The organism is Schaalia sp. lx-260, assembly GCF_021083645.1.
In the GTDB taxonomy this organism is placed as follows: Bacteria; Actinomycetota; Actinomycetes; order Actinomycetales; family Actinomycetaceae; genus Pauljensenia.
In genome coordinates, this window is record NZ_JAJNRQ010000003.1 from 115,343 (window position 1) to 172,080 (window position 56,738).

The following is a 56,738-nucleotide window of genomic DNA, read 5'->3' on the forward strand; positions in this document are numbered from 1 at the left end:
GCGCGTAACGCCTCGTAGCGCTCCTGCCCGTTGCCGTAAGCACCCGCTATCACGTCACGTGCCACAGCGTCCACACCTGCGGGCTGGGAGGGGCCACCAAGACCGCACAACTGGTTGACTCGTGCCTGAACCGCGTCGTATGCGTCGCCTAACGCTGCTCGGCGCTCATCACCGTTACCGAAGTCGCCAGCAAGGGCACGACGCGCGAGAGCGTCGATACTGTCCCCCGCGTAAATGGGGGCCAAGGCTTCAGGGCGCGGCGGTATGGTCCCTGACGAGGCGGTTCCACGCGCTAAACCGTCGATGAGGCCTACGAGGTCACGGTATGCGCCGGGGCATTGGGTGGGCACAAAATCAGAATGAACTTTGATCGGTAGATCACCGTAGACTGCGCGTAGGTCAGCTACCAGTGCCGCAATTGTTGCTACGTCAGCCTCGGATGCGCGTGGGTTGCACTCGATACCAATTCCCTTGTCGTTGCCAGCTGAGCCGACCCCGATACCGTCTCCTGCGTGCCACGCGCGGTTATCCGGGTCCACGATGCACGCCACGCGCCCAGCTTCGGCCACATAGTGCGCGCTCGTGGACGCGCTAGCGCGGGTCAGGTAGGACACCACACCCTCAAACGTAGGATGTGTAGCGGGGTCGCCCCAATGGTGTAACACGATACACGAGATACCGTAGGGCCTTCCGCTCGTGTATGCGGGCGACGTGTAAGCCGTAATCTCTTCGTAAGATGACATAGTCTTTTCTCCTTAAAAAATTTTTCAGGTACACGAAAACCCCCGACCTATGAGTGGTTGGGGGTGGTATAAAAACCGGGGCTTCACCAAGCAGCGTTTAAGATTTCAGGTGCCATACGAGCGTTGTTTCCCACTTGCCGCCAAAGCCATTCACATCACGCCCAAACTGCAGGTACAACTTTCCGTCGGGGTAGACGTACACATACGGGTCAAACGTGGTCCATAGTGGGCCGGGGGCTTTCGTATCCGGCCACAGGCTTTTATCCGTGATAGTGCCGATCACCCACCACTCGCCTTTACGCGCATTCCAGTACGGGAAATCGATATCCAGCATGGCGGTTACCACGTCGCCTGTGCGTCGCACTGAACGCACCTCGATTGAGCGCACGTTGGATGCCTCAAGAGCGAAATTCAACGCGACTTTCTGACTCCTGCCAAAGCCGCCTTGCTCTCCTAGCATGATCGGGGTTTCGGGTGTGATCCCGTTGATCGTGACCTGCGCTATCGGATAGTACGCGATCAGTGAGCCTGACAAGATTCCGCCAGTTGCGCGCGGAGCCAGCGGGTTCTCACTGACCGGCGAGCCTTTCAGCACGCTCAGGGACGCGGTTTCTACCCCGCTACTCGCGTTACGCTCATACCTCACACAGACAAGATCAATGCGTTTGCGTCCTGAGCTGCCTGAGTCGATGCGCACAGTCTCAGTAGAGGTGACGCGCACATACCGCCCATCAACCAAAAGGTGCATGGCCGGGACTTGAACGCGGTTCGCGTCCAGCAGTGTCACGCTCGGGTAGGAGTCCTGCGCGGTAGGTAGGCGCACCACACCAAACCCGCTCGTGGCCCCCTGAAACATTCCGATGTCCTCTGATGAGATGTGCGGGGTCCCGGCCTTGCCGGTCACAAGCTCTACTGTCATGATTGATCTCCTGTTTCGACTGTAGTCATGAACTGCTGGTACTCGATATCGTGGCGCTGTTGGAGTTGCCGCCATGCTCGGTAGCATGACTCGCAGTACAGGCGAGTTGTTTCTGTTTCTGCCGCGTCAATTCGTTTGACCTCGTGCCACTGCGCGACCGAGTCGCCGTGCGCGATAATCGCGCTTGTGCCGCACCGATCACACGAGTATCGGGCTAAATTCATTGTTTTCACTATCTAGCGTGTCCTTTCAAAAAGAAAACCATCCATACAATCGCGCGCCACCCAGTACGTGCCGGGCGCATATGAGGACGGGTCGGCCGGCCTCGTCGAGTGAAAAAGCGCGCCCACAGGGTAGGCCGCTTTGAAAAGATCACTACTGTTCGCATTTGAGCCGCTTGATTCACCGCGAGGAATCACAAAATCCAACACCGCATCAGTACTGCTGCCACGATTAATGACCTGAGCTTGAGAGCCGGTGGTGACACTGCCGATCCTTATGCTTGCGCTTGACCCGGCAGGCCCGCGAGCGCCTTGGGCTCCTTGAATGCCTTGTGGTCCTTGTTCTCCTGTGGGTCCGGGTGGTCCTTGTTCTCCGGGTGGTCCGGGTGGGCCGGGGGTGGTGTGGGGGCTGTTGGTGTTCGTGGTGGTGTTGGTGTTTGTGCTTTGTGGTTGCCCTACATCGACGCTGACTGTCATTACTCCTGTGGGGGAGATTTTGATGATTTTTTTAGTGACGGTTGCGCTGGTGTGCATCCCGGTGGTTGCGTGTTGGGCTGTGATGGTGTCGTGGATGTCGATTGCTGCTGCGTCGCCGGTTATTTCGAGGTCGATTGAGTTTCGCCCAGTTTGTAGGTCTTTGAGCTTTTTTTCTACTTTTTGGGCGAGTTCTTCTCCTGTTTTGTCGGAGAGTTCGTATGTGGCTTGGACCTCGTGTATGCCGGTAAGGGTTTGTGTGGTGGAGATGTTTCCGGCGGCATCGGCGTAGCGGTGGATGACCTCGCGGTTTTTGAGTTCGCCTGAGCCTAGCCCGATGAGGTGATTGATTGGGGCATGGTCGGCAAGGGCGGTGAAGGTCGCAAGTTCACTGTCAGCGTGAATGAGCGCGCGGTGGGTGATGGTGAGGGTGATGGTGTTGCTTGCGCAGGTGATGGTGAGTTTAGCGCCGGTTGTGTTGATGAGTTTGTGTAGGCCATCGAGAAGGGTGGTGTATCGGTCGAATTGGAAGGCGGTTGCGCTGATTTGGGAGGGGTTGGGGTTGACGGTGAAAACGTTGGCGAGCCCTGTGGTGGCGATAAGGTGGGTAAGGATGTGGTGGGCGTTGCCCTCTACGGTGAGGTAGTCCTGCCCCGGGGGTGGTGTGATGATTCGGGTGGCGAGGATGCCGTGCCATGTGCGCCCGTGGTAGGTGTAGTCGCTGCTGGTTGCGGAGTCGATTTTAATGGTGTCGATGATGCCACCATAGGCGGTTCCGTCTATCCATATGAGTGAGGATGGTTGGAGTTTTTCTTTGGTGCGTAGCTCGAAGTTGTTTTCAGCTTCTCCGTAGGCGAGGTCGAGTGTGTAGCTGGTGATTTCGCAGATTGGTTCACGCGCAGGGGTTGCTACGACTAGGGGCGGGGTTGTGTGCGCGCTTACCATAGGTGCTGCCTCCTGTAGTAGGGGATGATCTCGAAATCAAATTCGCCTGAGTACGCGATAAGGAGTCGCGTCAGTGGTAGCGGCTGGAAAATGTAGTTTCCACTGCCTGCGCCGCTACCGCGTTCGGCCCGGTTGAAAACGTTTGTGGTCACGCCGTTTTCTGCCGTGAGAATGACGGTGCGCGCCCGAGGGTCAATGGTGAGGTATGCGCCGCGCGGAATGTCCGTTGTGACGCGGTACGTGTTGCTTCCGATGGTGATAGCGGGGTTGGTTGCAGGCCCGTAGATACGGATGAGGGGCAGGATGTGTGTTGCCGCATACGGGTTCGCCTCATCACCGAAATGTTTTTGTGAGGCGTGGGAAGCTAGATCGTGCGGATAGTCGTAGGGGTAGTCAAGAGAGGTTTCTGACGCTGATGCCCTGAGTACGCTGATAGGCGCGCCCTGTTTTACCCAGTACCCGTCCAGTAGAACGAGTGTGAGTGTGATACCGCTGATAGCAGGAGTGACCCTATCGACCTGTATTTTCGGGATATGGCAGGACTGCTCCCACCCATCGACAGATAAGAGCGAGGGTGCCACATCTAAAGACAGGCTTGCCGCGCGCATGAGCCGCTCGATTTCAGCAGCCCCAGCAGCTCCAACGCCTTTAACGGGTAGTTGGATTTCACGGGCAGGACGAGACACGCCTTTCAACGACTGGCCTTCTATCTGATAGCTTGTCGCATACCCGCGCAAAGCCACGCCTGTTTCCACATGCAACCCGCCCTGCCCTGACAGGTGAAAAACCTCAGAGTTAAACTGCGTCCCAACTGTCAGCGTCACCGCACTCATACACGCGCCCCCCTTTTTCTGTTTCGTCTTTGCTTTCTTATCTGATTCGCGCCAAATCACGCGCACTCATCACCGGCGTATTTTCCTCGATAACTGCGGGCAGCTCAGCTCGAAGCTGCTGCACCTGCTCTACGAGTAAAGCAAATACACCCATCACGTCCGATGGACCAGCCCCATCAGATGACCTCATCGACGCATCCACACCAAAAGCCGCATCCGGTAGCGCACTGATTTCAGCAGCCCCAGCAGCAACCGTTTCTTTCACAGCATCAGCAAACTCATCTTGCTTTTGCCTCACACCCACTGCGAGCGCTTCGACGATTGAGCGGCCAGAGTACAGTGTCCAGCCTTTGCCTGAGAAGGGTCCTTCTTTTGCGGGTGAGAATGGCAGGAGTTTTCGTATGCCGCCGAGTAGGTCGCTGACGGCTTGTTTGGCGTTGTTGAACATGTTTTTTACGCCGTCGATGAGGCCTTGGATGATTTTCTTGCCTGAGTCCCAGAGCCATTTGCCGGCGTTGGAGAAGAATCCGGTGATTTTGTCTTTTACGCCTGTGACGGTGTCGATGACCCATTGGACGCCTTTGGAGGCGGCGTTTTTGATGCCGGTCCAGATGTTTCCGAAAAGGTTACTGATGGCGTTCCATGCTCCGTCCCATATGGTCTTGACGAATGTGAGTCCAAAGTTGAATACGGCTTTGATGGCGTTCCATACGCTTTGGATGAGGCCGAGGATGCCGTTCCAGATGCCGCTGAAAATTTGCTTGATGCCTTCCCATACTCCGTCCCAGTCGCCTTTGATGAGGGCCATGACTGTGTTGATGATGCCTTGGATGACGGTCATCACGCTACTAATGGTTGTCCCTATCGCTGTGAACACGTTCGTGACTATGGGCATGAGTGCTTGGATGATAGGTGTGAGTTGTTGGACGATCAGGAGGATAAACGGTGCTATCGCGTCAATCAGCATGCCGATGGTTGTAATGATCTGTTCGATCGGGGGAATGATGATCGGCACGAGCGTTTGTATTTGCTCGCTGATGATAGTAACGATTTGTTCAAGCACGGGCATTAAAGCGCTAATGAAATCGCCGATTTTCTGGATGATCGGGAGCAGCTGAGGCAGGACAGTAAGAAGTACCTGTCCGACACTGTTGGCTATCGTGACGATCAGGGGCGCTAGAATGTCCCCCAACTGGCCCAGCAGCGGCCCAAGAATCCCCATGATCTCGGTGATGATAGGGGAAAGCTGCATGAAAACGCTGCCGACAACACTAAAAGCCTCCCCAAAAGCATCCCGTAGGTCTTTACTGTTGGTCAGCATCTGCGTAAACAAACCAATCACTAGGCCAACAGGCCCAGTCAGCCCAGAAAACGCGCCACCGATCAGGGGGAGTTTAGTTAAGAGCGGGCCAAGCATTCCTGCCAAAGCGCCAGCAACCGGCTGAACCCCCTTGATGATACTGTTCAGGTTTTCTTTCACCGTGAACAAGAAATCAATGATGGGTGAGTCTTCTTCTATGCCTTCGCCCCATGAGGCAGGGTTAAAATCCCCGCTGGTAAAAATTTCAGTGACGCCAGTGACAATGTTTTTGATTTTTTCAAAACTTGCCGTGAACTTGTCCGCCAACGTTGATAAAGCACTGGTGATTGGGCCTTTGATGGGCTCCATGATGCCTTTGAGTCCACTCACAATCGCGGCTTCAAAATTGCCCCACGCGCCCTCAAACGTGCTTGTCGAGGTCGCCGCTTCCGTAGCCGCGTCAGTGAACCCCAAGTCCACAATCGCTTTGTTGAATTCTTCTGCGCTGACTTGGCCTTCGGAAAGAGCCTTACTGAAATCGCCCGTGTATGCGCCCGCTTCCTTGAGCGCGTCCTTGATTTTGCCGGACGCGCCGGGGATAGCATCAGAAAGCTGCCGCCAGTTTTCACCAGTAAGCTTGCCAGCGCCCGCTGTTTGCGTGAGCACCATACCCACGCTCTTAAACGTCTCCTTATTACCACCGGCAACCGCGTTCAAATTTCCTGCGGCCTGAGCGAGCTTGTCAAAATCAGGGACACTATTAGCTGCCAGCTGAGCCGTAATCCCCTGAATGTCCGCGAGATCGTACACTGTCTGGTCAGCGTACTTTTGCGCGCTTTTTGTCAGCTCCTCGATCTGGCCTGAGCCAAGACCAGCGAAAGTCAGGGTGGATTTGAATTTGTCAGTGGCATCACTTGCTGCTATCGCTTCACCCGCATACGAGGCGACAAACCCGCCAAGAGCCGCAATACCTACCCCTGCGGCAGCGCCCGCGCTCTTAAACGCATCCCCCAACGTCTGCTTAAGAGACTGTGCGGCCTGATCCGCGCTTGATTTTAGAGTATGTAAAGCACTAGTCCACGCGGACGGAGGATGGACTTGTGAGGCGCGTTTTTGCGCGTCAGCGAGTTCTGATGCCGCTTTTGCGGACTCCTCGGAGGCTTTTTTTGCTTCACCTAAAGCTTGAGTGAGTCTCTTTTGCTCGTTTTGCGCGCCGTTACCAGCATTTTTTACCCTGTCCAAACTCGCGGACAGTTTCGCTTTCGCGTCCGTGACCCTAGCGGTCGCGCTTTGCTGAGCCGCAAGAGCAGAATTAAAACGCGCAGAAGCCGCGAGGGCTGCTTTAGAGTCTGCCCCATAGAGGCGCACAGCCTCATCCAGCTTCTTTTTAGCGACCTCAACCCGATCGGTTGCAGCAGCCTCACCTGCCAGCGCCGCGCTCACACGAGACGAAGCCGATTGAGCCGCAGCCTCATACGCGCGCGTCTTTTGAGCAGCAGCCTCAGTCGCCGCATTCAATCTTTCACGAGCCTGCTTTACCTTCTCAACAGCGCTAGCCTCACGCTCGGACGCGGCCTGAGCCTTAGCGGATGCAGCCTGCACGGCAGAAGCCGCCTGATCCACCTGAGCTTTACCCTCAGCCATCACTGAACGCATCTTGCCCGCAAAGCTTTTAGGAGCATCCTCCAAAGCCTTCGACAAGGTGGACGTATCTAAAGCCCCAAACTCAGCGCTCAGCGCTTTGGCTGCGCCACGAAAAGATGGGACCACGTGCAGCCATGCGGTACCCAGTTCAATCCCATTAGCCACCGGCTCCGCACCTTTCTTTTTCTCTTGTCAAACTTTTATTGTCCGCCCACGCGCGCCACTAAAAACACGCCCCAGAACCGGCAAGGCCCTAGGGCGCGCATAAGTGCTACCGAGACTGGCGAGGAGCTGCGAGCAACTCCTTCAACTCATCAAGAGGCAACCCCACATACGAGGACTTCTTCTCACCAAAAGTCGGGCGAGGGAAAGGCTTAGGGAGATTACGATTTTTCTGCCCATCCTTTGTTTTCGCCCACTGCAACCACGCGAGCGCGTCTGCGACTCTCACGCCCCACTGGTTGTGCAGGTAGGCCCATTGCCAGTGGGGGTTCAGCGCACGATGGGTCCATGATTCGGGTTGTGTAATCATGGCTGCGCATAGGTCGGCTGCGTGAGATGGTGGGAGTGTTTTCCAGTTGGGGATGCCGTAAAAGCGCTGGAAGTCTGCGGTAAGTTCTGCTGGGGCTGCTCTTGCTGCTCCCAGCAGCATTGCTAGTTTGGGAGTGCTGCGCTGATTGTTTGTGCGAAGAATTCAAATATTTCTTCGGTGGAAACGTATCCGCGTTTGTCGCGGATATGTTTTTTGATGCGCGCAAGCTGTGTTTTCCCGTACACGTCGGTAAGGACTTTGACCAGTGCCAGTGGGTCCTCTGATGAGCCTGCCATTTGTTCCATTAGCTCAAAATTGTCCCCGATGTTTTTGTCTATGGTGATTTCGAGGCCGTCGATAGTGACGGTGATCGTGTCTTTTTTTGTGCGTGGAGCCATGCCCGTTTCCTTTCAACATTATTTGGGTGTGCCATGCCCTGCGTGGGTGTGGTCGCGGCGCGCAGGTGTGGGCATGGCGGTTATGATCCTGCGCGCCGCGAGATGAAGGTGGGCGGGTTAGTGCTGTGTTTTGGCTTGCGCCATGTACTCATACAGCGTGTTGCCTGCCGCGTCATTAAAACAGGACAAGGTGACTTCCAGTCCGACTGGTTCGCCGTCTTGGTAGGAGATTTCCCCGACCTCAGTGATTTGCCCATCGGGGACGACTAGGCGTTTGATGATCCCGCCTGTCATTGCCATTTCGACAACCCAGACCCCGTGGGGCAGTTCCTTGTTGTTGTGTAGGATTGTCAGGCCGGTTTCTAGTGTGCCGCTCACGTTGGCTTCACCGAAAACCGCTTTGAGTACATCCACGTCGAGGACTTGGATAAAAGTCCAGCCCAGTGACTCGGTGCGTGAGGTGCGAATTGTTAAAACCTTGTCACCTCCCCACGCCACCACGTCCTCAGTATCAACCTCGACTTCGTTTGTTAGCCCATCTTCTGACACGTACCCCAGCCGCTTAAACGCGATTGGCAGGTCAGTGGTTGCGTCGGTGGGGATGCTTGTGCCCAAAGGAGCAAAAGCAATAGCGCCAGAGGCTACCGGTTTAGCAGCGCTGACAAGTTTCGCATTAGGAGAACCCATTTTCTCTATGCCTTTCATTCAAAAGTGTGCAGTAATAGATCAGCTATCCGGATTTTCCGGATAGCTGCGGCCCCGGTCAGAATCTTCTTACGCGCCGGGGAAAACACTCACAACAACCGTGAGCTGATAACGCGGGCACGCAGAAGCCGGATCAGGAAAGTTGTACACGCTCTCCACACTCACCCGCCCCACTTGGGGAAGCTCCCACGCGCGCATCACAATAGAGGCCACCTCATCTGCGAGCGCTGCTGCGCTTCTTCGGGTGGGTGCCCATGCTTGTATTGCTAGGGTCGCTGTGTCGTCAAGGTGTGTGCGTGCGCCGCCTGTGCGTTCTACTGTGACAAAGGTGGGTGGGCGCGTGGCGGGGATTTGCGCGTAGGCTTTTACCCCTTCTGCGAGATGACGTGAGAGGTGCTGGATGATGAGTGCTTCAGTGTTCATCCGTGCACCGCTTTTAGTAGTGTGTTTTCGCGTGCGTTTCGTTCACGGGCGTGCTCGGTTGCTGTGCGTACAAGGCCGTGCGGCCTATCTGTCCACACCACGTCGCCCACAAAGCCCTCGCCTGCTCGTGTGGCGAGGTCGCGTGTTTTTTGTTCGATCACTGGTTCTAGTGCGCGCGCGAGCTCATCAAAGTTGATGTCGAGTTTGGTTTGTGTTCGGCCCATGATTAGGCTCCTTTATCCTTGGACGAGTCGTGCTGTCACTTGCCGGTTCCACGGGGTAGGCGTATTTGCTATCTGGTAGGCGATCGGGTTACCGACCACGTCGTAGACCTCGCCTCGAACTCTCACGCGTTTTGCGCGCAGGCTCGCCGTATAGGTTTTCGGGAAATGAAGCTGGATTTCAAGAGCATCACCATCAGGGCGGATCGAACCATCAAGGTCCCTTGTTGATGCGGGTGCGACGAGAACGTTTTCCACATCCCCCTCAATCATCCACTCAACTGTCATCTCGTTAAAATCATCCTCACCCGCCGTGCGGCAAGCAAGGATTGTGATGGTTTCGCCGTGGATCATAGGAGTACTCCCCACGGTCGCTTGATCGGCATGTTGCCGATCGGGCTTGTTTCAAATGCGCCACCGCGTGTGAGTCCCAGACGCTTCCTATGCACCCGGGTGAAACTCATTTGCCCAACGGGCATCGAGTAGGTCGTCGACTGTGAATACGGGCCGCCACTCATCGATGCTTGCGTTGCGCCGAAGGCTGCGTAGGGGTCTGCCTGGGTGCGTGCCGCATAGTGGACCATGTCGCACACAACATCGGCAGCAGTATCGGCGCGAACTATTCCCTTGTCGATCAGCTGCTCGATGTTGTAGCCTCCGGCTGCCAGCTCATCTCGAACGATCCGTGATGCCCTCGCCAGTTGCGCGTCAAGCACATGTGCGAGGGCATCGTCTGGATCGCCATAAACGGCCCGGTAGTCGTCGGCTGAGGCGAGCGTGAAACCTGTGTCGGGTTTTTCTTCTGCCACGACTACGCCCCTCCTTGCCTATTCGACAGACGTGGGTTTCTTGCGTGTGATACCAAAGCTGGCGAAGCTCTTTTCGAGCTTGACTGCCACAGTCTTTGATACCAGCGCTACCCCATCGACAAACTCAACCTTCGGTGAAGTGACGAGCAGCTGAGGGAAGGCCGGTGAATACACCTCAACAAGACTAGAAGAAACAGTCTTGGTATCCTCGGCCCTCTCAGCTGCTTCAGTATTCTCAGGGGATTTATCCTGCTGATTCTTACGTGTCGTGGACATCAGATCACTCTGCGACTGAGAGGACACCATGAGACTTTTCGTTGCCGTAGATCAGACCGATTTCACCGTAGATCTGAATCTTATCGGACGATCCGGTCTTAGCTAGAGGCTCAGCAAAGAAATGCCCCTTGCCGGGGACTTCCAAGAACGCTGGCTTGAGCTGTTCAAGCGAGGCGACAATCAGCTTATTAACCGGGGCGTAACGGTTCAGCATGATGTTACAGCGACCAAAATCAGTTTCGATGGTCTGAAGATTCACGCCACCAACGTCGCGCATGGCCTCCTGATAGTTCGCTTCCTTAATAAAGATACGCGACAGAGCACGCTTCAAAGACGCATTCACAATGATCGTCCGCGTCTCAGATTCCTGGATACCGCCGTTCTGCCAGACTTTTTGCATCAGATCGAGAATGTCCTCAGCCATGAGATTTATAGCAGTGTGTTCAGTTGTCGCAACGTTCGTCTTGATTGCCTCGATCAGGCCCCGAGTCTTACGCGCCGACGTGTTGTCCGTCGGGTTAGCGAACTTACCTGTCAGGAAGGTTTTTTCAACATCACGGGCAATCTGCTTGAGTTGCTGCTCGATCTGCCACGTGACCTCGTCAGCCGGATATGTCTGGCCGCCGATCTGCACGGTTGCTGCACCATCAGTAGAAACCTGGCGAGTGGCAGACTGGCGCGTGTACGACACAGCAACAGCTTCCTGATGGATTTCCAGCACGTTCGTTTCGTTAAAACGCTTACGCTCGGAATACTCCGAGACATCCGCTCCTTCGAGACGCTGACGTGAATCTTCAGCATCACGCAGGTCATAACCTTGCCAACCAAAAACGGTTGACCCCACAGACTCCCCGCCCGTTAATCCACCGATCGCAGACAAAAGCGGAGTGTCTTCTGGCGAGGCTGAAAACAGCTCACCAACGTAGTTGGGGAGGTTATAAGTCGTCCCCATTTCAGAAATTGTAGGCATAGTTGCCCTCCTCATTGAATAGTGATTGATTGCTTGAATGTTGATGTGTTACTGCCGGGCAGCCAGCTCGCCGATCTTCATCGTCTTCAGCTTCGCTGCCAGCTTGTGGTCACCAGACTTTTCTGCCGCGCGGATTTGCTCATCTAAACTCAAATCCGCGCGCCGAGTCGGATAATGACCAGCCCCCGAATCACCCGCCACACCACCAAAGCCCGCGAGCGCCTTTTTGAGTTCTTCGCCGTGGGCTTCGATGTCTTCGAGAGTGTCGCCGCGTAGGAGGTTTTCTGGGATGCCTTTGTCTTGAGCGACCTGGGATTTCCACCCTGCGATCTCGTCGGCGTGCTCAAACTCGATGATCTTGGCTTGAAGGTCCTCGATTGTCGTGTCCTTGTCGGCAATGAGTTCTTTGAGTTCTTCGATCTGTTTGAGGTTGGCTTTTGAGCGGTTTTCCCACTCTCGAGCGTGTTTCTTCCAATCAGTTGTCGGCTCTGTCGTGTCAGAATCGGAGTCTGGGTCATCATCAACGTCTGAGTCGGTGTCGGATGTGTCCGAATGGGTCTGGCCCTGAGGGGTTGTGGTGTTGTCGGTGGTTGAGGTTGGTTCCTTTACGGAATTCTTTACTGGAATGTCTGAGGTCTTGTCGATGTTGACGGTTGACTGAGCCATGATGAGTGTTTCCTTTCCGGAAATTGGTATGAGAAAACCCCGCAACCCTTCGGTGCGGGGACAACTAGTGGGTATAAGAAAACCCCGATAGCCATTAGCTAACGGGGTTCACTCACGAATGGGTTAGGCGATACTGGCGGCCTTTTGACGCAGCTTCTTCTGAGCTTTTTCCAAGTCACGAAATTCGGGAGCCCAATACGGGTCTTCTGGTATTTCAGCACGCAACCGGGCCATGAGCTCATCAGGCAGAATCACGTCACCGTTGATGAGCGGACTCAAAATGAAAATGAAAGCGGTGCCCGGATCCATCTCGTAATATTGATCCCCTATAGCAACCTGCCCGTAGGGATCACGAGTCTGAGCCGCATACACATGTAGATCGTCATAGAGCTTGCGGACCTCCATCATTTCATCCAACACTGCGTTCACCTCCTACGGCAACCCTTGATACGCGGTTTTGATCTCCAACGCACCTGCTTTATTTCGATGAATAGCCACTGTTACTACTTCGCCTCTAATAGTAGCCGATAAAGGGGCAAGCGACTCCCCGTCCCAATAATTTTCAAGGACTTCCCGTATAGCGTTAGTGATGTCACGCTGCGTCCACGACTGCGAAAACTCGCTACGCGGCCTCATCCCCTTAACCTTCCACCCGTGACCATACATGTGTCCGCCACCGTATTTCGGATTCCCACCATAGAAGATGTGCTCAAGCGTCCTCGATGTCAACACCGGAAGCGTGTTGGGCCAATCCGAGGGAGGAAGCGGCGGGTCCACTGGCCGTACTTTGAAGTGAGGATCTGGCTTTGATGGTAATCGTAGGATTTCTTGACGTCGCCGCTTCTCATACGCCCCAAGATCAAGAGACTTGTCAGGAGTTGTACCTTTCGGTAGTTCCGGCCATTTCCCGTCTGTGTACTCCTGAGGCCGCAAAGCACGCATCTCCTTGAGAATGTCATTGATCGACGCGCCCACACCCGCTTTACCTTTTGCTTCCTCGTACAAGGCGTAATAACGATCTGGATCATAGCCTTCAAGATGGGCAGCCTTACGGTCAAAGTTGGGAACAATATCGCAATCGCAATCATCATGTTGCTTCTGGCCACGCGCATCAGCTTGGGACTGATACACCCAGCCACGTGATGCCAGCATCGTACAAAACGCACACGTTCGAGCACCGCGCGGGACTCGCGCCCATCGAGGTTTCGCCGGATCCAAATGCACACATCTGGCAATCGTGTCCCGCTGCTCATACTTCATCCAGTTCGCTAAACTCCCCTCAAGCACCCGGCGCGTACGATCTGGATCATCACCCCACAGGTGCCCGGCAGCCCACCGAACTGTCTGCTTGATCTTCTCCTCTTCAATCCCCTGGGATGTCACCGCACGATAGACAGGCAAGCCCGCAGTTTTCGCGCGCACATCCTCATACCACTCAGCAGCCGCAGCAACAGCGAGATTCCCATACACGCGTTCAAGCGCTGGCACCAACTCCAACAAGGCATCACGCGTGGCCTCGGGGTCTGACAAGTCCATGAGGGCCCACCCACGACGCATTGCTTGGCGCACCAAACGCACAACCGTATCCTGCGCGGCCTGTAATTTCGCCAGCTCCGCCCGAGTCGTCAACGCCTACGCCTCCTCAAGATTTTCCGCAGCCTTTTCCGGTAAACGTAGTGACACAGGAACCGCGCCAGTAAGCTCCACACCCTCAATATTTAAGAGCTTTGCAGCTGACCGTGGTTCCACACCAGCTCTCACCGCGACACCTAACGCGTCAAAGCGGGCTTTCATGTCCGCTGAATCAACGCCCCCCCCCGCCTTGAGCGCGGTGCTTTCCTGCTGGACGGGTTGATTAGGTTGAGGCGTGGATGGTTGTTGGTCTTGTGGGTTGAGCCGGTCGAGAATCCCAACAGACTCAGCCCGGCGTTTATCCGCGAGCAAACGAGCAATCTGAGCTGAGGAATACCCTAATTCTTCAAGCACCACCGTAGACTCTGCCATCCACGGGAGAACCTGCAACTGCTTAACAATGGCATCGGACTGAGAAACAATCGACGGATGCGCCGGATCACCCCACCGAGTCGTAATCCCCAACAGCTCCAGTGGCGCCTCAGTCAGCCCGTCTCGCAGCATCACCGCGTGCCGGTAAATCCGCTTAAGCACAATATCAGCGATACGCTGCACATTCTTAGCTTTAATCACCAGATCCTCACGGGCCGCATACACCGACTCCGCTGACGACGGATTATCCTGAATGACACCAAGGGAGGAAACAGGAAGCGAGGTCACGCCAGCAAACTCCGTAGCCAAAGCCCGCAACTGATCCACATATGGCTGCGCGGACTGCTGAGGCAAAGTCGTAACCTCCGGAATCTCACCTTCCTCATCACGAGTCACACCCTTAACGGAACCAAGCCGCCATTTCCACTCTTTGATCTGCTCGAACACGTCCGCATCCACACCACGCATCAAAATACCCGGCGCAGTAAATAACTCAGCCGCCAACTCACCACGAATTACCGTGCGCATCGCCCGCTGAGTAATAGACATGACATCACGTGAAATCCGCGAGCGCCCCATTGGACGATCAAGGGAGGGCTCGAATGGGATCGCTTCGATCATGGCTTGTCCGATGCCGTGGGCATCAACCGTGACCACGTTCCATGTTTGTGTTTTGGCGAGTACGTAGGTGATGTTTGGTGTGTAAAAGCTCATTCGTGTGGGTGCGCCTGAGTCGTCTACATCATCAACTGTGAGTCCGTGGGATATGCGTCTGCGGACTCTGTCCCATAGGCCAGCTGCCCAGTCTGCTGAGTGTCCTTGGATGATGACTTCTGGTTCGCCCAGCACCGGGTTTCCTTTGCGTAGGGTGAGGAAGGCGACGCTCATTGTGAGAGAGGCTGGGATGGTTTGGGCGATTTCTTGTTCAAAGTTGTTGGCTTGGAGAAGTTCTTGGAGGCCGTGTGGGTCGTCTTGGCCGTCTTTGGATGTTGTGCCGTCCCAGTTGATTAGGTCTGATAATCCGAATACGGCTTTTCGTGGCCAGCCGATAACTACACCTAGTTGACTGGAGATGTCGTCAGGTACCGATAGGTCGAGGTTATCTGGTGTGATATGCCCATCGAGGTATGCTTGGCGGAGTGCGTTGCGAGGCTGTTTTACTCTCCATAGTTCAACGCACAGTTCTAGCGCGTGTTGGTCGTCTGGGGTTAGTGCCTCGACTTTGGGGGCTGGGACGTTGAGGGGGTGGGCCAGAATGAATTTACGGGCTCCGACTGTTGTCATGTGAGTGCCTTAGCCTTTCTTCCGGGATGTCGACGTGTTTTCTTTGCCGCATACACGGCGGCGCTGACAGCTTCTAATGGGGTTTCGTCACCATCTTTTGTTGTCGCTTTCCATCCATAGGCCCCGTCTTTTCTGCGCACTTGACGGTCACACACTGCTACAGAAGAATTCAACGCATCATCTGGGGTTCCTTGAGGGTGAGTGATTTTTCCTGCGCGCAGTGATTCAAATGTGGTTGAGCACGCCTCAAAATACTCACTCGTTGTCATGACATGCACAATCTTGCGTGGCACGCCGCGCTCATGCAATGCTTCAGCTAAAGCAGGCCCACCAGAGCCACCCAATAAATTAATCTGCGCAGTGCGCCTCTGACGTTCAGCTAGCCAATCAGCAACTCGTTGGATGCTTTGCTCAGATGAGCCTGTGAAAGTGTCAATAATGTTGACGTGGATCCGTGCGTTTAAGCCGGACCCTTCTTTTACTGCCCCGGCGAGCGCTTGTCGTTTTCCGTCTGCACTAAATGCCACGGCAAAACTTCTGATTCCGTTGGTGGGGGCGGGGCTGGTGGTCTCGTCCCATAGTTGGGGGCTGATTGCTCTGGTTGCTCCTGCGTGGGTTGGCCAAGCTCCGAGGCGTTCACGGGCAAAGCCTTCGGGTGATAGTGAGGTGTGTTCGCCTTCGATGAGGGTGATTTGGAGCCGTCCTGCTTCTAGGGCGGGGTTGCATGCGGCCCATAGGGCGCGGTCGCTGGTGTCGAGTTGCTGTGTGGGGTCGGGGGACCATTCGTGCCATGTGAGGTTGTGTGCTGGATGGTCTGCGAGCGCGGCGTTTCGGTGGCGTTCAAAAATTTCACCTGAGGCGTTGGGGCCTGGGGGTGTTCCCACGATGAACCATTGGGAGTTGTGGAGGGGGCCTGCGCTAGTTGTGGGGGTTTGAGCTTCGAGTGCGTCCTCGGTGAGTTCTTGGGCTTCGTCGAAAACGAGTACGTCGGCTGTGAAGCCTCGTGCGGAGGATTTAGAGCGGGCTACTACTCGTAGTGCTCCACCGGGGATGCCTCGGTGTTTATCTGGTTTGAGTTTGATTTCTTCTTGCCCGTTCACGTTTCGTACATACTCAACGAGGGCGTTAAGTTCGGGGTATTTTGCGTTGGGGTCGTTTGCGCCATCTCCGAAAAAGTGCTTAAACCGTCGAAAATGTGCTTGGGCTGTTTTGACTTCATGGGCTGAGTGCAAAATATGTTCGCCTAGCCCGACCATGCCAAAAAGTTCTCGTATTTCAAGGAGCGCATTTTTGCCGTTTTGACGTGGAACCGAAAGACCGTGCTTAAGGACCTTCCAGCGATTGTGAGCATCAGCCATCATCCAGTCTGATAGCACGAGTTCTTGCCACGGGTCAGGGACAAGCCCATAGGAGGCCGCAAGCTCGCAGGCAAGATCAGCATAATTTTTAGCTGCTTTTGCGGGGGCGATTCTGATTCGCGGCTCTTGACTGTCGTTTGGCCAAGCGGTCCTTAAACGAGATGACATCTGGCGTATCTTCTCCTGTCACAGTATGCGCATGTGAGGGGCCTACGATCTGATCTATGAGTTCACGAGCCTGAGCAATCAACGGTGCGCGGCGCTCAGGCTGGGCCTGTTGGATTGATTCGACGCACACATCAAACAAATTTTTGCGGTGTACAAGAGCATCAAAAACATTGTCATCACTCACGAGGTGCCCCTAAAAACGTGAAAATACAAGAAAAACCCCACAGGGCGAGGAAAACCCCCTTTTTGCGGGGCCTGTAACCTGCCCGAGAAAGCACAGCAGAAAACGGAAGCCAAAATTGAGGTGAAAAACATGAAAACGGGGGGGTATCGCGCTATACCACCGCGGGGGCGAAAGCCCGTGGGGGGAGGGGATACTCCCCGTAAGAGCTGCCAAAAAGGGAACCCTGCTCTTTTAATATGCTCATACTACCATGCGAAATCGACATGTGAAACACGATGAGGTCGAACGCGAGGACGATCACCTGCCCCACGGGACTGGTTGCATCGTCTACACAACACTCTGCCATTGTCGAGTGTGTTCTTGCCACCCCACCTGTGCGGTAGAACATGGTCAGGCTCAGCACTATTAGGTTGCCTGCCTTGGGAGTAGTCCAGCTCTACATGACAGTGTGGGCAGTGGGTGAGCCCAGCCATACGCGCCCTATGTAGAACACGTGTTCGCCACCTCTTGTACTGCGCTGTACCTGTCCTACTGGTAGCCAATTGGATTCACCTCGCTACCGAGCCAACGCTGCTGGCCTGTAGGACACGTCCTCAAGAATCGAACCACGATGCAGGCAAGATCTGGACTAGAAGCACGAACGGTCATCCTAGGACCCATGCCCAACGATGACCACTAATATCATAGTACACCGTTGCACCCCTACATTTCAACGAATCTTCACCCACTCGTATCCACTAATGCAGCAATATCACCCGGACGATACAAGCGCGGCCCTACACCCTCCACAGCATGCAGCTTTCCCCGATGACACCACGATCTCACCGTTGCATCTGGGATCACCCGACCTGTGAGGATTTGCGCAACCTCAACCGCACGAGCCCTAGGGAACGGCCTCGTAGCGATTGCGTCCAGCATTGCCTGCCTCGATTCTTCCACGTCACTGCGGGCTCCACAGGACCTACACACTGCTGCATCCACATACCGCTCGACAAGCAGATCAGTGCCACACTCAGCGCATCTTCCCGCGAACACCAACGCCTGTGAACACGGCGAGGCAAGGCGCTCAAGACGATGAACCGCATACACCACCTCGTCAACAAACGCTGGTGCCTGAACCCACCGCTTCGCCACGTCCGCATACTGACGGAACGTCTCACGAACCGCACACCAGTTGCCACGCTTAACGAAGTACTTCGGTCCCATCACCCATGACGCAAGCTCGCAGGCCCAGACATTCACAGCATCTTGCATGTCCCACACCTCAAGAGCAAGCGCAAGGTTCAACGGCTCCTTCGACGAAGCACCCCCACCACCCGGTGGGTCCCCATGAGACAAGCCAGCAAGCGCATAATCCAAATCCCCCATCAGCTGAGGAAGATCAGAAACAACCACACGCAACCGGTTCACCGCTGATTGAGAGACAAACTCCCCAGAGCGTAAAGGCTCCCCAGTGATCGGACACATCCCATCAGCTGCCATAATCCCCCAAGCCTTCACTGCAACAACTCCTACACGGCAAGACATTCCCATGCCAAGAACACCTCTTGCGCGGCTTTTTCTTGCGCTTCCTGTTCCGCCTAGACGCAGCTGGAAACTCAGGCCCCGCCCGACCAAAGCCCGGCCCACCCCCAGACACAGGGCTAGCCCGACCCGGATCCGGCCCAGAACCCGGCCTTTCCCTACCCGACCCGACTCGACCCTTCCCTACCCGACCCGTGTATTTCGATATCCGGAGGGCAGCACTGGGCGAGTCGGGAGCCAATCGGCCCCCAGTCGTAGGACTATGGTCCCTGCTACTACTAGGACGCACACCGCCAGGAACAACATCCGATAAAGGTTCCTGCAAGCAATGATCAGTCGCCCGCGGATCAACTTCACCAGGAGTTCCACTCACACTGGAATCAACCCCACCAACACCCTGACTCAACTCTCCCGCGAGCACACCCACCGAGGGAGTGTCTGAGGAAGGAATCTGGATATTTTGTGCAGGGGACTCGCTAGGAGCAGTGGAATCAACCCCACCAACACCCTGACTCAACTCTCCCGCGAGCACACCCACCGAGGGAGTGTCTGAGGAAGGAATCTGGATATTTTGTGCAGGGGACTCGCTAGGAGCAGTGGAAGGACGCAAAAGCCCACGTTCTTCCAAGTATTTTCTAGACCATTTCCCATATCTAGGACTAGCAGGAGCAGCAAGGAGCTCATGATAAGTACCCCAAGAACCCGTAGGATCATCTTGACGCTGACTATTACAACCCATACAGGCAACAACCATAGTATCAACACTTCCGGCGCTACCAGGCTCAAGATGGTCAAGCGTACCCTTACGATTAGAAGGCTTACCCGGCCAATACACCTCTTTGCCACACCACCTGCAATTATCACCATCACGAAGCATAACAGGACCCCGAAGATTAGGATCCGCATTATCATTACGACGCTGACGACCCCACTCAACATCCTCCTTAGAACGAATATTGATGTAATCCTCGTCCTGAACAATCCTAATCTTCTTCTTTTCCCCATCTCCTTCCCACTCAAACAAACCAACAGCCAAACACTGCTCAAGCAAAATCTTCGCCCGAGAACCCCCATACATGAAAATAACGCCAAGATCGACAATATAATCAGTCAGATGCTTCGCCGAATAAGCAGCACACCTACACACGAAACCATGAATCTCATTAATCGTTCGCTCATCAAAACCCTCAACAGTCGCCAGATCCATCAAACGCGGATTCGTATCCGACTCATCACCGACCTTAAGCCAAGACAACAGAAAACCCCCCTTTCCTATACCTATATATGTGCATGCACGTGCGAGGGAAAGAATCAATCACTACAACGACACTCACCCGTCACAGGATTAATAACCCCACCACAAGAATCACACACACGCACCTGCACAAAAACACTATCCGCACTACTTACAATTTCTTGCACACCAAACACCCCCTCCCCCTACTTCCCTTGCCCCTCATAATCCTCCGGATACAACCACCACGGACGAAACCCAACCCCACACACACGCCTGTAATACGCCCGCTCAGTACACATACGCCGCTCATTTTCAACCCTCCTAAAACACGGACCACAACGCGCACGACCAGCAACCAAAACCTGCCCACACTCAGGACAAAACCTCTCCACACCACGACGCAAACCCACACCCCACACCACAAACAACACCCCCCTCTTAGAAAGGCGACAAAGAAGACGCGCTCGCAGCTGGCGGCCAGACAAGCCCTTCAGAAACAGGTGTGGTAGACGCATTTTCTGAGGGCGCTTGGCCGGTGCGTTCTACTTTTGCGCGGGCCTTTCGTAAGGACGGGCCAATATCATCAACTTGCAGCTCTACTACCGTGCGTTTGTCGCCCTCACGTGTCTCGTATGAGCGTTGAGTAAGCCTGCCTGTCACAATGACACGCATACCTTTACGGAGCGTCTCTGCGACATTATCAGCTAGGTCACGCCAGCACGTGCAGCGCATAAAAAGCGTGTTTGATTCATGCCACGTGCTCGTGTCCCTATCAAAAAGCCTCGATGAGGAAGCCACATCAAACGATGCGACAGCGACCCCTGTTTGCGTGAAACGCAGCTCAGGATCACCCGTCAAGTTTCCTTTTAGTGTTATGAGTGTTTCACCAGCCATACGCGCACCCTCCTATTCGCTCTTTTTCCATCGACATTTTTTACACATGCCCCCAGCAGCTATAGCGACCGTGCCAGGCATAGCACCAGCACGCACACCCTGAGGGCGCAACAACCTCCCGCAATCCCCTTCACAGGGCCTAGCCCCAGCAGCTATCAGGTCAAAAACCTCATCAAGACTCTTACCTGACTTACACACCCACACGGCTATAGCGCGACGCTCACGACTTCGAGTCCCCCCAAAAATTTCCTCCCACCGATCATTTACAGCCCTAGGATGCGCAACATCACGACACAGCTGCTCATAGAGGCATTCACGTATCACTGGGCAAAACTCGCATATACGCAAAGCATGAGCAGCTTCCTCAGAATCAGAACGCACAGGGAAAAAGAAATTCTTTTCCACATCATCCAAATACCGACACGAAGCCTGCGTCACCCACCCACGCATACCTCAACACACATCCTCAGATACGGCAGGTAAACGAAAAACACTAATACTCACACCCTCCATAGACACCCCCGCATAATGCTTACTCCCTATCCAACGCACAATCCGCGAGTCGTCCTTAATGACATTGCCTGTGACTGTGAGAGCATCCCCAATAGCACGCATCAGCTTGTCAAGATCAGGCTTAGTCGCAGGACGATCAAAACGCGCTCGGGTGGGTCGTGGAAGATGAAAAGACACATCGATGCTGACTGGTTCATCTAGTGGTAGCTCCCAGCCTTTTGATTGAGCAGCCCGCGTCACCTCGAACGCGACTTTTGTGCGCCACGCTTTCAACTCTGCCCCCTTATGATGGACCATCACAGGGCGGGAAGAACCCGTAAACACTTTCATTGACCCTTGAGGTACTGGCACGCCAGCAACCCACACCCGCCCTAAAGCGGTGCACATAGGTCCAAACTCTGCTGTCATCAGCGCTCACCCCACACCAGAAAACACACCGCGAGGGCGGACAATACTTGCATGACGATAAAACCGGCTATGAGTAGCCACGAGGAAACCCATACGCCCAGCGGTACCCCGAACGCTAAAAGCCACGTCATAACATGCGCGCAGGCCAACACCACCACAAGCGATTTTTCGTTCTCACTCACACGTATCACCCTCAGCTAGACGCGCAGCCGCATCATGAGCAGCATCCGCATATGTCAATGCCGCAAAAATCTGCAGCGCAAGTTTTTCGCACACCGGCTCCACACGACGAAACACATCATCGAGTTCATCAGCTAAAACTCCCAGATCGTCACGAACCCTCATCCACATATCAGAAGAAAAAGCGTCTTTTCCCATCAGCACAGTCCAATCACTCACAAGCCTGCGTGCAGGCCTCATTGCAGACGGGCTTAATCGTGGCCCGCTCAGGGTGAGCCACTAGCCCCACTAAAAACGGCTGCAAAGCCTCTAAAACAGCCTCCATATAAAGCCAGTGCGTATCCAAGCCCACAACAGGTTCAACCGCGCGCACAGCCTCAAAACACGCTTTACGTACCGACAAAGGCACCCACACAACCGACTCGCATTTTTCACACATAAAATCAGCCCCTATCGCCGTCCAGCTACGCGGCCCGCGCGCTTGAAGATGTACCAACAAGAGGCAAAGAACAACGCAAACGAAACAAGCGCCACCCAGCCGTTGTCATACCCGTAATTACCCCAGCCAAAGACCAAAAGACCGCTGAGACAGAAAACCGTTAACGCCACATAATCACGCTTCAACATTTCTCGCGTCCCTCCTTTTCTAGTCCTTGGTGCGTTGGGTTCCTCCCCAGTAGGCTTGAATCGGAAGCACACGACAGGCTCACAGGAGAACGCCCATCACCTACTAGGGAGGAAGAATTGCACTCACTGTTTGATTGGTTTATGTCACTAGACACAGGCGTGAAAATTTCTGCACTTGCACTGCTGACTACATTCCTGTTTGGTTTTTTCAATGCAGCTCTCGCTCTTTTCAGGTACATCACCGTCGAAAGACCGATGATAAAAACCCACACGCACTCAGAAACAACGAGCAGCCATAGTCCAAGGCGTGATGACAATGCAAACACAAATGCGCCTAAGACAGATGAAGCTGAGAGCCAAGCGAGGAACCCTACGCGAGTAATTTTCATCTGGACCAATAAAAATGCTTTCATGCTGCGAAATACTGGTAATACGAGCGTCACAATCTTTGCAGTCACAAACCGCGAGGATTTTGTTTTACTTGATCTTGAAACACCCTGCACACTCGATCCAGACCGATCAGTAAACGGAGTCGCCATCGGCGCTTTCGGGGCACCCGTGCCAGGCGAGATAGTGTTAGAAACGTCTTCAACCGAAACACCCATCATTGTTCCGATTCCTCCTCGACCGATCTAGACCTGTCGGCCATATGCTCCGCTAAAACACCACGCAAAACCTGCTTGGCCCAGCAATCGAGGCGGCCTTCACGCACCGCCTTGAGCGCGGCGACAACCTCTTTCTCGCTGATGTCGTAACGAGCAAGACGGGTCGCCACCAAACCAAGAAGCTGAGCCTCCCCACGGGAACCCGGATCGAATGGACTCACACGACCAGCCCTGACCCCATCTCCGCCGTTGCGGCGCAAGTGGAAGATCACATCCACCGCTTCGGAGGAATAACACTTGACGCTGACGGAAACCTTGTCGAACCCCTCGAATAAGGGGGAAACCTCAGACACTTCAACCCACGGCATCACGCCACCCCCCTCAGCAAGGACAACGCAGACACAGCAGAAAAGGGTGTAGTCCACCCAAGGACTGAAATCATGGACCAACCGGCCTTTCTACATAAACGCTTTTCTAGAGCGGTACTGAAAAAATAGGATTCTCGCCGCGCTTTGCAACTGCGCGGCAGGAATCGGGAGCTAGAAAAACCGTGTAGAATCGGCCAGCAGGTATTCCCCTTACGGGTCTTGTATTCCCTGCGTACTCCCGACACTAAGGCCGTGAATATAGTAAAACCAGCTTTTGAACGGGAGCTGGATACCGTTCTACACAAGGTGTTTCTAGCACCTGCACCAGACAGTACACGAGTCCCGCCAAACATGTCAAGCGTTTTCGCACTCATCTCTCACACCCCTCAGCAAGGACAACGCAGACACGGCAGAAAAGGGTGTAGTCCACCCAAGGACTGAAATCATGGACCAACCGGCCTTCCTTTTGAAACGCTTTGTTAGAGCAGTACTAAAAAGATGAGCACATTTTTCACGCTGCATATGCATGAAAAAAGCACCGGGAGCTAACAAAACCGCAAAAGGATCGGCCATCGGGTATTCCCCCGCCTGTAGGCAGGGTCTTGTATTCCCCGATACTCCCGGCGTTAAAGCCATAGATACAAAGAATCCGACCTTTGAACGGGAGTCGGAAACCGCCCTTTTGCAGGTGTTGTTAGCACCTGCCCCAGACAGTACACGAGTCCCGCCAAACCTGTCAAGCGTTTTCGTACACACACCTAAAATCACCGCCGCTTCCTTAACCGAAACATAACGCGGCTGCACAGTTGATGTGGTCATGACGCATCACCTACACAACATGAGTAGATAGCGTGTAGTGAACGCGGCAAAGGCCGATTTACGCAGGTATGCTTATACACGTCTCCTCCAATGGGGATTAAGGCCCCGTTTTCGCGTTCTTCCGCCAAGTCGATAGCGAGAACGGGGTTTTCACTAACTGAATCTGTCAGCACCGGGCTAACAGATAAGAATATAGCAGTGTTAGCGTCATGCTGACAATTTTTATTTATTCGCCGTCTGCGGCGATTCGATAGATCATCGTCCGAGCCACGCCTGCAGAGGTTGCAATTTCCTGCCGGGGTATTCCAGCATCGAGCGCAGCTCTGACAGCAGCAGCACGTTCTGCGGCCGCGTCCAATACCTGCGCATTGAGTGCTCGTGTTTTCTCGCTGGTCCTCTTGACCTCCGCGAGTAGTCTGCGCTTCTCCTGCTCGTTCACACTCATCACCCCAAATACTATCAATGCCACTGCAATGAACATAACGCGGCTGCATAGTTAAACCTCCTGTAGGTTTTCTGACCCCCTCCCGGATGCCCCCGGGTAGGGGTTTGGTTTTAACGATCCGCGAGCCTGGCTCGCCATTCAGCGGCAGCTTCAGCAGTGATGTACACGCGTTGTTTTCCACCGCCCGTGATCTTGGCTTTCAACGGTGGATAGTTTTTCGATGTTCCGTTAATGCATTCCCACGCGGTTGTTTTCGATACACCGTGCAGGTGGGCGAAATCGTCAACGCCCATCATCAACGGACCATGCATGACAACGACTTGCGCTTGAGTTTTCACCGCTTATCCTCCTAACTTCTTCTATTTACTTTCTTCTAACGCTTTTTCAATGCCCGAGCCTGCGAGCGCAGACTGGCTTTCCTCGGCTCTGCGTAGGAGTTCCCACGCGGGGATGCCTAGGACTCTTCCAATTGAGTGCAGTTCGTTGACTGTGAGCTCTTTGTGTCCGTTCAGGCGAGCGCTGAGGTATTCGCGCTTCAGTCCGGTGAGGGAGGCGAGCTGAATGATCTTCAAGTTTTGGCGTGCAATCTCGGCTCGCACCTCTGTTTCGGGGTATATCATTACACTCCGTTCGTAGTAGCGAACATCTTTATAGGTATTATTGTTCGCTGCTACGAACATTGTCAAGCGTTTTGACCTGATTGTTCGCATATGCAAACATTTAGCGCATGGGAAACCCGCTAATTACCGGTGAAATTGACCAGATACTCTCTGAGATTCTTGATGAAATCCGGGGCGATTCAGGCCTTTCGCTACGAGGACTATCGGAAGCATCCGGTATAAAGCTGACGCGACTCGGCGACATTTTGCGTCGCGGCAGGGCTATGACAGGCAATGAGATTCACGCAATCGCGGCAGCTCTCGATAGGTCAGGCTGGCGAGTTTTTCGTGAAGCCGAGGAGCGTTTGGAAGCTGAACAATCCGTTTCGATGTTCCGTTAATGCATTCCCACGCGGTTGTTTTCGATACCCCGTGCAGGTGGGCGAAATCGTCAACGCCCATCATCAACGGACCATGCATGACAACGACTTGCGCTTGAGTTTTCACCGCTTATCCTCCTAACTTCTTCTATTTACTTTCTTCTAACGCTTTTTCAATGCCCGAACCTGCGAGCGCAGACTGGCTTTCCTCGGCAGCTTCAGAAAAACGGGTTTCGGCCTCGTGAGTGAGCGCGCTTGCAGTTGTTCCAATCGCGTGAGCGACGGCTATTAGCTCTCCTGTTGAGAAAGCGACTTCGCCAATCGAGGCATAACGCGGCTGCACAGTTGATGTACTCATGACGCATCACCCGCACGTGAGGGATCAGATATCAAGCACAGTAGCTCACCGGGAGTCAGTGCAAATGCGTCACACATACGCGCGATAAATTCAGGGCTAGGCGAGCGCTCTCCGCCTCGGTAGGCTTTGTATGTGTTGAGTGCGACTCCGCCGAGTGATGCCATTGCTTGGTCGCTGTTTATGCCGGAGAACTTTTTTAGTCGGTCGAGTAGTCCGTTTTTGATGACTAGGTTTGACATATGGCCCCCCTTGCTGTGTTGTTTGATGCAATTTCTGGTTTGCATATAGCAATAATAGGGAGGGGCGATAATGTTTGTCAAGTCAAATGCAAATCTATTTTTGCGTTAGGCAAATGTGCGTTGTATGATGCGTGTATGAAAACAGCTCAATGGCTAAAGAAGGTTAGTGGTGGCACGTCTGTTAGTGCTATAGCTACTCGCGCGGGGTATCCGGCTTCGACCCTGACTCGTCAGATTAAAAGAGGACAGTTGAGTTCTGATGTTGTCATTCAGATTGCTCGTAGTTATCGGACCTCGATTTTAGAGGGGTTAATCGCGTGTGGGCATATTACTGAGGATGAAGCTGGTTTGAAGGCTCGTGCGAATATTGCTGAGGCTTTGGAGGATGCTACGGATCGTCAGTTGATTGAGGAGCTGTTGCGGCGTGTGGTAGATGATGATGGTTTAGGGCATCCTGATTTGCGGACTGACATTGATGTTGATGAGTATATTCAACCTTTCTCTAGAGTTGCTCCGCCCGTTGCGGCAGTCTCGGAGCCACCCTCAGCTCATGATTACTCCTGCGCTAACGATTCGGAAGTTATTGTGTTGCCTAATGGTCGTCGGGTTACGCGGGCAGATATAGATAGGGCTGCGGCGCTGGATGTCGGATACGCGCCTGAAATGGAATGGGACCAACCGCCCGTGAGCGAGGAAGATTATTCGCAGGATTTCGACGACTATCTATAAAAAGCAGCACGGTCTTACTCTTGAGCTTGTCACCTAAAGGCCCATGAGCGTTTTATTTACCGCTCGTATAGAGATAGGGTTCTATCTTGTGACAGTGTGCTTATGTAGGAAAGACCTTAAGTAAGGCGAGGCTAAGGGTGAATCCACAGATACATTCTCTTACTCATAGTGGGATGAGTGTTGCGTTCTACTGGGTGAACGAACCTTCCGCTTACTGTGAAGATCATAGGAATGCTGCGCTCAAAGCCCTTCTGCAAGCTGCAGATGGCGAGGATAACCGGCTAGCTAACCCGTATCAGCGCGCTTTCGCTCGCGCCGCTTTTATGGCGAGGCTAGAAGAACTCTCACACGGACTATTAAAACCATACGAGGAAGTGAAAGCTCTTTCGCGCCCTACTTGTCCGCTGTTTGAAGTTCGGTGGCAACATATCCGCGTCCGCGTACGAAAAGACTCAGGACAATTTACGCACGCTGAGATTCCTATTCGGATGATTTTCGCTGAACCCGTTGAACTTAGTAATGCTGCTTTGGGTTTGCACGCACACGAAAAACTGGTTTTTGAAAACGATGAAGCGCAAACAAGAAGCCGTCAAAACGCGGAGATTGACCACGCGGCAGCAATATATGAGGGCGGCAAGACTAACTGGTGGGGACTGAATCTATATCTATGAGACAAATTTGTGCCCACAATATAAAAAATATAGGTTATACCCTATGGAGTACACCGAAGTGGATTTTGAAGCAATTGAAGCTCTCGCACTTCAACTACACCGCGAGCGCTCAAGGTTTTTAAGAGGGTTGGTTGGTGTTCGTAAGGCTCATGGTCTTACGCAAAGTGATGTTGCTGAGCGTATGGGTGTGAGTCAGCCTACGGTGTCTGAGTTTGAGCATTATGATGCTAATCCGCGTTTGGATACGATTTTGCGGTACGCTTTGGCGGTTGATGCGAATGTGTATTTGCGTGCTTTTGAGGCTGATTCTTTTCGTGCGGGGTGGACTCGGGTTTCTCGGTCTGGGGAGACTACTGAGTTTTCTTGCGAGTTTGAGGTGCCGCGTGTGTGGGCTGAGATGAGTGCAGCATGAGTGCGGGTAGGGTTGCCGTGCAAACGGTTGAGGATTTTATGACTGTGGGTATGCCTGAGATTCGTCGTATCTATGCCTATTGTTTGCGTGCGGCTATGTATGAAAATGGCCCTGATGAGACTATTGAGCGTGGGGCTACGAATATGACGGTTGGACTTCAGTTTAAGAGTGTTGATGATGAGAATCTTGTGCTTTTGCGGTTTAGTTTTGACTTAAAAGGGCGCTATTGGAATGGGGAAGTCGATTATGTGCTTGAGTATGAAGTCGCAGAAAAGATGGATGTGCCTAACTCGGTTATAGAGGAGTTTGCGACACGTTCGGCAGTGATGTGTGTGTATCCTTATGTGCGTTCTGCGGTTGCGGATTTGACTTCAAAGCTGCCGATTCCGACAGTGACTTTGCCATTAAAAAGGCCGGGCGAGCTTGATTTTATGCGTGAGGGAATTTTAGGAGAGTAATACCTGAATGGCCGGCGCCCTTTGCCTTTTATGGTGTGAGTGCGGGCTGAATTAGCGTAAGGGCGTGGCCCAATGACCACTCACTACTTGTCGTTGCATGGTGTGGTCACACACTTAGGCCTTGCTTATATGACACTGCGTACTATCTGAGAGACGGGCGCTTACCTGCCCCTGACAGACTTTCCCTCTTGGCAGTAAGGGTATACAAATGTGTATACTTCAGCTGTCGGAGGCCTTGGCCTGAATAGCCAGCACCCTTTGACCCGACTGCGGATGCAGTATCGGTTCGTGCGCGTATGTTTCGCACATTCATACGTTGGTCTGCCACTCATTTCTTGGGTGGCAGACCTTTTAGTAAAAGCGGCCTATATGTGTAGGCACGTGGCTGTGGGCATGACACCTACACTTACTAACCGTCTATCTCTCTTGATTTATTTAGTTAAGGGGCATCGGACTGTTTTCATGAAGCACAGGGATTTAGAAAACGTTAGGTGAACGGGTTATGTTTCCCAACTCCGTTCACCTCCTTTTTAATGCCATTCAATTTGACTGCGTTTATTAAGCAGTGTATTATGAATGTGTTGAAAGGAGGTGAACAGATGGACCTGGTAGGAATAGCAGCGATCATTGCGACGCTTGCCAAACTTGTTCAAGCAATAGCTGAGCTGGTAGGCGAGATTAAAAAGCCGAAAGATCGCAAGTAAAAAGCTAGTGGTCCGGAGATGAACCATCCAACTCCGGGCCACCGGCCCTACCGGTATTCCATCACACAATATGAAAAATCGCAACGAAATTAACCTGTTCGCCTATATCCTCATAGCCACTCTCGTATGGACTGGTTATAACGCGTACGCACTGGTAGCGCTTGGGATACTCGCTCTTGCTGCGCTGATTGAGCTTGTAGCGGGCTTTGTTGCCCAAAGGAGCGAAGGTGAAAAACAATGAGCGCACGTTACCTGTCTTTGCATGGTGTATCCCAGCATTTAGGTTTGGCTTATACAACCGTCCGCTCTTACCTGCGCGATAAGCGTTTACCAGAGCCGGATGTCATCATCGGCGAAGCACCTGCTGAAACCTTTGGCTGGTCTATCCAGACAATCGACGCATGGCAAGCCAACCGCCCCGGCAAACCCGGCAGACCATCGAAGAACAAGGAGTGAATACGCTATGGGGTGGCGAAATGCCACCCCCTCCACCTTTTAGAATCGCGCGTGTCTCATGTGGTACGCAGATGTGGGTGCCACAGTAGAACATATGTTCTATGAAGTTGCATGAGGTCGAGGACGCAATAGCCGCTCACGGCGTGGACATCATCGAGACAGAGTATGTTGCTGACGGGATATGGGGCTGCTACATGAAACCCATGAGACTCATACTCGTGCGCCACGGACTCACACACGCAGCACGAACCGCGACCCTCCTGCACGAACTAGAACATGTGAAAAACGGGGACGAGGGGCATCAAAGCCCGCGCGCGGAAGCTCGAATCAACCGCCGAGTTGCGCGCACCCTGATCGCGCCTGACGACTGGGCCGCTGCGACGCGAGCGCACATGCAACCAACTGTAGAGGGTCTTGCAGTGGAGTTGGATGTTCCTGTGTGGGTTGTGGTGGCGTATGTTGAGAGTTTGTCACTTTTTATGTGAGCTGTCGGATTCCCGTAGTATCGGGTTATACAGTTCGCGCGTAGAGGTTACTATTTCTGATGCGTCATTATTGAATTGACGTACGTTATGGTGGACTATTGCTCCTATTGCTTGCGCGTATCTGCGTATTGTCGATAGGTGTATATCTGATTGTCCTGACTCGAAACGTGAAATTGAGGCTTGAGTTGTCCCCATGATTTTTGCTACCTCTTGCTGTGTGTATCCTAATGCGGTGCGCATAGCTACGAGGTCTTGTATAAGTTTTTCGTCCGCTGCGACGAGGGTGCGTGCAAAATGATTCTCCGCAGAGTTTGGGGTTTCGCCCAGCAGTTCGTAAATGTCCATCTTCGTACAACGCATTCTCTTAAATATGCCTTTGGTGAGATATTACAGTGCGGGCATCAAAAAACCAAAAGATGAGCGTATTAGCATTAGAGCCATTTTTGGAAACGCGTCCACGCTTCATCGATGTGCCTGTCCTGTTGCCTTAATCCCTCCAGCGCTGCAACCTTATTGCGCGCTGGTTCTGAGCCGAGCTGAAGCGAGGTGGCCACCTTCTCCAACGCCCACCGGGCCATCTCCTGTGACGCATGCTGATAGCCCCTTGTCGTCACAATGTCTGAGTGCCCCATGATGGTCCGAATGATCTCTGGGTCTACGCCTGCTGCTAGAAGAAGCGTCGCTGTCGTATGCCTCGCCTCATGCAGCACATAGTAGGTGTGTTCCTCCTTGTCGCCGCTTTTCCACACACCCGCACGATCTTGAAGGGCTTTCCACGCTTTACGATCCATATCTGAGGAAATCGGCATCTCGGGATTATCCTCACGGAACCACACGAGGCCATGCGGCGAGCGCGGTAGTAGTGCGAGGGCTTCGAGGGCGTTGCGCATCCATGGGACCAGTGGGATTATCCGATATCCGGCTTTTGTTTTTGGTCTGACGAGGTGGTATGAGCCGATGAGTTGGCGGCATTCGTAGTTTCGTGGTTTGGTGAATGTTCCGCGGGTGCGGTCTTTATAGGATAGTTCTTGGAGTTGCCATGATACGTCGATGGTTCCGGCTTCTAGGTTCACGCAGTCCCATGTGAGGCCGAGGACTTCGCCTTGTCGCATGCCTTGTAGGAGGGCTGCTACCCAGCGGGCTGCGTTGGGGAGTGTATCGGCGGCTTGTAGGAGTTTTGCTGCGTCGTTTGTTGGTATCGCGGTTCGTCCGCTTGCGGATTTTCCTGGGGAAGGGACTTTGAGGACTCGGTCGGGTACGGAGTGTCCTTCTAGTTGGGCGGCTTTGAGGGCTCGGATGAAAATTCGTTGGACGCTTGTGGCGTATGTGGTTGTGAGGTTTGAGTTGATGATCGTGTCTGTGAGTTTTCGTATGTCGGCTGGTGTGAGTTCTTTGAGTTTTCGTCGTCCTAGTGTGGGGATGATCCATTGTCTGCATCCTGCTAGTTCGCCGCGATATGTTTTTGGTCGGGTGGTTTGTTCTCGGATGTGGAGATATTCCGTGATCCAAGATTCGACTGATGCGTTTGATCTTAAGCCTTCGGGGGTTATCTCTCCTGCTGCGATTTCTTTGCGTTTGGCGGTCAGTTTCTCCCATGCTCTGTCTTTGTCTTTTGATGAGACTGTGATTCGGCGGCGTTTGCCTCGTGAGTTTAGCCCGGCTTCGAGGACCCCGATCCACATTTTGTCAGATGAGCGGAAGTAAAAGGAGCCTTCTCCGTGGGGAAGCTCGTATTTCTTTCTGCGTCCCATAGGTGCTCCACATCTGTTGTAGCCATTGCTGTAGCCATTTATACGGTATTTTGGCGACATTGTCAAAGGTCAAAAATGGTGGAATCCTGCGGAAAATACGCACCTATCATACTTAGAGTTTTATGCTCCGGAGCGAAAGGCCGCAGGTTCAAATCCTGTTCGGGGCACTTCTTTTTTCAGTTGAAACGTGCCTGGCCTTAAACTCAACGTGTCTGGCCTTAAACTCAACGTGTCTGGCCGTAAACTCACCTAAGGGGCTAACTTGCGTTCTTACTGTGGGTCGTTTTCTTGTAGCGCTGCTTGTTCTTTGCTTTAACACGTTCCCCGTACCGCTGATCTTCTGTGGTACCAACTCACGGACCAGTACGGGCATGGACTGCGACAACCCGTAGAGTTAATGAAGTTCATATTCGTAGACATAAGGAAGATGAAGTGACGTATCAGTGGTGGGTTCTCCTCCCTTTCATTTTTATGCTGGCAAGTATTGCTTTGTTCCCTATCATTCCTGCTACTTCGCACTGGTGGGAGCGTAATTCTAGTCAGCTGATCGTCGCGTTAACTTTAGGTGTCCCAACAACTCTCTGGATGGTTTTTCACGCAGGAGCTGAATCCTTCACCTTAACTGCAATTGACTATTTCCAGTTCATTACGCTGCTTTTTGCACTTTTTGTGGTTTCTGGCGGAATCCACTTGGCAGGTGACATTCAGGCTACACCGCGTAATAACACTATTTTCTTAGCCATTGGCGGTTTCCTTGCCAGTTTCATTGGCACAACAGGAGCCGCTATGCTCCTGATTCGTCCGCTCCTGGCAACGAATAAAGAACGCGCATATAGGGTTCACACTGTTCTTTTCACAATTTTCATTGTCGCTAACTGCGGTGGTTTACTCACCCCACTTGGTGATCCACCTCTTTTCTTGGGTTTCCTCAAGGGCGTGCCGTTCACGTGGACATTCGATCTGTGGAAAGAATGGGCTTTTGTCCTCGCTTTGCTCTTATTCACTTATTATTCAATAGATTCTTTGTACTACGCTGCTGAAACTAAAAAAGCCATCCAACAGGACCGTGCTGAAATCACTCCTCTACGCCTAGATGGAAAAATTAATCTCATCTTTTTTGCTCTGATTATCATTTCTGTCGCTTTTATTCCTTCTGTTGATGCACATGAGGCGGCTGCAGGTCATGTCCACGGCCTTGCCCTTATACCGTGGCGTGAAATTGTCATGCTTGCTGCTGCCGGGGCTTCCTATGTCTTTGGTTCACGTGACATTCGTTTCCGTGATAATGGCTTTACTTGGACCCCAATAGCAGAGGTCGGCATCCTCTTTATTGGGATTTTTGCGACTATGGCACCCGCTTTGAAATTCCTCGAACAAGTCGCTCCTTCTTTACCTTTGAACCGTGTGACGTTCTTTGTATTCGCCGGTGGTTTGTCCTCTGTTTTAGATAATGCACCTACCTACCTCACTTTCTTTGAGATGGCGAAAGTTCTTGCGACACCAGATCACCTTCTTATTGCAGGGGTTCCGCTCCTTTACCTTGTTCCTATTTCTTTGGGAGCAGTTTTCTGCGGAGCTCTCACTTATATAGGTAATGGACCTAATTTCATGGTGAAATCAGTAGCTGAAGCTGATGGTGTTCCAATGCCTACTTTTGGCCGTTACATCGTTCACGCTCTGTCTTTGCTTGCTCCAGTTCTTGTAGCTATGGCACTTGTTTTCGTTGCTGAGTCTGTGTGGGCACATATGGCAGGTTGGTGTATAGCGGCTCTCTTAGTTGCTGTAGGTGTTGCTCGCCTTATACGTGCCCGTTCGGTTTCTGTTGTTCACAATCAGGGATTGAAAGACTGATAAGCGACGGCCTCTCCAGTCGTATATATGACACATATGCCGTGGTGCCTGTACTTTTAGTGAGACACCACGGCATATTGCTATAGTTAATCGAAAGGTGAGATGTCCTATTCCGCAGGGGTTTCCATCTGAGCTTTTTCATGTTCTGCCAACTGTTGTAGGCCTGTCTTTGTTGATAAAGCCTTCGATGGGAAGAAGAAGCCGATGAGAGCAGTGAAGATAAGGATAGGCACAAGGAGGGTGAAAATTGGTACTAATGAGTCAGCATACGACTGAGCAATTACTTGTTGTAGGGCTTCAGGCATAGCTTGAACACCTGCTGGTGTCAGATCATTCGTTATTTCACCAACGTGTCCGGATGAGAATTGAGAAAAAACTTCCAAGAGCGCCGGATGTGCTGCAAGGGCTGAAGCAATATTGTCACTCATATGCGTTTTCAGACCCGATGCGAAAGCTGTACCGATGAGCGAAGCACCTAAAGAAACGGCAACTTCACGGAAAAAGTTATTTCCACTTGTCGCAGTCCCCATGTGTTGCTGAGGAACATCATTTTGAACCAGGGTGACAAGTAATTGGAAAAATAAGCCAATTCCTACACCCATCACACATGTCAATACGGAAAGCACCCATGCTGGTGTTTCAATTGTGATGCGGCTGAGGCCAAAAGTTCCCGTAGCGGCAATAAGTGGCCCAAGGATCGGGTAGATCCGGTAGTTTCCTGTACGACTCATTGCAGCACCAGAGAAAAGGCCGCCACCAATCATGCCAGCCGTCATAGGGACTAAAAGCAATCCCGATACGGTAGCGGAATAACCGTATGCCATTTGGAAATAGGTGGGTAGGTATAACGTGGAGCCTACCATGACACCCATAACAAGCATGCCGCTAATGGTAGCGACCACAAATGTGCGATTCATAAGGATACTTAAAGGCAGGACAGGCTCTGCGGCACGCATTTCCACCAGGCCAAATAATCCCCATGCGACAAGGCCACATGCAAGTAAAGCAATAATCACGGGATCAGTCCACGCGTATTGTCCGCCACCCCATGTAGCAGCCAAAACAATCGCAACCGCTCCGATATTCATGAGAGCAAGCCCGAGCCAGTCAATCGGAGCATGTAAGTGATGACGTGGCAGTTTCAGTGTGAGGACAACCGCTAGGAGGGCAATGATTCCCAGTGGTAAGTTAATCCAGAATGTCCACCGCCAAGAAATTGAATCTGTGAGCCAGCCTCCAATAATCGGACCAAGCACAGAGGCCACACCGAACATTGCGCCGATTGGTGCGCTGTAGATTCCGCGTGAGCGTGGCGGAATCAAATCCCCCATGATGGCTTGTGAGGAAATCATGAGGCCACCGCCGCCGAGTCCTTGAAGCGCACGAAATACAATTAGCTGGAACATGTCCTGAGCAAAACCACATAACGCCGAGCCCACGAGGAAAAGGATAATTGCGCTGATAAAAAGGGTTTTTCGACCGATGAGGTCACCAAATTTCCCATAAATTGGCATCACCACAGTGATTGCCAGCGTATATGCTGTGACGATCCATGCCATATGTTCTGCTCCGCCAAGGGTTCCCACGATGGTAGGGAGCGCGGTTCCAACAATTGTTTGATCCATTGCGGATAAGAACATGACGATCATCAGGGCTGCATATATTGCCCAGAATTTTCGGTCGGGATGGAAGGCTGTATCAAAGGTATCTGTATGAGAGTTATTTTCCGAGGTTTTTTTCACGGGAGTTGCTATCATTTTCTTCTCTATAGTTCTGTAGTGTTGTATACCGCTTCACTTTTTGTCGGAATTATCGGTAAGAATTGTGCGGAAAGTATCAAGTGTCATATCGAGGGCTGCGATGAGTCCCTCTGTTTCTGCTTCTGTTTCTTGTTCCATTGCACGGCACCAATACACGACTGCACATCCTTCAATTGTCTGCATGAGGTGTACAGCAGCTAGTACTGTGATGTCTTCACTGCTTGCGTGAAAGCGTGTAGCAAAAGCCTGTCGCAGTGAGGTGACATTTGTATGGATAGCTTGGTCAAGTATGATTTTTACTTCAGGATTTGCTTTAAGGATGTCTTTCACGTGTCGAAAGTAGGTACTTTCAAGGGCTATGCGAGAAAAGCGTAGCGCTAAGCATCGACGTATGCAGTCATATAGAGGAGTGTGCTCATCCTCAATGATCGTGATTTCTTCAGCAGAAACAGGCTGCGGTAAGAAACCTAATGTCTCTGCTTTTGAGGGAAAGTAGTTGAATACAGTGCGTCGTGATACTCCCGCTTGTTCAGCAATATCGTCCATTGTGACATGTGAATATCCTTTTTCAAGAATGAGGTCATATGCGGCGCGACGGATAATTTCTTCGCGGCGCATGCGAAGTGAAGGACGTTCACTTGTGTTTTCTTTTTGAGCCACACAGAAATATTACACTCAGTGCAAATTTACACCAAGTGCAAATTATGTGAAAAAGGCACCACTAATCCCGCGGACGACGAGAAGGCGCATGGACATGCCCCGGCGGAGGAAGCTCACGCCACACCTGACGTTCCATCAACACCTGACGAGCAAGAGTCGGCCGATCTGTCACAAGACCATCAACACCAATATCCAACAAATGATGCATATCAGCTTCATCATTAACAGTCCACACATGAACCGCCAAACCAGCCCTATGCGCAGCCGCCACAAAACGACGATCCACCACACGAATAGGACCCTGATATTCAGGAAGTTGAACGGCTCGAACACCTCGTTTAGGCCCTGGAACACCCCACGCAGCAGCATCACTGTGAGTATGCGCAGCTGCAAGTAAACGCACAACCGCGGCAGTACCTAAAGATGTAGTCACCTGCGGGCACAGAGCACGCACTTTCATCAAACGCTTCTCTGAAAAGGAAGCAATTAATACTCGATGAAAAGCACGATGAGTAGCTATCACCTCAAGGAGAGGATCAACCACAGCATCACTTTTAGCATCAATATTGAAGTACATATCAGGGAATGCTTCAAGCGCCTCAGACAGAGCCAACATGCGCTGCCCTGAGATTCCTTCCATACGCTTCAGATCATTCCACGCATAATCATGAATCATTCCCTGTGCGTGAAATGTTCGATCAACCGAAGCATCATGGTTCACCACAACAACACCATCAGCACTCACATGAGCATCCGTCTCAATATGACGAATCCCTAAAGAACGTAAAGCCTCAAAAGCACGTTCGGAATTTTCAGGGGCTTCCCCTCCCCCACCTCTATGAGCAATGACAAGAGGACAACGTGCAGCAGTCACTGGATACATTTAGCACTCCTGACCAAGATGAACAGCTCGATGAGAAAGCAACCACACCATCGGATCAACGGGAGCATCTGATGAATCATGTATTTCCAAATGCAAATGCGGACCCGTTGACCAACCATTATTGCCAATCGCACCGATATGCTGTCCAGCTTTTACCTGGTCGCCTTCAGAAACAGTAATCTGATTGATATATTGATGATAGTAGACGGAATAAAAAACCGAACCATCACTATCCGTATGCCGAATTTTCAAATTTGTTCCAGCACCCACAGCCTCCGCAGCTTTAATGACTTCACCATCAGCAACCGCATAAATCGGCGTCCCCAAAGGACCAGCAAAATCAGAGCCGCTATGAAAAGACTCCCCCCGACCTAAAGGATCAATACGTGGGCCAAAAGGCGACGTGTATTCATACGCGCCCGCAGGAACAGGGAAATAAATTTGACTACTCTGAGTCACTGTTCGCCCACCGGCCGCCGCAGTATCAGAGGGCACACACGGCGAAAGAGTTACTGGTGTGCGCACACGAGCACGCGTTGCAGCAGAAATATTTTCAGTCAAAGAGGTGTCATCTTCTAGCGGCACCAAGGTATTCGCCCAGCTTTTCCCCGCAGTATCAGTGCCCACTTCACGCACAGGCAAGGAAATAGAACGCACCGGATCTACAAGTCCCGTCAACGGAATCACAATGGTTAAAGCCGCCAAAAGGCATAAAACCACGACACGCAATCCCCAACGTGAAGCACGCGAAGGAAACGAAGGTAAAGGAATTTCACCGGTTTCCAAATCACGCTGCATATGCCACTGACGGCGCGTGGGTAACTGGTGAGGCAATGCATCATCAGCCATCAGATTATCCCTTCCTTTACCCACAATCCTCTCAAGACACCTGCACCCAGACTACAACCTGCATTTCATTTGTGCGGCCTATAAAAATATTCATCCGCCCTGACAAGGCATCTTCTCTACGTGACTTTACCATCCACCATCACGCTGCAAAGAATCACGGACTTCACCCACCAGTTCTTCAATCACATCTTCAAGAAAGAGCACACCTACGACCCTTCCCTCCGTGTCTTGCACAGCAGCAATATGAGTTCCGGTGCGTTGCATATGACGTAAAGCATCCTCGACTTCATCATTGGCGCCAACATATTCCATACGGCGAATACGCCACGGTTCAATGGGCAGATTCCGTTCTTCTGAAGTGGCGTGAAGGATATCTTTCACATGCACGTATCCACAGATCATCTGGGCATCATCAATAACAGGAAAACGCGAAAAACCCGTACGCGCAACCTCTTTTTCACATTGAGCAGGTGTTACATGCTCAGACACAACCACTAAATCATCGCGCGAGATCATAATTGAGGCAACAGTTTCCGTTGAAAATTCCAGCGTCCCTGTCAAAAGCCCCAGTTCATCATCAATCATGCCTTCTTGTTGAGAAAGCTCCACAATGGACGCGACTTCTTCTACGGTAAAAGTGGAGGCAATCTCTGACTGAGGTTCCACCCCTGCCCGACGTAAAAACCAGTTCGCTGTCCTATCCATCATTGTGATCAGCGGATGACACAGGCGACCGCACGCCACAAGAACTGGAGCTAAGATCATCAAGGTACGGTGAGGTGTTGCGATTGCAATATTTTTCGGCACCATTTCACCAAGAACCACATGAGTCAACAAAACCACACCTAAAGCTAAAGCGAAGCCGACCACATGCGCACTTGCCGCAGGAAAACCCGCAGCTATCAATGGAGCTTCCACGAGGTATGCCAGCGCTGGTTCGGCGACAACACCTAATGAAGTCGAAGCCACAGTAATCCCTAACTGGCATATAGCCAGCATTAAAGACACATGCTCCAAAGCATATAAAGCGTGCCGCGCAGCAGGTAGACCTGATTCAGCAAGAGGTTCAATCTGACTGCGCCTCGTTGAAGTCGTCGCAAATTCACCTGCAACAAAAAAAGCGTTAATCAGCAGCAAAACACATGTAAGTCCCAATGCGAGGACAGGGTTCATTGCTCACCTTCTTGTTCACGTGGAGCTAAAGCAATATGCGTGATACGACGACCTTGAATCTGAGTGACTTCTAAACGATAGTGTGACTCAACAATTTCATCGCCGACAACAGGTAGTCGCCCTAAACGAGTAATCACCAAACCGGCGATGGTATCCCAAGGACCATCTGCAGGCAAAGCCACTCCTGTACGTTCAAGAAGCTCATCTGGCCTCAGTGTCCCAGGAATCAATAAAGAACCATCATGGCGCGTGCGTATCCCCAAACGACGTTGATCGTGTTCGTCTGAGACTTCACCGACGATTTCTTCAACAACGTCTTCCAGTGTCACTATGCCCGAAACTCCACCATATTCATCTACGACAACGGCTATCTGCAGGCCTTCATCGCGTAACTGCAACATCAAAGGACCTAACTCCAAGGTTTCAGGAACACATGGAGCTTCAGCACGTAAAGATTGTGACAGCACGGGAACCTCACCGCGTTTCTCGTAAGGAACCGCGATAGCTCGTCGTAGGGACACGAAAGCCAGGACATCATCTGAGTCTTGCCCGATAACAGGGAAACGTGAATGGCCTGTTTCACGTGCGAGAGCAATGACATCGGCAGCTGTTGAGTCCTCTGGTAAAGAATGCATGAGGCCACGATCGGTCATGACGTCCACGGCAGTCAGCGCTGAAATACGTATGGAGTTTGTCAGTAGTGACGCCGTTGATACATCAAGAGTTCCTTCTTGCGCGCTATGGCGGACCAAAGCCGCAAGTTCTGAAGCTGAGCGAGCTGCTGAGATTTCCTCCTGAGGTTCAATCCCCATGCGGGCCAGTACCCAGTTTGCAATACCACCAAGCAAAAGAATGATTGGCCTGGTCACAGCGGTAAATGCCATGTGGAAAGGCACTACAGCGCGAGCCGTTTGTAAGGGGTGGGCTAATGCCAAGTTTTTTGGAACGAGCTCCCCAAAAAGCATGGAAAACATGTTGATAATGACGGCGGCCAGGGTCACCGCAATTGTTGCACTGAGCGTGTAGGCAATTCCTGTATATCCAAACAGGGCGGTAAGCAAGGAAGCTAAGGTTGTTTGAGTGGTGTAGCCCAAAAGAATCGTTGTGAGTGTAATACCGATTTGAGCACCGGAAAGCTGTGTCGATAGTGTACGGGTTGCTCGTAAAACTTGCGTTGCTCCCTTATCGCCTTCCGCTGCACGACGCTCGACAACAGCTTGATCTAAAGCAACCAAAGAAAACTCTGCGGAAACAAAAAGAAATGTCCCCGCTGTCAGCACAACACCAAATAAAAGCATGACGATATCGACTATCACGAGTCGGTCACCGTCCATTCAGATACCGTAAAACGGCGTGGCACACATACGCAGATATATTGTCGTCCGCTACTGTCACTGTCCATGATGCTTTTAGTCTACCGATTGGTGAATAAAGCATACGCATGAATGCTCTTACTGTGAGCGATCTAAATAAACAATCAGTTCTACAAAACAAAAAGAGCAGCGCACATATGTCCACATTGGAAACTTTTTCTCCATTTGATTCAGACTTAGGTCCCATTCGTCCTACACTATAAATGAAGAAAAACACACGCCCATAGGAAGCGAGGACAATGGTGACTTCGAGCGGACAACAACAGGGCCCTGACCAGTGGTACATCACGCGGATGCGAATGCAATGGGAAGCAGATCCCACATCGGTTGATGCGTCATGGCAACAATATTTCACCTCTGAAGGCCGGCCTACGCAAATACGGACATCTGTACCACCAGCCCCGCCAGCACCCACACTTCATACGACCCAAGACACATTGACACCGGCCCCCACACCGCGTACACCTACTGATACCGGAAACTCACCCAGTGCTTCACTTCCACACAACCAGTCAATGCGCACATTCACATCTCCAAAAGCTATTGTCACCGCCGAAGTAATGATCGACTCTGGACAATCTGACATTGACCCGGCTGATTCGCATATCACCAATACTGATGTTGAGATTGAGACAGTCACCCGTTCAGATTTACCGCCGATGCCACGCACTCACGTCGCAGAAGCCACTTCTCCCTATACTCGCCAAAAACACGGAAAAGCTGCATCCGCGCTTAACGCTGAAGCACTAAGCGATGACATCACGGAAACTCTGCGTGCTGTTGCACGAGCAACAGCCAAGAATATGGATGATTCACTCAGTGTTCCCACAGCTACATCGCAACGTGAGATTCCAGCGAAATTACTCATTGAGAATCGTTCTCTCATGAATACCCACTTGTCACGCACCATCGGTGGCAAGATTTCTTTCACTCACCTCATTGGGTACGCCATTGTGGAAGCCCTGTGCGAAATGCCAAAAATGAATGTGCGTTACAGCGTCGAAAATAATAAGCCTCATATGACACGCATGGCGCATGTGGGGCTTGGTCTTGCCATTGATGTTACTGACGCTAAAGGTAACCGTTCACTTATGGTTCCTGTCATTCACAATGCTGACACCATGACTTTCATGGAATTTGTTGATGCTTACCAAGACATTGTCACTCGTGCACGTAAAGGCGAACTTGGTGCCTCTGACTTTGTTGGTACAACAGTTACCCTGACTAACCCTGGAACTTTGGGCACAACAACATCTGTTCCACGTCTCATGAACGGACAAGGACTTATCATCGGTGTGGGTGCAACCGACTACCCTGCTGCTTATGCGGGTGTGTCACCTAAACGCTTGGCATTACTTGGTATTGGGCGCACTATGTACATGTCCTCAACATATGACCACCGCGTTATCCAAGGTGCAGCATCCGGTGAATTCCTGCGGCTGATTTCCACAAAGCTCACGGGGAAAGACGGATTCTATGACCGCGTATTTGCTTCGCTTCATATCCCACATTCCCCTTACCTGTGGGAACCTGACCACGAATACGATGCGGAACGCGAAAAAGGAAAGCCTGCTCGCATTGCTGAACTCATTCATGCCTACCGGTCGCGCGGACATTTAGCATCCGATACTGACCCTTTGGCTTACCGTATCCGTCAGCATCCTGATCTTGCTCTTTCACGGTACGGATTATCAGTGTGGGACCTTGACCGCCCTTTCCCCACTGGTGGTTTTGGTGACAGCGATCATATGCTTCTGCGTGATATTTTGGAAAGGCTCCGCGACACTTACACGCGCACTGTCGGAATTGAATACATGCACATTCAAGATCCCGAGCAGCGCCGTTGGGTCCAACAACGCATTGAAGGCCCCTATGAGCCTCCATCTCAGAATGAACAAAGGAGTATTCTCGACACGTTGATACGTGCGGAAGCTTTTGAAGAGTTTTTACAAACCAAGTACGTCGGGCAAAAACGATTCTCGTTAGAAGGCGGAGAATCGCTCATCCCGTTACTCGATCAGGTGATGCGTTCCTGCGCGCGCGACGGTATCCATGAAGTTGCTATCGGGATGGCACATCGTGGTCGTTTGAATGTTCTTGCAAACATTGCTGGCAAGAGTTACGCGCAGATTTTCTCAGAATTTGAAGGGAATCAGGATCCTCGGACTGTTCAAGGATCCGGCGACGTGAAATACCATCTTGGTACTGAGGGTGTTTACAGTGTTGAGGATGGCTTAGCAACGAAAGTATATTTGGCAGCTAATCCTTCGCATCTGGAAGCAGCCAATGGCGTACTTGAAGGTATTGTCCGAGCAAAACAAGATGAGCTCAACGACCCTTCTTTACCGGTTGTTCCCGTGTTGATCCACGGTGATGCCGCTTTTATTGGGCAAGGTGTTGTTCAAGAATGTTTGAATCTCAGCCAACTCAAAGGCTATCGCACCGGTGGAACTATCCACGTGATTGTTAATAACCAGATTGGTTTCACTACCGGCCCAACTTCAGGACGTTCAACACGCTACCCCACGGACTTAGCAAAAGGCCTACAAGTCCCTATTTTGCATGTCAATGCTGATGATCCTGAACAAGTTATTCGTGTTGCTCGTTTGGCAACTGAGTATCGCAATGAATTCCACAAGGATGTCATCATTGACTTAGTGTGTTATCGCAGGCGAGGGCACAATGAAGGCGATGATCCTTCGATGACTCAGCCAGTGATGTACAACCTCATTGGACGGATTCCTTCAACACGCGCAGTGTACGTGCGTAACCTCATTGGACGCGGTCAGCTCACTGAAGACGAAGCTGCTGAGCTGGCGGCAGCTTATGAGAATCAGCTTGTCAATATTCTTGAAGAAACTCGTGAAAATGGGTGGGTTCCCACGCCTTCGCATGATGATTCTGAGTGGGAAATCCCTGAATCGCAGCTTCCTGGTCAGGGCATGATGATTGGGTGGAGTTCCGCTGTAAGCAGTGACTACCTGCAACGTATCGGTGACGCTCAAACTGCTTTCCCTGAAGGTTTCACACCTCATCCGAAAATTCGTCAATTGTGTGAAAAACGAGCAAAAATGGCTTCCGGGCAGCTTCCTATTGACTGGGGGTTTGGGGAGCTTCTTGCATTAGGTACTTTGCTGATGGAGGGAACACCTGTCCGTTTTTCAGGACAAGATGCTCGCCGTGCGACATTCGTTCAACGCCACGCTGTTCTTCATGACAATGTGAATGGTCGAGAATTCACGCCTCTGCAATTCTTAACAGATTCTCAAGCACCTTTCGCTATCTTTGATTCGCCTTTATCTGAGTATGCGGTTATGGCTTATGAGTACGGGTATTCTGTGGAACGGCCTGATGCTCTTGTGATTTGGGAAGCGCAGTTTGGTGATTTTGCTATCGGCGCGCAAACAGTGATTGATGAGTTTGTGTGTTCTGCTGAACAAAAATGGGGTCAGCGTTCTTCTGTTGTCTTACTGTTGCCTCATGGTTATGAAGGACAAGGACCTGATCATTCTTCCGCTCGTATCGAACGCTATCTGCAGCTGTGCGCTCAGGATAATATGTGGGTTGTTCAGCCTTCTACGCCGGCCAATCATTTCCATATGTTGCGCACACAGGCCTATCGTCGTCCCCGTAAACCATTGATTGCTTTTACTCCGAAACAGTTGTTGCGTCTATCGGCTGCTACATCATCAGTGGATGAATTTACTCAGGGCGCTTTCACACCGGTTTATGGTGAAATGGATAGCACTATCAGCACGAATGTTGATCGTGTCGTGCTATGTTCTGGGCGTTTGTACTATGACTTGGTACGCGAACGTGAAAAACGCGGTGATACTCGCACAGCTCTTATTCGTATCGAGCAGTTCTATCCGCTACCTGTCAATGAATTACGTGAGGTACTTGCTCCGTATGCGCATGCAGAGTTTGTGTGGGCACAAGATGAGCCCGCAAACCAAGGGCCTTGGCCTTTCTTGGCGTTAGAGCTTTTCCCGCAGCTTGATCGTCCTGTGCGTCGCGTATCGCGTCCTGCTTCAGCAACAACTGCTGCAGGTCGTGCTGCTTTACATCAGCAGCAATTACGTACTCTCTTGGATGAAGCATTTATGCGCTGATCGTTCATAGAGTGCCTGTATTTTCCTTTTTCAGGGGGAAAGTACAGGCACTTGCTTTTCTGTGCTTTCATTCTTGTCCACATTAGTGAAAGAACGCGTCCCATGGGTAAGAAAAATAAGTGGCCCGCACAAGCGGTCCGCGCATGTGAACTTCGTGTCACATCATATTTGTGCTTGTCAGTCTGACTGAAAGTGAAAAAGCAACTACTCTTAGTCACAGGAAGGGGCTTTTATGCGTATTTGTGTCGTCGGTGATGAACTTGTTGCCGGTGTCGGTGATCCTCGTGGACAAGGATGGGTCGGTCGTGTGATCGCGCGCAGCGATTTTCAGGCTACGCCTACGGTGATGTCACTTGCTGTTCCAGGTGAGAATACCAGTGGCCTTGCTGCTCGTTGGGAAAATGAGGTTCTTTATCGTTTAGGCACAGAAGGCCCTCGCGCTCTTGTGATCGCTGTTGGTACCGGTGATGTGTTTTCTGGTTTATCAACTGCACGTACACGGCTTAATCTTGCAAATATGACTGACCGTGCTACAGCTTTAGGGATTCCAAGTTTCGTTATTGGCCCTCCTCCTTTAGCGGGGGTTGACCATACGCATGTAAAAAATATTGTTCATGCGTGCGCGCAAGTATGTGAACGTCGTTCATTGCCTTTCGTTGATACTTTCACACCATTGGTTGCTCATGAACAATGGTTTGAAGATATGGCAGCTTCGTGTACTCGCTCGGAAAGTGGCGTTACTTTGCCAGGTCAAGCTGGATACGCATTGATTTCTTGGTTGGTCCTGCATTGTGGCTGGTACGAGTGGATGGGCGCGCAACCTCTGCCATAAATAAATATTCCACTTGTTACACCATATCTTTCATATGTGGTATCCAAGTTTTTCTGCGCACACTATTGCCTTGGGTTTTAACCGAGCAGATTAGGTGAAAGATTATCAACTGTCGCTGCCCCCGTTCCTTTTAAGGGAGGCGAACTAAGGGTTTTAATGTTATAGGACGTTAAGCTTTGATTGAGGTAAAACTCCTGTAGCTTTACTGTTCCGTTGTGTGGGAGTTGCACTGGTGACTGGCGGCGTTCGCATATGTGAACACCACCAGCCACCATGCAGTATCTCAGTGCTGCTTACGTGATTTCTTTGCAGCAGCGCGACGTTGCGAACGATTACCACCAGAGGAAGCAGCATTATCAGTAGCTTGTTCCCCTTCAGCTGATGAGTAGCTGAGTTTTTGTGGGCGACTTTCACGGCCCACTGTTCCCATAACAGAAGCCGCGCGTGCTGCGGCGGCACGTGCTGCCTGACTCTTTTCTGCCGAGGCTTCAGAAGCAGCAGTATCGTCTTGCGCACTTTGCTCAGATTTTTGTGTAGCTTCCTGCTCGCGCATCTGTTCAAGAGCGCGATCAAATTGATAAGTGTAAGCAAAAACCTGTTGGACAGATTCTTCACGAATCCTTTCCATCATGGCCGCAAACATACGCGCACCTTCGCTGCGGTATTCCACCAACGGGTCGCGTTGCCCCATCGCACGTAAACCAATACCTTCTTTCAGGTAATCCATTTCATACAAGTGTTCACGCCATAAACGATCAACTGTGGCGATAACAACTCGTCGTTCAAGAACTCGCATCGGTTCTTCACCGAGTTGAGAAATGGCCAGCGGATTAGCAGCCAGACTCTGTTCAGCTTTCAGGTATTGAGTGCGTATATCACCAATAATTTCGCTCACAAGGTCATCACGAACAAGCGAGCCTCGCCCACCATGAGTTTCTTCTACCTCATTCACGGTCACTGATGTCGGATAGTAGCCTCGCAGGGTTTCCCAAATAGCTTCAAGATCCCATTCTTTCGGCGTTAAATCAGCGATTTTTTCATCAATGATTCCCGTCACCAGGCTCTCAGCAAAAGAAGCCATCTGAGGTTCGAGGTCTTCTCCTTCAAGGACGCGACGGCGTTCCTCATACACCAGTTCACGCTGGCCAGTCATCACATCATCGTATTTGAGGACGTTCTTACGTATCTCAAAGTTTCGTGCTTCAACTTGGCGTTGAGCTGAAGCAATGGAACGGCTGACCAGTTTATTTTCAAGTGGAAGATCTTCGGGATAAGCTCCGGAAGCCATAATTCGCTGGGCCATACCTGAGTTAAATAGACGCATAAGGTCGTCTTCCATTGACAGGTAGAAACGGGATTCACCGGGATCTCCCTGACGACCTGAACGTCCTCGCAACTGGTTATCAATTCGTCGTGATTCATGGCGTTCAGTGCCGAGTACGTATAAGCCACCCAGTTCACGTACTTCTTCACGTTCTGCTTGAACTGCGCGTTCTGCTGCTTCTAATGCTTGAGGCCATGCTGCGCGGTATTCTTCAGCATTCTCATGCGGATCCAACCCTTTATCAGCCAGATTTGCCTGAGCAATAAATTCAGAGTTTCCGCCCAGCATGATGTCTGTACCACGACCAGCCATATTTGTTGCCACTGTGACAGCACCTTTACGACCTGCCATTGCCACAACTTGAGCTTCACGTGCGTGTTGTTTCGCGTTCAGTACTTGGTGAGGTATATGGCGGGCACGTAAAAGTTGCGAAACCAGCTCTGATTTTTCGACTGAAGCAGTACCAACCAACACAGGTTGACCAGCATCATGACGTTCCACGATATCTTCGATAATGGCGTCGAATTTACCTTTTTCTGTGGGATATACCAGATCGGGCTGGTCAATACGGATCATTGGACGGTTAGTAGGAATCGGGATAACACCGATCTTGTATGTCGAAGCGAATTCAGCGGCTTCAGTTTCCGCTGTACCAGTCATACCTGAGCGCGAGCCTTCCGGATATAAACGGAAGTAGTTCTGCAAGGTAATCGTTGCTAATGTTTGGTTTTCAGCTTTGATAGCGACATTTTCTTTCGCTTCGATTGCCTGATGCATACCGTCGTTGTAGCGTCGTCCCGGCAGAACACGGCCTGTGTGTTCATCAACGATGAGTACTTCCCCGTTATCAACAATGTAATCACGGTCACGATGGAAAAGTTCTTTTGCTCGAATCGCATTATTGAGGAATCCGATAAGAGGAGTATTCGCAGCCTCGTATAAATTCTCTACACCCAGTTGGTCTTCTACTTTGTCGATTCCGTCTTCAAGGACACCGATAGTTTTCTTTTTCTCATCTACTTCATAGTCCACACCGGCTGTCAGCATACGGGCGATGCGCGCAAATTCGGTGTACCAGTGGTTTACATCACCGGAAGCTGGGCCTGAAATAATCAGAGGGGTGCGCGCCTCGTCAATCAGAATAGAGTCAACCTCATCAACAATGACGAAATTATGTCCACGCTGCACCATATCTTCGACGCGCTGCGCCATATTGTCACGAAGATAATCGAAGCCGAATTCATTATTTGTCCCGTAGGTAATATCAGCTTCATATTGTTTGCGCCGCTGAGCAGGGTCTTGTCCCACCAGAACACATCCCACACTCACACCAAGGAAGTTAAAGACGCGCGACATCAAATCAGACTGGTATTTTGCCAGGTAATCATTGACGGTGACGACGTGTACGCCTTTACCTGTCAGTGAGCGCAGGTAGGCCGGCATAGTGGCTACAAGGGTTTTTCCTTCACCTGTGCGCATTTCTGCAATATTGCCTTGGTGAAGCGCGGCCCCGCCCATTACTTGCACATGGAAAGGACGCTGACGTAAAGTACGCCACGCGGCCTCACGCACAGTAGCGAAAGCCTCTACCAATAGGTCATCGAGAGTTTCACCGTCAGCAAGACGTTGTTTGAATTCATCTGTTTTTTGACGTAGCTGCTCATCACTGAGTGCTTCAAAATCATTATGTAACTTATCAACTTGGTCGGCTATGCGGTCAAGTTTTTTCAGCATGCGGCCTTCGCCAGCACGCAGGATCTTGTCGATGATGGACACGAAGTCTCCCAAGTTCTATAGTCAACGCGATTATCGCAGTACATGTACCAAAAAGTACGTTCTCCTGCTTATTTTACGCAATCTCACCCCAAGGAGCGACAGGGACGCATACAAGCAGAAAATCACACGCCTGGCAGCACAGATACTTGCGAGGGAGCACTTCGTCATGTGAAGTGCTCCCTCAACAAAAGAAAGTGTTTATCGAACAGTCGCGTTCAGACGAAGAACACCATATGTCCATCCGTGACGATGGTAGATCACGCATGGTTGTTGTGTTTCTTCATCAATGAAGAGGAAGAAAGGATGTCCCACGAGTTCCATTTGATACAGGGCTTCATCCAAAGACATTGCCTGTGCTTCATGGACTTTTTGACGCACAATAACCGGAGAGTCACCGAGCTGTTCCTCACGAGCTTCACCCACCTTCATATCTGCGGCACTGTGAAGTCCTGTCATTACTTCCAAAGTCTCCTCAACGGGTTGTTCAGAAACTTCTTCAGGTAAAGGCATATCCGCAGCCAGATCAGCATATCGACGACGGTGGTCTTTGGCTCGGTCACGCATACGACGTAACCTTTCAAAGAGCTTTCCTGCTGCAATATCAACCGCGGCATAACGATCAGAAGATTTTGCTTCTGCACGAATAATTGGCCCTTTGCCAAAAACAGTGAGTTCAATACGTTCGGCTGTATCAGCTTGACGTGGATTACGTTCGTGAGTCAGTTCCACATCTACTCGTTGCGCACGCGGATAAAACTGAGTGACTTTTGCAACTTTTTCTTCAACATATGCACGAAAATTAGGGTGAATTTCTGCATTGCGAGCAATGACGGTGACGTCCATATTGTCCTCCAAAGAATATGCGAGTTCCCTCGCCTCGATAATGCCTAAGGGCCAACCCCTTAAGACAATGCCTGTAGTTCCCACCTCCCTGTGGTGATGAATGAGCAATTCATTTATGCCCTTTCAGTTGTGACTACCATCATACCCCATAAGGTGATTCTGCTCATATTTAACGAGAAACTTTTCCTGTAGACCACGCAACACACGCCACCATAGACACAACTTTCCCCAGACAACGCAGCAATTCCTCCACTGTTGCTCCACTGGCAACAACATCATCCACCACGATAACTTTTACCCCCTGCGGCACAGGAAAACGTAAACGCATCACACCGCGACGCCCTTGCCTGCGCCGTTGCGATGATCGTCCCGCTTGTGAAAAAGTCCCCACACGTAAACTCACAGCCTCAACCACCCTCACCGGCACAGACATATGAGAAGCACATACTCGCGCAAGACCACAAGCCACAGGAATTGTCACCGACCGTCCCCACAAACGACGCGTCCAACTTGCAGGAGCAGGAACCACCCACAACTCACGTATTGAAGGCTCCGCAAGAAAAAGCATCATTCCTACACATATAAGCGATTCTGCAATACTTTCACCAGCGCGCTGCAAAAGTTGCGAAAAATCAACAAAACGATGATGTTTAGCTGACAGCATCACACGCCGCCTCACACCCTCATATTCACCTAAAGCAATAAAAGGCACAGCTTCCCCACCAAGTGATACAGACAGCGCACTCCACTCACGTGTGCCACAGGTAAACTGCTGTTCACAGTCAGCACACAGCACCACATCCCACGAACCGCATCCCACACATTGTGTCGGCCATACACACGCTACAACCTCGCGCATAAAAATCGACAGCATATGCCGCATACAGATGAAAAACCTACGCCACTGACCAATCACCTTTTCAGCAAAACATTTCCTTAAAACGCAGGTATGCGTATCTGAAAGAAATGTGGACGGCCTCCCACATATCCACAAGTCCACACGAGCACAAGCAGAAAATGAAGGCAATACTCGCCTACACTGCTTCCTCGTATTTCACAAAGCAAAAATCCCCTCACATAACACGCTATACCTCCATATCAGCCGGGGTATCGCAAAAGAGAAATATCAGTAGAAAGGCTCTGCCACAATGCGCCTGAACGTAATTGATATGTCCCGTCTTTGAAAAGAACCGCCAATGCAAAAGGCGATGAACCCGCTGTTATTCCAACAGCCTCACTGGAAACAGAGCTTCTTTGAGTAAAACCTCCCACATCTACCGTGAGCAAAAAAGTTTCCTCAACGCCCGAACGCTGCATACGTTGCAGAGCCACAATCGTTTGCTCACCAGCCCATGACAGATCTTCAATCCCTGTGCGCGCCCCATCAATCACATTCACATTTTTAATCTCACGCGGCATCCCATCACGATCACGCACAACCACACCTAGCCATGCGCCTACACTGCCCTCATATTCACGCAACATCACCACATAGCTTCCCTGCGCAGATACAGCAGCCATACGCACATAACCTGCATCCGCTACATCCACAGGAATATTCACATCACGATCTTGCATGTGTGAAGCCTTCAATGTTCCCGCCGAAGAACCACAGGACCACACCCATCCGAAACGATCAATTGAGATACGAGGATCCGCTGCGCAGCCCTCATCAAGCGGCACAATACGTTCCGTTTCCCCCGTACTATCCACAATATGTAATTCACCTTCACTGACCCATGCATACGGTGAAGTAGAGGTCGAACCAACAGCAATTGCACGAGCAAGCGGATCTACGCCCCTCAGAGGAGAAGAACGGAAATCTCCCCCCACAAGACGACCAATTCCTTGGGCAGTCAAAACCAGCGGAGAATCAACTGCGCTCTCTTTATCCTCAGGCATCTCAAAATCATGAAATGTTTGACCGGACACACTAATTTTCACACTGCTGATAGTGCGTACCCCCGTCAAAGTACGAGCGATCTGCCATTGCATAAGCTCTTGGTCATGAGCATCAGCAGGCGCAGGTCCTTCCAATTGGACTTTCGCAATTCCATCGCTCACTTCCACACTATGCGATTCAAGTCGCGTCCCCGCAGGAACAGCATTTGTCACCACAGATTCCAAATCTGCACGCGGCCCCTGCACAAGACCATCAAGTAGATACGAAGCTAAACGCCGTGTGGGATACCACCGAGGGTCTGACACCAAAATATCACCCGCATGCGCAGGAAAATACAGGGAGGCCCTGCTGTAAGAAGCCATAAAAGCAGCTTGCGACATTAAAATCCCGTCCGGTGGAGAATCAATGCGCCACTGACCTTTTTCTTTCACCAAAGTGTAAGTATTGGATACCGATGATCCTTCAGCACGTTTCAACACGCCTGTATCGTCAAGGGAAGCAAGAGCCGCAGCCCCAACAACCACTTTCGTTTTATCCATGTTCTCTGCTTCTTTTAGCGAGACTTGAGGCGAGGAGTCCGTAGCAAAAATTTGTACGTGAGCTGTCGGATCCCATTTTTGGGCACTACCTTGCGTAAGGAATAATCGGGCAGTTGCAAAATAATCGGATGTTCCTGCTGCACATGCTAATAAAAAATCTTGAACGAGTCGTTCCGGTGTCGTATCCTCCTGCGGGCCTCCAGCTACTAATTCAATAGGCGCATTGACAGGAGCTTTTACATCAAAAGGTAAAGGTCTACCCGCACGCGGCAAAGAAGAACACGACGACACAACGAAGGCACATACCGTAATGCACACAACCCCCAAGTAACGAAGCGTAGATGCCTTCATGATGCCTGTTCTTCTTCCCATAAAACTAAAGGATGTGTACGCACGGGTTTGCCTGCGCTTACTGGAAGCGTCATCACAAAAGAAGCACCCTGTCCTGGCTGCCCATACGCTTGAAGTATTCCTCCGTGCAGTGCCACATCTTCACGGGCAATTGACAGACCAAGGCCAGTACCTCCTGTTGTACGCGTACGCGCCGGATCTGCACGATAGAAACGGTCAAAAACTCTCTGCGCAGTTTCAGGAGTCATCCCTATTCCATAATCACGTACACGCACGGCAACAGCCTCATTATCACAGGCCACGTCAATCACCACATCAGTTTTTTCTGCATGTTCTAATGCATTGACCAGCAGGTTCCTGAGCACCCGTTCAATACGCCGCGCATCAGCTTCTGCAGCACACTGCTCATGAGGAAGATGCACGCGAACACGTACATCTAATTTTTGAGCTAGTTCTTCATGAGCAGCTACTACTTTTTCAACCAGCAGGCGCATATCGCATATCTCAAGATCAAGCAGAGCTGCTTGCGCATCGTAACGGGAAATTTCAAGGAGATCTGCAAGCATTGATTCAAAACGTTCCACTTGCCCGTGAAGAAGTTCGACGGAACGTTTTGCAGCAGGTCCCAAAGATTCACGATCGTCGTAAATCATTTCTTCAGCCATACGGATTGTTGTCAGAGGGGTACGTAATTCATGGGAAACATCTGATACAAAACGCTGCTGAAATTTCGATAGCATATCGTATTCGTTGATTTTTTCTTGCAGTGAAGCCGCCATGTTATTGAAAGCATGTGCCAGGTCACTCATTTCGTCGCTCCCTGATTCAGGGACACGTACAGTCAGGTTACCGCCTGCAAGTTCAGTAGCAGCTGATGCTGTGCGGCGTACAGGTCGCATGAGGTGATGGAGCATCCAAAATGCGCCGATTGGCACGGCGATAAGCAAAGGGGTTGAAGCTAAAATGAGGACATTCATCACCGTATCAATCATTGCTTGATCGTGACCTAATGAATACACAATATAAAGGCCATGTGTTCCCGCACGTGGCAAATTTACTGTTTTCCCCACTAAGATTGCCGGTAGTGAATCAGACGCATTCCCTAAAGCAGGGCCAATATCTACCGACTGCCACTGAGCATGTGACGATTCAATAACTGCTGTACGAAATTCTGATGAAATCACCGGTTCCATAGCAGGATCCGCAATTTCGTTAATACGGATTCCTTGCCCATCATGCTCAGAACGCAACAAAAGCACAGAAACAGCCCCCGCACCGGCAGCAGAGGAACGGATTGATTCAACGACCTGTCGGGCAGTTTCTTGTACTTGATCGCTATTTGAAGCAGTTGATTGGTCAAAAAAACCCTGTGCCACCGAAAAACGAACAGATGCATCTTCAAGAACCTGAGTGCGCCTGGCTTCAAAAACATTAGTCCGCATTTGGGTTGATACAGCTGCACCAAAAAGGACGATCGCTAAAACACCTGCAACAGTTAATGTGACTGCCGCGCGCAAAGATAAAGAAGAACGAATGGCATGAAACCAACGCCACTTCACCACTGATGTCCACACTAAAAGCAGTCGATCACATATTGCGCGGACGCTCATTCGGCTATGAAGCATTTCCTGCTCGGTAACCGACGCCTCGTACCGTCACAACGAGTTCAGGTTTTTCAGGATCACGTTCAATTTTGGAACGTAGACGTTGCACATGCACATTTACTAGGCGCGTATCGGCTGCATGACGATAACCCCAGACTTTTTCCAGAAGCTCCTCGCGGGAAAAAACACGCCAAGGCGCACGCGTCAAAGCAACAAGTAAATCAAATTCAAGTGGCGTCAATGAAATAACTTCACCATTTCGTCGAACCGTATGCCCTTGAACATCAATAACAAGGGGACCTAAAGAGAGGTGTTCTTCACCTGAGTCTTCCCGCCCACGCAGTCGAGCCTTCACTCGCGCTACCAGTTCCTTTGGCTTGAAGGGTTTAGGAACATAGTCATCGGCTCCTGCTTCAAGTCCTGCAACAACATCTGTTGTGTCGGAACGGGCAGTGAGCATCACAATTGGCACATCGGATTCACGCCGGATTCTACGACAAATTTCAATGCCGTCCATCCCTGGGAGCATTAAATCAAGCAGAATAAGATCGGGTGCTATTTGATGAAAGTAGTCAATCGCAGCACTGCCGTCAGCACATTCAGAAACTGAAAATCCTTCAGATTCCAACACGATACCAATCATCTCTGCTAAAGCAACATCATCATCAATTACTAGGATCCGAGATCTCATATACAGATCGTGTCATGACTTGGGCTTTATTGCACGCAAGTTGGACAAAAAAATATGATTTTGCGTTTTCTTTACCTTTTTTCTCCATCGCCCCTCTCCTTCTTATCAGATCATCGGCGCCCTTCCCCACAGAAGTATCAATACACACCCCTGATGCTCCACACAGGCAATAAGACACAGCAAGACATGTTCACTTTTGTTGATTATTCTGTGAATAGCAACGCAAGATACTGAGGGAGATACTCATGACGGACCCGAACATCCCTGAAAATCCTTGGAAAAATCCTCATTCTGTACCTCCTGAGCCATCTATGACTTCTCCCGAATCCCCAAAGTTTCAAGGATTTACTGCTCCGGCAGCACCACAAAACTCTCCTGCTGCCGAATATGGAAGCACAGCACAACCTCAGTGGGGCACATCAGAGCAGACTCCCCCACCACATGACCCATCCCAGTCTTTACCAGAACAGGCAGGCCCTTGGTCAACGGCCCCCCAAGATCAACAATGGGCGGGCGCTCAATCCTGGGTTCAGGCAGCACGCCCAGGAATCATACCGCTACGACCACTCAATATTGCTGAACTTTTTGAAGGAACTTTCAGGGCAATACGATCAAATCCAGTGGTGATGTTCGGTTTCTCTGTCGCTATCATGGCGGTTCTTGCCTTCCTCAACGCATTTTTAAATTACTGGTTTTTCGGTTCTTTCCTGAACTACCTAGAAAATCCCACCGGTAGCGTTGATGACATGCTCACAGAAGTAGCAGCAGGTTTTTCGCACCTTATTGTTGGTGGGATTGGAGTGCAATTCCTGACCTTTATTGCTACCAGTGTTCTTCAAGGCATACTGGCTATGTCTGTCAGTGAGGCTGTTCTTGGGCGTCTGATCACTTTCGGGGAAGCATGGGATCGTATGCGTCCACATGTGGTTTCAATTTTAGGTGCAACCTTTATGGTGTCCCTTATTTCAGGAATCCCTGTGGCCTTCATGGTCCTGATCCTTGTTATATGCATTTTCATTGGACAATTTGAAATATGGATATCCGTACTCATCGGTATTATCGGGGTCATTACGCTCTTGCTGTTTATGCTTTTCTTAGCCATGCGCTTGATCTACACTCCAACGATCGTGGCTATCGAAGGACAAAAAGTTTTCCCCGCTTTGAAACGCTCATGGGAACTCACACGCGGCGCTTTTTGGGCCACACTGGGCCGCTACGTGCTTATCACTTTAGCGATCGCAGCAGCAAGTGGTGTTATTTCAACCGTTATCAGCACATTCGGCGCACTTCTGATGATTGTGATGCCCCCAGCCATAGCGATGGTCGTCCTCAATTTCATCAGCACTTTACTTACTGCCATTGTTATTCCGCTGACAGCTGCATACATCACACTCATGTATCTTGATCGTCGTATGCGCATTGAAGGGCTCGCCACACGACTTGCACAGGCTGCGAGTATGTAACCATGTGGCTACCGTATGAGGAACCAACCCCTGACCAAGACGAAGCGCAACGCTGGGTAAGTGAAGAACTTTCCCGTCCTGAATATGGAACCGAGCTCAACCCTCTTACTCGTTTCATTCGATGGCTTCTCAAAGCCCTCAGTGACGGCTTTTTCCAAGGAACATGGCATCCACCGATTTCTCTTGTGCTTCTCTTAGTTTTCTTTGTTTTCCTCATTGTCCTCATTGTTGTCATTGTCATTAATCCAATACGTGTAAAGAAAAAGCACATATCATCCACTGTTTTTGGTGACGAAAAACTAACCATCGACGAAGCCCGTGCTCATTTGGCTGCCGCTGAAAATTCGCAAGAATGGAATGAAGCCTACATATGGGCTTTCCGGTTAATGGTTCTTACACTGGCTCAAGATCATCACATTCATGACGGTCCCGGTGTCACAGCACGTGAAGTTGCCCTCGCATTAACTACAGCTACACCTCAACACAGTGATGCTCTTAATCATGCGGCTAAGCTTTTTGACGCTGTGCGTTACGGTGACGAAAATGCGCAAAATACTGACGTCACCCTTCTTATCCAACTCACACAAAATATTTACGCAAATATTCGCGCTTCTTATACCGCTCAAGATGGTGAACGACCATGACACGAAAAAGCGCGATACTCCTCGCACCAACACCACGAGTACTGTGGAAGAAAATCCGACAAATACTTACCGTTATCACAATTACCCTATGCGCAGGTATCATCACATTCTTCTACACCGCAGATTCTTTTGATAAAACTCCTTTGTCCCCTGACAATCCCGGACCAC

64 protein-coding genes and 1 pseudogene (2 of these 65 running past the window's edge) are annotated in these 56,738 nt (G+C 51.3%); 15 read left to right on the forward strand and 50 right to left on the reverse strand.

Annotation, left to right across the window (positions count from 1 at the left end; all coding sequences use genetic code 11):
* From LRP57_RS04455 to LRP57_RS04595, 30 genes and pseudogenes are all read right to left on the reverse strand, one after another.
* Positions 1-743, reverse strand: the 5' portion of a protein-coding gene (locus LRP57_RS04455; RefSeq protein WP_231205335.1) for an N-acetylmuramoyl-L-alanine amidase. It extends 208 nt beyond the left edge of the window; only the first 743 of its 951 coding nucleotides appear in the window; the start codon lies at positions 741-743; its stop codon lies off the left edge, out of view.
* A gap of 97 nt (positions 744-840) precedes the next feature.
* Positions 841-1,599 carry a hypothetical protein gene (locus LRP57_RS04460; protein WP_231205336.1) on the reverse strand — a complete coding sequence of 253 codons (759 nt, stop codon included), beginning with the start codon at positions 1,597-1,599 and terminating at the stop codon, positions 841-843.
* A 59-nt stretch (positions 1,600-1,658) separates the two neighbouring features.
* Positions 1,659-1,895, reverse strand: coding sequence for a hypothetical protein (locus tag LRP57_RS04465; protein ID WP_231205337.1), 237 nt, complete (start codon positions 1,893-1,895; stop codon positions 1,659-1,661).
* 3 nt (positions 1,896-1,898) lie between these two features.
* The gene (locus LRP57_RS04470; RefSeq protein WP_231205338.1) at positions 1,899-3,302 is read right to left on the reverse strand and encodes a siphovirus ReqiPepy6 Gp37-like family protein; all 1,404 of its coding nucleotides are present in this window, start codon (positions 3,300-3,302) and stop codon (positions 1,899-1,901) included.
* On the reverse strand, positions 3,296-4,135 hold the full coding sequence (locus tag LRP57_RS04475; RefSeq protein WP_231205339.1) for a hypothetical protein: 840 nt from the start codon (positions 4,133-4,135) through the stop codon (positions 3,296-3,298). Before LRP57_RS04475 ends, LRP57_RS04470 begins: the two co-directional genes overlap by 7 nt.
* A 37-nt stretch (positions 4,136-4,172) precedes the next feature.
* On the reverse strand, positions 4,173-7,244 hold the full coding sequence (locus tag LRP57_RS04480; protein WP_231205340.1) for a phage tail protein: 3,072 nt from the start codon (positions 7,242-7,244) through the stop codon (positions 4,173-4,175).
* 106 nt (positions 7,245-7,350) lie between these two features.
* Positions 7,351-7,731 carry a DUF5361 domain-containing protein gene (locus tag LRP57_RS04485; protein ID WP_231205341.1) on the reverse strand — a complete coding sequence of 127 codons (381 nt, stop codon included), beginning with the start codon at positions 7,729-7,731 and terminating at the stop codon, positions 7,351-7,353.
* A gap of 2 nt (positions 7,732-7,733) precedes the next feature.
* Positions 7,734-8,009 (reverse strand): hypothetical protein, encoded by a 276-nt coding sequence (locus LRP57_RS04490; protein WP_231205342.1) that lies wholly within the window; start codon positions 8,007-8,009, stop codon positions 7,734-7,736.
* A gap of 117 nt (positions 8,010-8,126) precedes the next feature.
* The gene (locus LRP57_RS04495; RefSeq protein ID WP_231205343.1) at positions 8,127-8,696 is read right to left on the reverse strand and encodes a phage tail tube protein; all 570 of its coding nucleotides are present in this window, start codon (positions 8,694-8,696) and stop codon (positions 8,127-8,129) included.
* A gap of 87 nt (positions 8,697-8,783) precedes the next feature.
* Complete coding sequence (locus LRP57_RS04500) at positions 8,784-9,137, reverse strand: hypothetical protein (RefSeq protein WP_231205344.1); 354 nt, start codon at positions 9,135-9,137, stop codon at positions 8,784-8,786.
* A complete protein-coding gene (locus LRP57_RS04505) occupies positions 9,134-9,361 on the reverse strand; it encodes a hypothetical protein (RefSeq protein ID WP_231205345.1) in 228 nt (75 codons plus the stop codon). The genes LRP57_RS04500 and LRP57_RS04505 overlap by 4 nt, the downstream gene beginning before the upstream one ends.
* A 12-nt stretch (positions 9,362-9,373) precedes the next feature.
* Positions 9,374-9,712: a hypothetical protein gene (locus LRP57_RS04510; RefSeq protein WP_231205346.1), complete on the reverse strand. Its 339-nt coding sequence runs from the start codon at positions 9,710-9,712 to the stop codon at positions 9,374-9,376.
* Positions 9,709-10,167 (reverse strand): Gp19/Gp15/Gp42 family protein, encoded by a 459-nt coding sequence (locus LRP57_RS04515; protein ID WP_231205347.1) that lies wholly within the window; start codon positions 10,165-10,167, stop codon positions 9,709-9,711. The genes LRP57_RS04510 and LRP57_RS04515 overlap by 4 nt, the downstream gene beginning before the upstream one ends.
* An 18-nt stretch (positions 10,168-10,185) precedes the next feature.
* A complete protein-coding gene (locus LRP57_RS04520; protein WP_231205348.1) occupies positions 10,186-10,443 on the reverse strand; it encodes a hypothetical protein in 258 nt (85 codons plus the stop codon).
* Positions 10,444-10,447: 4 nt separating this feature from the next.
* Positions 10,448-11,413, reverse strand: a complete 966-nt coding sequence (locus LRP57_RS04525) for an SU10 major capsid protein (protein ID WP_231205349.1) — start codon at positions 11,411-11,413, stop codon at positions 10,448-10,450.
* 48 nt (positions 11,414-11,461) lie between these two features.
* Positions 11,462-12,124, reverse strand: a complete 663-nt coding sequence (locus LRP57_RS04530; protein ID WP_231205350.1) for a hypothetical protein — start codon at positions 12,122-12,124, stop codon at positions 11,462-11,464.
* Between the two features lie 78 nt (positions 12,125-12,202).
* On the reverse strand, positions 12,203-12,499 hold the full coding sequence (locus tag LRP57_RS04535; protein WP_231205351.1) for a hypothetical protein: 297 nt from the start codon (positions 12,497-12,499) through the stop codon (positions 12,203-12,205).
* 12 nt (positions 12,500-12,511) lie between these two features.
* Positions 12,512-13,708, reverse strand: a complete 1,197-nt coding sequence (locus LRP57_RS04540) for a VG15 protein (RefSeq protein WP_231205352.1) — start codon at positions 13,706-13,708, stop codon at positions 12,512-12,514.
* Between the two features lie 3 nt (positions 13,709-13,711).
* Entirely contained in the window at positions 13,712-15,367 is a 1,656-nt protein-coding gene (locus LRP57_RS04545) for a phage portal protein (protein WP_231205353.1), read from the reverse strand.
* Positions 15,364-16,893: a hypothetical protein gene (locus LRP57_RS04550; protein ID WP_231205354.1), complete on the reverse strand. Its 1,530-nt coding sequence runs from the start codon at positions 16,891-16,893 to the stop codon at positions 15,364-15,366. Before LRP57_RS04550 ends, LRP57_RS04545 begins: the two co-directional genes overlap by 4 nt.
* The gene (locus LRP57_RS04555) at positions 16,814-17,077 is read right to left on the reverse strand and encodes a hypothetical protein (protein WP_231205355.1); all 264 of its coding nucleotides are present in this window, start codon (positions 17,075-17,077) and stop codon (positions 16,814-16,816) included. The genes LRP57_RS04550 and LRP57_RS04555 overlap by 80 nt, the downstream gene beginning before the upstream one ends.
* Before the next feature lie 245 nt (positions 17,078-17,322).
* Entirely contained in the window at positions 17,323-17,550 is a 228-nt protein-coding gene (locus LRP57_RS08350; RefSeq protein WP_442984706.1) for an HNH endonuclease, read from the reverse strand.
* A 247-nt stretch (positions 17,551-17,797) separates the two neighbouring features.
* Positions 17,798-18,610, reverse strand: coding sequence for a helix-turn-helix domain-containing protein (locus tag LRP57_RS04560; protein ID WP_231205356.1), 813 nt, complete (start codon positions 18,608-18,610; stop codon positions 17,798-17,800).
* Positions 18,549-19,856, reverse strand: coding sequence for an HNH endonuclease (locus tag LRP57_RS04565; RefSeq protein WP_231205357.1), 1,308 nt, complete (start codon positions 19,854-19,856; stop codon positions 18,549-18,551). The genes LRP57_RS04560 and LRP57_RS04565 overlap by 62 nt, the downstream gene beginning before the upstream one ends.
* A 501-nt stretch (positions 19,857-20,357) precedes the next feature.
* Positions 20,358-20,732 (reverse strand): annotated as a pseudogene (locus LRP57_RS04570) (single-stranded DNA-binding protein); the annotation flags it as partial.
* Between the two features lie 12 nt (positions 20,733-20,744).
* On the reverse strand, positions 20,745-21,182 hold the full coding sequence (locus tag LRP57_RS04575; protein WP_231205358.1) for a WhiB family transcriptional regulator: 438 nt from the start codon (positions 21,180-21,182) through the stop codon (positions 20,745-20,747).
* Between the two features lie 3 nt (positions 21,183-21,185).
* A complete protein-coding gene (locus LRP57_RS04580; protein WP_231205359.1) occupies positions 21,186-21,653 on the reverse strand; it encodes a RusA family crossover junction endodeoxyribonuclease in 468 nt (155 codons plus the stop codon).
* Positions 21,653-21,835, reverse strand: coding sequence for a hypothetical protein (locus LRP57_RS04585; protein ID WP_231205360.1), 183 nt, complete (start codon positions 21,833-21,835; stop codon positions 21,653-21,655). Before LRP57_RS04585 ends, LRP57_RS04580 begins: the two co-directional genes overlap by 1 nt.
* On the reverse strand, positions 21,828-22,052 hold the full coding sequence (locus LRP57_RS04590) for a hypothetical protein (RefSeq protein WP_231205361.1): 225 nt from the start codon (positions 22,050-22,052) through the stop codon (positions 21,828-21,830). Before LRP57_RS04590 ends, LRP57_RS04585 begins: the two co-directional genes overlap by 8 nt.
* Complete coding sequence (locus LRP57_RS04595; RefSeq protein WP_231205362.1) at positions 22,045-22,272, reverse strand: hypothetical protein; 228 nt, start codon at positions 22,270-22,272, stop codon at positions 22,045-22,047. Before LRP57_RS04595 ends, LRP57_RS04590 begins: the two co-directional genes overlap by 8 nt.
* A 599-nt stretch (positions 22,273-22,871) precedes the next feature.
* On the opposite strand from LRP57_RS04595, the gene LRP57_RS04600 reads away from it, so the two are divergent.
* The gene (locus tag LRP57_RS04600; protein WP_231205363.1) at positions 22,872-23,096 is read left to right on the forward strand and encodes a hypothetical protein; all 225 of its coding nucleotides are present in this window, start codon (positions 22,872-22,874) and stop codon (positions 23,094-23,096) included.
* On the opposite strand, the gene LRP57_RS04605 is transcribed toward LRP57_RS04600, so the two are convergent.
* From LRP57_RS04605 to LRP57_RS04620, 4 genes are all read right to left on the reverse strand, one after another.
* Entirely contained in the window at positions 23,065-23,490 is a 426-nt protein-coding gene (locus tag LRP57_RS04605; protein WP_231205364.1) for a hypothetical protein, read from the reverse strand. The genes LRP57_RS04600 and LRP57_RS04605 overlap by 32 nt on opposite strands.
* Positions 23,491-24,478: 988 nt before the next feature.
* Entirely contained in the window at positions 24,479-24,697 is a 219-nt protein-coding gene (locus tag LRP57_RS04610) for a hypothetical protein (RefSeq protein WP_231205546.1), read from the reverse strand.
* A 110-nt stretch (positions 24,698-24,807) separates the two neighbouring features.
* Complete coding sequence (locus LRP57_RS04615) at positions 24,808-25,035, reverse strand: hypothetical protein (RefSeq protein WP_231205365.1); 228 nt, start codon at positions 25,033-25,035, stop codon at positions 24,808-24,810.
* A gap of 21 nt (positions 25,036-25,056) precedes the next feature.
* Entirely contained in the window at positions 25,057-25,317 is a 261-nt protein-coding gene (locus tag LRP57_RS04620) for a helix-turn-helix domain-containing protein (RefSeq protein ID WP_231205366.1), read from the reverse strand.
* Between the two features lie 107 nt (positions 25,318-25,424).
* Here LRP57_RS04620 and LRP57_RS04625 point away from each other — a divergent pair, with 107 nt between their 5' ends.
* Positions 25,425-25,697, forward strand: a complete 273-nt coding sequence (locus LRP57_RS04625; protein WP_231205367.1) for a helix-turn-helix domain-containing protein — start codon at positions 25,425-25,427, stop codon at positions 25,695-25,697.
* A gap of 127 nt (positions 25,698-25,824) precedes the next feature.
* Here LRP57_RS04625 and LRP57_RS04630 read toward each other — a convergent pair whose 3' ends face one another.
* Both LRP57_RS04630 and LRP57_RS04635 read right to left on the reverse strand, forming a co-directional pair.
* Positions 25,825-26,034 carry a hypothetical protein gene (locus LRP57_RS04630; RefSeq protein WP_231205368.1) on the reverse strand — a complete coding sequence of 70 codons (210 nt, stop codon included), beginning with the start codon at positions 26,032-26,034 and terminating at the stop codon, positions 25,825-25,827.
* The gene (locus LRP57_RS04635) at positions 26,031-26,273 is read right to left on the reverse strand and encodes a helix-turn-helix domain-containing protein (RefSeq protein ID WP_231205369.1); all 243 of its coding nucleotides are present in this window, start codon (positions 26,271-26,273) and stop codon (positions 26,031-26,033) included. The genes LRP57_RS04630 and LRP57_RS04635 overlap by 4 nt, the downstream gene beginning before the upstream one ends.
* 135 nt (positions 26,274-26,408) lie before the next feature.
* On the opposite strand from LRP57_RS04635, the gene LRP57_RS04640 reads away from it, so the two are divergent.
* From LRP57_RS04640 to LRP57_RS04670, 7 genes are all read left to right on the forward strand, one after another.
* On the forward strand, positions 26,409-27,002 hold the full coding sequence (locus LRP57_RS04640; RefSeq protein ID WP_231205370.1) for a hypothetical protein: 594 nt from the start codon (positions 26,409-26,411) through the stop codon (positions 27,000-27,002).
* Between the two features lie 173 nt (positions 27,003-27,175).
* On the forward strand, positions 27,176-27,673 hold the full coding sequence (locus tag LRP57_RS04645; RefSeq protein WP_231205371.1) for a hypothetical protein: 498 nt from the start codon (positions 27,176-27,178) through the stop codon (positions 27,671-27,673).
* A gap of 43 nt (positions 27,674-27,716) precedes the next feature.
* Positions 27,717-28,085 (forward strand): helix-turn-helix domain-containing protein, encoded by a 369-nt coding sequence (locus tag LRP57_RS04650; RefSeq protein WP_231205372.1) that lies wholly within the window; start codon positions 27,717-27,719, stop codon positions 28,083-28,085.
* Between the two features lie 17 nt (positions 28,086-28,102).
* On the forward strand, positions 28,103-28,543 hold the full coding sequence (locus LRP57_RS04655) for a hypothetical protein (protein WP_231205373.1): 441 nt from the start codon (positions 28,103-28,105) through the stop codon (positions 28,541-28,543).
* A gap of 774 nt (positions 28,544-29,317) precedes the next feature.
* Positions 29,318-29,488, forward strand: a complete 171-nt coding sequence (locus tag LRP57_RS04660; protein WP_231205374.1) for a hypothetical protein — start codon at positions 29,318-29,320, stop codon at positions 29,486-29,488.
* Positions 29,485-29,703: a helix-turn-helix transcriptional regulator gene (locus tag LRP57_RS04665; RefSeq protein WP_231205375.1), complete on the forward strand. Its 219-nt coding sequence runs from the start codon at positions 29,485-29,487 to the stop codon at positions 29,701-29,703. Before LRP57_RS04660 ends, LRP57_RS04665 begins: the two co-directional genes overlap by 4 nt.
* Positions 29,704-29,804: 101 nt before the next feature.
* The gene (locus LRP57_RS04670) at positions 29,805-30,188 is read left to right on the forward strand and encodes an ImmA/IrrE family metallo-endopeptidase (protein WP_231205376.1); all 384 of its coding nucleotides are present in this window, start codon (positions 29,805-29,807) and stop codon (positions 30,186-30,188) included.
* On the opposite strand, the gene LRP57_RS04675 is transcribed toward LRP57_RS04670, so the two are convergent.
* Entirely contained in the window at positions 30,174-30,548 is a 375-nt protein-coding gene (locus LRP57_RS04675; RefSeq protein ID WP_231205377.1) for a helix-turn-helix domain-containing protein, read from the reverse strand. The genes LRP57_RS04670 and LRP57_RS04675 overlap by 15 nt on opposite strands.
* A gap of 71 nt (positions 30,549-30,619) precedes the next feature.
* Entirely contained in the window at positions 30,620-31,939 is a 1,320-nt protein-coding gene (locus tag LRP57_RS04680; RefSeq protein ID WP_231205378.1) for a tyrosine-type recombinase/integrase, read from the reverse strand.
* 432 nt (positions 31,940-32,371) lie between these two features.
* Here LRP57_RS04680 and LRP57_RS04685 point away from each other — a divergent pair, with 432 nt between their 5' ends.
* On the forward strand, positions 32,372-33,790 hold the full coding sequence (locus tag LRP57_RS04685) for a sodium:proton antiporter (RefSeq protein WP_231205379.1): 1,419 nt from the start codon (positions 32,372-32,374) through the stop codon (positions 33,788-33,790).
* A gap of 107 nt (positions 33,791-33,897) precedes the next feature.
* Here the strand turns inward: LRP57_RS04685 and LRP57_RS04690 are convergent, their stop codons facing one another.
* From LRP57_RS04690 to LRP57_RS04715, 6 genes are all read right to left on the reverse strand, one after another.
* Positions 33,898-35,547, reverse strand: coding sequence for an MDR family MFS transporter (locus LRP57_RS04690; protein ID WP_442984707.1), 1,650 nt, complete (start codon positions 35,545-35,547; stop codon positions 33,898-33,900).
* 36 nt (positions 35,548-35,583) lie between these two features.
* The gene (locus tag LRP57_RS04695; RefSeq protein ID WP_231205380.1) at positions 35,584-36,210 is read right to left on the reverse strand and encodes a TetR/AcrR family transcriptional regulator; all 627 of its coding nucleotides are present in this window, start codon (positions 36,208-36,210) and stop codon (positions 35,584-35,586) included.
* Positions 36,211-36,271: 61 nt separating this feature from the next.
* On the reverse strand, positions 36,272-37,093 hold the full coding sequence (locus LRP57_RS04700) for a glycerophosphodiester phosphodiesterase (protein WP_231205381.1): 822 nt from the start codon (positions 37,091-37,093) through the stop codon (positions 36,272-36,274).
* Positions 37,094-37,942 (reverse strand): M23 family metallopeptidase, encoded by an 849-nt coding sequence (locus LRP57_RS04705; protein WP_231205382.1) that lies wholly within the window; start codon positions 37,940-37,942, stop codon positions 37,094-37,096.
* Between the two features lie 126 nt (positions 37,943-38,068).
* Positions 38,069-39,115, reverse strand: a complete 1,047-nt coding sequence (locus tag LRP57_RS04710) for a hemolysin family protein (protein ID WP_231205383.1) — start codon at positions 39,113-39,115, stop codon at positions 38,069-38,071.
* Entirely contained in the window at positions 39,112-40,449 is a 1,338-nt protein-coding gene (locus LRP57_RS04715) for a hemolysin family protein (protein ID WP_269212660.1), read from the reverse strand. The genes LRP57_RS04710 and LRP57_RS04715 overlap by 4 nt, the downstream gene beginning before the upstream one ends.
* Before the next feature lie 278 nt (positions 40,450-40,727).
* Between LRP57_RS04715 and LRP57_RS04720 the strand changes: the two genes are divergently transcribed.
* Together LRP57_RS04720 and LRP57_RS04725 are read left to right on the forward strand one after the other, a co-directional pair.
* Entirely contained in the window at positions 40,728-44,600 is a 3,873-nt protein-coding gene (locus LRP57_RS04720) for a multifunctional oxoglutarate decarboxylase/oxoglutarate dehydrogenase thiamine pyrophosphate-binding subunit/dihydrolipoyllysine-residue succinyltransferase subunit (protein ID WP_231205384.1), read from the forward strand.
* 232 nt (positions 44,601-44,832) lie between these two features.
* The gene (locus LRP57_RS04725) at positions 44,833-45,432 is read left to right on the forward strand and encodes a GDSL-type esterase/lipase family protein (protein ID WP_231205385.1); all 600 of its coding nucleotides are present in this window, start codon (positions 44,833-44,835) and stop codon (positions 45,430-45,432) included.
* 283 nt (positions 45,433-45,715) lie between these two features.
* Here LRP57_RS04725 and secA read toward each other — a convergent pair whose 3' ends face one another.
* The 6 genes from secA to mtrA all read right to left on the reverse strand — a co-directional run bounded on the left by secA (position 45,716) and on the right by mtrA (position 54,463).
* Entirely contained in the window at positions 45,716-48,532 is a 2,817-nt protein-coding gene (gene secA / locus LRP57_RS04730; RefSeq protein WP_231205386.1) for a preprotein translocase subunit SecA, read from the reverse strand.
* Between the two features lie 198 nt (positions 48,533-48,730).
* The gene (gene hpf / locus LRP57_RS04735; RefSeq protein ID WP_231205387.1) at positions 48,731-49,375 is read right to left on the reverse strand and encodes a ribosome hibernation-promoting factor, HPF/YfiA family; all 645 of its coding nucleotides are present in this window, start codon (positions 49,373-49,375) and stop codon (positions 48,731-48,733) included.
* A 169-nt stretch (positions 49,376-49,544) separates the two neighbouring features.
* Positions 49,545-50,234 carry a phosphoribosyltransferase family protein gene (locus LRP57_RS04740; protein ID WP_231205388.1) on the reverse strand — a complete coding sequence of 230 codons (690 nt, stop codon included), beginning with the start codon at positions 50,232-50,234 and terminating at the stop codon, positions 49,545-49,547.
* 239 nt (positions 50,235-50,473) lie between these two features.
* On the reverse strand, positions 50,474-52,168 hold the full coding sequence (locus LRP57_RS04745; protein WP_231205389.1) for an LpqB family beta-propeller domain-containing protein: 1,695 nt from the start codon (positions 52,166-52,168) through the stop codon (positions 50,474-50,476).
* Positions 52,165-53,793, reverse strand: coding sequence for an MtrAB system histidine kinase MtrB (mtrB, locus tag LRP57_RS04750; RefSeq protein ID WP_231205390.1), 1,629 nt, complete (start codon positions 53,791-53,793; stop codon positions 52,165-52,167). Before mtrB ends, LRP57_RS04745 begins: the two co-directional genes overlap by 4 nt.
* On the reverse strand, positions 53,783-54,463 hold the full coding sequence (gene mtrA / locus LRP57_RS04755; RefSeq protein WP_231205391.1) for an MtrAB system response regulator MtrA: 681 nt from the start codon (positions 54,461-54,463) through the stop codon (positions 53,783-53,785). Before mtrA ends, mtrB begins: the two co-directional genes overlap by 11 nt.
* A gap of 245 nt (positions 54,464-54,708) precedes the next feature.
* Here mtrA and LRP57_RS04760 point away from each other — a divergent pair, with 245 nt between their 5' ends.
* The 3 genes in view from LRP57_RS04760 to LRP57_RS04770 are tightly spaced (at most 2 nt apart) and all read left to right on the forward strand, a layout consistent with a single transcriptional unit that may run on beyond the window.
* Positions 54,709-55,926: a glycerophosphoryl diester phosphodiesterase membrane domain-containing protein gene (locus tag LRP57_RS04760; RefSeq protein WP_231205392.1), complete on the forward strand. Its 1,218-nt coding sequence runs from the start codon at positions 54,709-54,711 to the stop codon at positions 55,924-55,926.
* Between the two features lie 2 nt (positions 55,927-55,928).
* Positions 55,929-56,570, forward strand: coding sequence for a DUF4129 domain-containing protein (locus LRP57_RS04765; RefSeq protein WP_231205393.1), 642 nt, complete (start codon positions 55,929-55,931; stop codon positions 56,568-56,570).
* On the forward strand, positions 56,567-56,738 hold the 5' portion of the coding sequence (locus LRP57_RS04770) for a DUF4350 domain-containing protein (RefSeq protein WP_231205394.1). Its footprint extends 971 nt past the window's final position; the window shows 172 of its 1,143 coding nt (coding positions 1-172); its start codon is at positions 56,567-56,569; the stop codon falls past the right edge of the window. Before LRP57_RS04765 ends, LRP57_RS04770 begins: the two co-directional genes overlap by 4 nt.

What these genes read in the sequence shown, in the direction of transcription:
- LRP57_RS04460 (WP_231205336.1), bottom strand. Translation starts at nt 1,599, where the DNA reads ATGTTTCAGGGGGCCACGAGCGGGTTTGGTGTGGTGCGCCTACCTACC.
- LRP57_RS04470 (WP_231205338.1), bottom strand. Translation starts at nt 3,302, where the DNA reads ATGGTAAGCGCGCACACAACCCCGCCCCTAGTCGTAGCAACCCCTGCG.
- LRP57_RS04475 (WP_231205339.1), bottom strand. Translation starts at nt 4,135, where the DNA reads ATGAGTGCGGTGACGCTGACAGTTGGGACGCAGTTTAACTCTGAGGTT.
- LRP57_RS04485 (WP_231205341.1), bottom strand. Translation starts at nt 7,731, where the DNA reads ATGCTGCTGGGAGCAGCAAGAGCAGCCCCAGCAGAACTTACCGCAGAC.
- LRP57_RS04490 (WP_231205342.1), bottom strand. Translation starts at nt 8,009, where the DNA reads ATGGCTCCACGCACAAAAAAAGACACGATCACCGTCACTATCGACGGC.
- LRP57_RS04495 (WP_231205343.1), bottom strand. Translation starts at nt 8,696, where the DNA reads ATGGGTTCTCCTAATGCGAAACTTGTCAGCGCTGCTAAACCGGTAGCC.
- LRP57_RS04500 (WP_231205344.1), bottom strand. Translation starts at nt 9,137, where the DNA reads ATGAACACTGAAGCACTCATCATCCAGCACCTCTCACGTCATCTCGCA.
- LRP57_RS04505 (WP_231205345.1), bottom strand. Translation starts at nt 9,361, where the DNA reads ATGGGCCGAACACAAACCAAACTCGACATCAACTTTGATGAGCTCGCG.
- LRP57_RS04510 (WP_231205346.1), bottom strand. Translation starts at nt 9,712, where the DNA reads ATGATCCACGGCGAAACCATCACAATCCTTGCTTGCCGCACGGCGGGT.
- LRP57_RS04520 (WP_231205348.1), bottom strand. Translation starts at nt 10,443, where the DNA reads ATGTCCACGACACGTAAGAATCAGCAGGATAAATCCCCTGAGAATACT.
- LRP57_RS04525 (WP_231205349.1), bottom strand. Translation starts at nt 11,413, where the DNA reads ATGCCTACAATTTCTGAAATGGGGACGACTTATAACCTCCCCAACTAC.
- LRP57_RS04545 (WP_231205353.1), bottom strand. Translation starts at nt 15,367, where the DNA reads ATGACAACAGTCGGAGCCCGTAAATTCATTCTGGCCCACCCCCTCAAC.
- LRP57_RS04550 (WP_231205354.1), bottom strand. Translation starts at nt 16,893, where the DNA reads ATGTCATCTCGTTTAAGGACCGCTTGGCCAAACGACAGTCAAGAGCCG.
- LRP57_RS08350 (WP_442984706.1), bottom strand. Translation starts at nt 17,550, where the DNA reads ATGGCTGGGCTCACCCACTGCCCACACTGTCATGTAGAGCTGGACTAC.
- LRP57_RS04560 (WP_231205356.1), bottom strand. Translation starts at nt 18,610, where the DNA reads ATGGGAATGTCTTGCCGTGTAGGAGTTGTTGCAGTGAAGGCTTGGGGG.
- LRP57_RS04575 (WP_231205358.1), bottom strand. Translation starts at nt 21,182, where the DNA reads ATGCGTGGGTGGGTGACGCAGGCTTCGTGTCGGTATTTGGATGATGTG.
- LRP57_RS04580 (WP_231205359.1), bottom strand. Translation starts at nt 21,653, where the DNA reads ATGACAGCAGAGTTTGGACCTATGTGCACCGCTTTAGGGCGGGTGTGG.
- LRP57_RS04595 (WP_231205362.1), bottom strand. Translation starts at nt 22,272, where the DNA reads ATGTGTGAAAAATGCGAGTCGGTTGTGTGGGTGCCTTTGTCGGTACGT.
- LRP57_RS04600 (WP_231205363.1), top strand. Translation starts at nt 22,872, where the DNA reads ATGCTGCGAAATACTGGTAATACGAGCGTCACAATCTTTGCAGTCACA.
- LRP57_RS04610 (WP_231205546.1), bottom strand. Translation starts at nt 24,697, where the DNA reads ATGAGTGTGAACGAGCAGGAGAAGCGCAGACTACTCGCGGAGGTCAAG.
- LRP57_RS04620 (WP_231205366.1), bottom strand. Translation starts at nt 25,317, where the DNA reads ATGATATACCCCGAAACAGAGGTGCGAGCCGAGATTGCACGCCAAAAC.
- LRP57_RS04625 (WP_231205367.1), top strand. Translation starts at nt 25,425, where the DNA reads ATGGGAAACCCGCTAATTACCGGTGAAATTGACCAGATACTCTCTGAG.
- LRP57_RS04630 (WP_231205368.1), bottom strand. Translation starts at nt 26,034, where the DNA reads ATGAGTACATCAACTGTGCAGCCGCGTTATGCCTCGATTGGCGAAGTC.
- LRP57_RS04635 (WP_231205369.1), bottom strand. Translation starts at nt 26,273, where the DNA reads ATGTCAAACCTAGTCATCAAAAACGGACTACTCGACCGACTAAAAAAG.
- LRP57_RS04640 (WP_231205370.1), top strand. Translation starts at nt 26,409, where the DNA reads ATGAAAACAGCTCAATGGCTAAAGAAGGTTAGTGGTGGCACGTCTGTT.
- LRP57_RS04645 (WP_231205371.1), top strand. Translation starts at nt 27,176, where the DNA reads ATGAGTGTTGCGTTCTACTGGGTGAACGAACCTTCCGCTTACTGTGAA.
- LRP57_RS04650 (WP_231205372.1), top strand. Translation starts at nt 27,717, where the DNA reads ATGGAGTACACCGAAGTGGATTTTGAAGCAATTGAAGCTCTCGCACTT.
- LRP57_RS04660 (WP_231205374.1), top strand. Translation starts at nt 29,318, where the DNA reads ATGAAAAATCGCAACGAAATTAACCTGTTCGCCTATATCCTCATAGCC.
- LRP57_RS04665 (WP_231205375.1), top strand. Translation starts at nt 29,485, where the DNA reads ATGAGCGCACGTTACCTGTCTTTGCATGGTGTATCCCAGCATTTAGGT.
- LRP57_RS04670 (WP_231205376.1), top strand. Translation starts at nt 29,805, where the DNA reads ATGAAGTTGCATGAGGTCGAGGACGCAATAGCCGCTCACGGCGTGGAC.
- LRP57_RS04675 (WP_231205377.1), bottom strand. Translation starts at nt 30,548, where the DNA reads ATGCGTTGTACGAAGATGGACATTTACGAACTGCTGGGCGAAACCCCA.
- LRP57_RS04680 (WP_231205378.1), bottom strand. Translation starts at nt 31,939, where the DNA reads ATGGGACGCAGAAAGAAATACGAGCTTCCCCACGGAGAAGGCTCCTTT.
- LRP57_RS04690 (WP_442984707.1), bottom strand. Translation starts at nt 35,547, where the DNA reads ATGATAGCAACTCCCGTGAAAAAAACCTCGGAAAATAACTCTCATACA.
- LRP57_RS04700 (WP_231205381.1), bottom strand. Translation starts at nt 37,093, where the DNA reads ATGTATCCAGTGACTGCTGCACGTTGTCCTCTTGTCATTGCTCATAGA.
- LRP57_RS04705 (WP_231205382.1), bottom strand. Translation starts at nt 37,942, where the DNA reads ATGGCTGATGATGCATTGCCTCACCAGTTACCCACGCGCCGTCAGTGG.
- LRP57_RS04710 (WP_231205383.1), bottom strand. Translation starts at nt 39,115, where the DNA reads ATGAACCCTGTCCTCGCATTGGGACTTACATGTGTTTTGCTGCTGATT.
- LRP57_RS04715 (WP_269212660.1), bottom strand. Translation starts at nt 40,449, where the DNA reads ATGGACGGTGACCGACTCGTGATAGTCGATATCGTCATGCTTTTATTT.
- LRP57_RS04720 (WP_231205384.1), top strand. Translation starts at nt 40,728, where the DNA reads ATGGTGACTTCGAGCGGACAACAACAGGGCCCTGACCAGTGGTACATC.
- LRP57_RS04725 (WP_231205385.1), top strand. Translation starts at nt 44,833, where the DNA reads ATGCGTATTTGTGTCGTCGGTGATGAACTTGTTGCCGGTGTCGGTGAT.
- hpf (WP_231205387.1), bottom strand. Translation starts at nt 49,375, where the DNA reads ATGGACGTCACCGTCATTGCTCGCAATGCAGAAATTCACCCTAATTTT.
- LRP57_RS04740 (WP_231205388.1), bottom strand. Translation starts at nt 50,234, where the DNA reads ATGCGCGAGGTTGTAGCGTGTGTATGGCCGACACAATGTGTGGGATGC.
- LRP57_RS04745 (WP_231205389.1), bottom strand. Translation starts at nt 52,168, where the DNA reads ATGAAGGCATCTACGCTTCGTTACTTGGGGGTTGTGTGCATTACGGTA.
- mtrB (WP_231205390.1), bottom strand. Translation starts at nt 53,793, where the DNA reads ATGCTTCATAGCCGAATGAGCGTCCGCGCAATATGTGATCGACTGCTT.
- mtrA (WP_231205391.1), bottom strand. Translation starts at nt 54,463, where the DNA reads ATGAGATCTCGGATCCTAGTAATTGATGATGATGTTGCTTTAGCAGAG.
- LRP57_RS04760 (WP_231205392.1), top strand. Translation starts at nt 54,709, where the DNA reads ATGACGGACCCGAACATCCCTGAAAATCCTTGGAAAAATCCTCATTCT.
- LRP57_RS04765 (WP_231205393.1), top strand. Translation starts at nt 55,929, where the DNA reads ATGTGGCTACCGTATGAGGAACCAACCCCTGACCAAGACGAAGCGCAA.